This window comes from Paraburkholderia sp. XV (genome assembly GCF_020177535.1).
In the GTDB taxonomy this organism is placed as follows: Bacteria; Pseudomonadota; Gammaproteobacteria; order Burkholderiales; family Burkholderiaceae; genus Paraburkholderia; species Paraburkholderia caribensis.
The window spans coordinates 1-53,970 of record NZ_JAGUUD010000056.1; the positions used below are offsets into that span (position 1 = coordinate 1).

At 63.2% G+C, this 53,970-nt stretch carries 52 protein-coding genes and 3 pseudogenes; 40 read left to right on the plus strand and 15 right to left on the minus strand.

Annotated elements, in window-relative coordinates:
- Positions 1–164: 164 nt before the first annotated feature.
- Positions 165–749 (minus strand): hypothetical protein, encoded by a 585-nt coding sequence (locus KFO72_RS23830; protein WP_225033183.1) that lies wholly within the window; start codon positions 747–749, stop codon positions 165–167.
- Between the two features lie 148 nt (positions 750–897).
- On the opposite strand from KFO72_RS23830, the gene KFO72_RS23835 reads away from it, so the two are divergent.
- From KFO72_RS23835 to KFO72_RS23865, 7 genes are all read left to right on the plus strand, one after another.
- Positions 898–1,932 carry a toll/interleukin-1 receptor domain-containing protein gene (locus KFO72_RS23835; protein WP_225033184.1) on the plus strand — a complete coding sequence of 345 codons (1,035 nt, stop codon included), beginning with the start codon at positions 898–900 and terminating at the stop codon, positions 1,930–1,932.
- A 334-nt stretch (positions 1,933–2,266) separates the two neighbouring features.
- On the plus strand, positions 2,267–2,953 hold the full coding sequence (locus KFO72_RS23840) for an NADPH-dependent FMN reductase (RefSeq protein ID WP_062917445.1): 687 nt from the start codon (positions 2,267–2,269) through the stop codon (positions 2,951–2,953).
- A gap of 404 nt (positions 2,954–3,357) precedes the next feature.
- Positions 3,358–3,576: a hypothetical protein gene (locus KFO72_RS23845; RefSeq protein WP_009769690.1), complete on the plus strand. Its 219-nt coding sequence runs from the start codon at positions 3,358–3,360 to the stop codon at positions 3,574–3,576.
- Positions 3,577–3,713: 137 nt separating this feature from the next.
- Positions 3,714–4,619 (plus strand): hypothetical protein, encoded by a 906-nt coding sequence (locus tag KFO72_RS23850; RefSeq protein WP_054933861.1) that lies wholly within the window; start codon positions 3,714–3,716, stop codon positions 4,617–4,619.
- Positions 4,620–4,720: 101 nt separating this feature from the next.
- Positions 4,721–6,175 carry an indoleacetamide hydrolase gene (gene iaaH, locus KFO72_RS23855; RefSeq protein ID WP_225033185.1) on the plus strand — a complete coding sequence of 485 codons (1,455 nt, stop codon included), beginning with the start codon at positions 4,721–4,723 and terminating at the stop codon, positions 6,173–6,175.
- 6 nt (positions 6,176–6,181) lie between these two features.
- Positions 6,182–6,931 (plus strand): CDP-diacylglycerol diphosphatase, encoded by a 750-nt coding sequence (locus tag KFO72_RS23860; protein WP_054933859.1) that lies wholly within the window; start codon positions 6,182–6,184, stop codon positions 6,929–6,931.
- Positions 6,932–7,069: 138 nt separating this feature from the next.
- A complete protein-coding gene (locus KFO72_RS23865; protein ID WP_060607178.1) occupies positions 7,070–8,158 on the plus strand; it encodes a fatty acid desaturase in 1,089 nt (362 codons plus the stop codon).
- 95 nt (positions 8,159–8,253) lie between these two features.
- Here KFO72_RS23865 and KFO72_RS23870 read toward each other — a convergent pair whose 3' ends face one another.
- From KFO72_RS23870 to KFO72_RS23880, 3 genes and pseudogenes are all read right to left on the minus strand, one after another.
- Complete coding sequence (locus KFO72_RS23870) at positions 8,254–8,469, minus strand: hypothetical protein (RefSeq protein WP_060605699.1); 216 nt, start codon at positions 8,467–8,469, stop codon at positions 8,254–8,256.
- A gap of 255 nt (positions 8,470–8,724) precedes the next feature.
- Complete coding sequence (locus KFO72_RS23875) at positions 8,725–9,015, minus strand: hypothetical protein (protein ID WP_156516709.1); 291 nt, start codon at positions 9,013–9,015, stop codon at positions 8,725–8,727.
- Positions 9,015–9,149: pseudogene (locus KFO72_RS23880) on the minus strand (sugar ABC transporter substrate-binding protein); the annotation flags it as partial. The gene KFO72_RS23875 and the pseudogene KFO72_RS23880, both read right to left, overlap by 1 nt.
- Between KFO72_RS23880 and KFO72_RS23885 the strand changes: the two are divergent.
- The 9 genes and pseudogenes from KFO72_RS23885 to KFO72_RS23925 all read left to right on the plus strand — a co-directional run.
- Positions 9,141–9,329: pseudogene (locus KFO72_RS23885) on the plus strand (taurine ABC transporter permease); the annotation flags it as partial. The pseudogenes KFO72_RS23880 and KFO72_RS23885 sit on opposite strands and share 9 nt — an antisense overlap.
- Before the next feature lie 29 nt (positions 9,330–9,358).
- Entirely contained in the window at positions 9,359–9,556 is a 198-nt protein-coding gene (locus tag KFO72_RS23890) for a hypothetical protein (protein WP_225033203.1), read from the plus strand.
- Between the two features lie 139 nt (positions 9,557–9,695).
- Complete coding sequence (locus tag KFO72_RS23895; RefSeq protein ID WP_412101799.1) at positions 9,696–10,676, plus strand: AraC family transcriptional regulator; 981 nt, start codon at positions 9,696–9,698, stop codon at positions 10,674–10,676.
- 90 nt (positions 10,677–10,766) lie between these two features.
- Positions 10,767–11,333, plus strand: coding sequence for a carboxymuconolactone decarboxylase family protein (locus KFO72_RS23900; protein WP_054933855.1), 567 nt, complete (start codon positions 10,767–10,769; stop codon positions 11,331–11,333).
- Positions 11,330–12,409, plus strand: a complete 1,080-nt coding sequence (locus KFO72_RS23905; protein WP_225033186.1) for an acyl-CoA dehydrogenase family protein — start codon at positions 11,330–11,332, stop codon at positions 12,407–12,409. Before KFO72_RS23900 ends, KFO72_RS23905 begins: the two co-directional genes overlap by 4 nt.
- Positions 12,406–13,170, plus strand: coding sequence for an ABC transporter ATP-binding protein (locus tag KFO72_RS23910; protein ID WP_054933853.1), 765 nt, complete (start codon positions 12,406–12,408; stop codon positions 13,168–13,170). Before KFO72_RS23905 ends, KFO72_RS23910 begins: the two co-directional genes overlap by 4 nt.
- A gap of 28 nt (positions 13,171–13,198) precedes the next feature.
- The gene (locus tag KFO72_RS23915) at positions 13,199–14,389 is read left to right on the plus strand and encodes an ABC transporter substrate-binding protein (protein ID WP_176053762.1); all 1,191 of its coding nucleotides are present in this window, start codon (positions 13,199–13,201) and stop codon (positions 14,387–14,389) included.
- A complete protein-coding gene (locus tag KFO72_RS23920; RefSeq protein WP_263627788.1) occupies positions 14,382–15,209 on the plus strand; it encodes an ABC transporter permease in 828 nt (275 codons plus the stop codon). The genes KFO72_RS23915 and KFO72_RS23920 overlap by 8 nt, the downstream gene beginning before the upstream one ends.
- 67 nt (positions 15,210–15,276) lie before the next feature.
- Positions 15,277–15,507 (plus strand): annotated as a pseudogene (locus KFO72_RS23925) (nitroreductase family protein); the annotation flags it as partial.
- On the opposite strand, the gene KFO72_RS23930 reads toward KFO72_RS23925, so the two are convergent.
- Positions 15,406–16,689 carry an acyl-CoA dehydrogenase family protein gene (locus tag KFO72_RS23930; RefSeq protein ID WP_225033187.1) on the minus strand — a complete coding sequence of 428 codons (1,284 nt, stop codon included), beginning with the start codon at positions 16,687–16,689 and terminating at the stop codon, positions 15,406–15,408. The pseudogene KFO72_RS23925 and the gene KFO72_RS23930 sit on opposite strands and share 102 nt — an antisense overlap.
- Positions 16,690–16,971: 282 nt before the next feature.
- Between KFO72_RS23930 and groES the strand changes: the two genes are divergently transcribed.
- The 3 genes from groES (at position 16,972) to yghU (ending at position 20,116) form a co-directional block, all read left to right on the plus strand.
- Positions 16,972–17,262: a co-chaperone GroES gene (groES, locus tag KFO72_RS23935; protein WP_035994677.1), complete on the plus strand. Its 291-nt coding sequence runs from the start codon at positions 16,972–16,974 to the stop codon at positions 17,260–17,262.
- Between the two features lie 13 nt (positions 17,263–17,275).
- Positions 17,276–18,916, plus strand: coding sequence for a chaperonin GroEL (groL, locus tag KFO72_RS23940; RefSeq protein ID WP_054933849.1), 1,641 nt, complete (start codon positions 17,276–17,278; stop codon positions 18,914–18,916).
- Positions 18,917–19,243: 327 nt separating this feature from the next.
- On the plus strand, positions 19,244–20,116 hold the full coding sequence (gene yghU / locus KFO72_RS23945; protein WP_054933848.1) for a glutathione-dependent disulfide-bond oxidoreductase: 873 nt from the start codon (positions 19,244–19,246) through the stop codon (positions 20,114–20,116).
- 72 nt (positions 20,117–20,188) lie between these two features.
- Here yghU and KFO72_RS23950 read toward each other — a convergent pair whose 3' ends face one another.
- A complete protein-coding gene (locus tag KFO72_RS23950) occupies positions 20,189–20,587 on the minus strand; it encodes a nuclear transport factor 2 family protein (protein ID WP_176053815.1) in 399 nt (132 codons plus the stop codon).
- An 81-nt stretch (positions 20,588–20,668) separates the two neighbouring features.
- Here KFO72_RS23950 and KFO72_RS23955 point away from each other — a divergent pair, with 81 nt between their 5' ends.
- Positions 20,669–21,610: a LysR substrate-binding domain-containing protein gene (locus KFO72_RS23955; RefSeq protein ID WP_107201652.1), complete on the plus strand. Its 942-nt coding sequence runs from the start codon at positions 20,669–20,671 to the stop codon at positions 21,608–21,610.
- A 164-nt stretch (positions 21,611–21,774) separates the two neighbouring features.
- Here the strand turns inward: KFO72_RS23955 and KFO72_RS23960 are convergent, their stop codons facing one another.
- The gene (locus KFO72_RS23960; protein WP_054933845.1) at positions 21,775–22,305 is read right to left on the minus strand and encodes a winged helix-turn-helix transcriptional regulator; all 531 of its coding nucleotides are present in this window, start codon (positions 22,303–22,305) and stop codon (positions 21,775–21,777) included.
- A gap of 232 nt (positions 22,306–22,537) precedes the next feature.
- Here KFO72_RS23960 and KFO72_RS23965 point away from each other — a divergent pair, with 232 nt between their 5' ends.
- The 5 genes from KFO72_RS23965 to KFO72_RS23985 all read left to right on the plus strand — a co-directional run bounded on the left by KFO72_RS23965 (position 22,538) and on the right by KFO72_RS23985 (position 28,297).
- A complete protein-coding gene (locus KFO72_RS23965; protein ID WP_225033188.1) occupies positions 22,538–23,632 on the plus strand; it encodes an NmrA family NAD(P)-binding protein in 1,095 nt (364 codons plus the stop codon).
- 70 nt (positions 23,633–23,702) lie between these two features.
- The gene (locus KFO72_RS23970) at positions 23,703–24,308 is read left to right on the plus strand and encodes a hypothetical protein (protein ID WP_054933844.1); all 606 of its coding nucleotides are present in this window, start codon (positions 23,703–23,705) and stop codon (positions 24,306–24,308) included.
- Between the two features lie 68 nt (positions 24,309–24,376).
- Positions 24,377–25,585, plus strand: coding sequence for an alpha/beta fold hydrolase (locus KFO72_RS23975; RefSeq protein ID WP_225033189.1), 1,209 nt, complete (start codon positions 24,377–24,379; stop codon positions 25,583–25,585).
- Between the two features lie 616 nt (positions 25,586–26,201).
- Positions 26,202–27,383, plus strand: a complete 1,182-nt coding sequence (locus KFO72_RS23980; RefSeq protein WP_224102376.1) for a glycosyltransferase family 9 protein — start codon at positions 26,202–26,204, stop codon at positions 27,381–27,383.
- Positions 27,384–27,508: 125 nt separating this feature from the next.
- Positions 27,509–28,297, plus strand: a complete 789-nt coding sequence (locus KFO72_RS23985) for a phosphate/phosphite/phosphonate ABC transporter substrate-binding protein (protein ID WP_225033190.1) — start codon at positions 27,509–27,511, stop codon at positions 28,295–28,297.
- 22 nt (positions 28,298–28,319) lie between these two features.
- Here KFO72_RS23985 and KFO72_RS23990 read toward each other — a convergent pair whose 3' ends face one another.
- The 4 genes from KFO72_RS23990 to KFO72_RS24005 are packed head-to-tail and all read right to left on the minus strand — an operon-like array spanning position 28,320 to position 34,008.
- Positions 28,320–30,332, minus strand: a complete 2,013-nt coding sequence (locus KFO72_RS23990; protein WP_225033191.1) for an acetyl/propionyl/methylcrotonyl-CoA carboxylase subunit alpha — start codon at positions 30,330–30,332, stop codon at positions 28,320–28,322.
- Positions 30,333–30,385: 53 nt separating this feature from the next.
- Positions 30,386–31,171 carry an enoyl-CoA hydratase/isomerase family protein gene (locus KFO72_RS23995; protein WP_225033192.1) on the minus strand — a complete coding sequence of 262 codons (786 nt, stop codon included), beginning with the start codon at positions 31,169–31,171 and terminating at the stop codon, positions 30,386–30,388.
- Between the two features lie 28 nt (positions 31,172–31,199).
- A complete protein-coding gene (locus KFO72_RS24000; protein ID WP_062916995.1) occupies positions 31,200–32,807 on the minus strand; it encodes a carboxyl transferase domain-containing protein in 1,608 nt (535 codons plus the stop codon).
- 19 nt (positions 32,808–32,826) lie between these two features.
- Positions 32,827–34,008 (minus strand): isovaleryl-CoA dehydrogenase, encoded by a 1,182-nt coding sequence (locus KFO72_RS24005; RefSeq protein ID WP_225033193.1) that lies wholly within the window; start codon positions 34,006–34,008, stop codon positions 32,827–32,829.
- A gap of 310 nt (positions 34,009–34,318) precedes the next feature.
- On the opposite strand from KFO72_RS24005, the gene KFO72_RS24010 reads away from it, so the two are divergent.
- The 3 genes from KFO72_RS24010 (at position 34,319) to KFO72_RS24020 (ending at position 35,806) form a co-directional block, all read left to right on the plus strand.
- Positions 34,319–35,113, plus strand: coding sequence for a TetR/AcrR family transcriptional regulator (locus KFO72_RS24010; protein WP_225033194.1), 795 nt, complete (start codon positions 34,319–34,321; stop codon positions 35,111–35,113).
- An 85-nt stretch (positions 35,114–35,198) separates the two neighbouring features.
- On the plus strand, positions 35,199–35,354 hold the full coding sequence (locus KFO72_RS24015; RefSeq protein ID WP_007743066.1) for a hypothetical protein: 156 nt from the start codon (positions 35,199–35,201) through the stop codon (positions 35,352–35,354).
- Between the two features lie 50 nt (positions 35,355–35,404).
- Positions 35,405–35,806 (plus strand): PRC-barrel domain-containing protein, encoded by a 402-nt coding sequence (locus tag KFO72_RS24020; protein ID WP_054933836.1) that lies wholly within the window; start codon positions 35,405–35,407, stop codon positions 35,804–35,806.
- A gap of 54 nt (positions 35,807–35,860) precedes the next feature.
- Here KFO72_RS24020 and KFO72_RS24025 read toward each other — a convergent pair whose 3' ends face one another.
- Positions 35,861–36,766, minus strand: a complete 906-nt coding sequence (locus KFO72_RS24025; RefSeq protein ID WP_225033195.1) for a LysR family transcriptional regulator — start codon at positions 36,764–36,766, stop codon at positions 35,861–35,863.
- 112 nt (positions 36,767–36,878) lie between these two features.
- Between KFO72_RS24025 and KFO72_RS24030 the strand changes: the two genes are divergently transcribed.
- On the plus strand, positions 36,879–38,420 hold the full coding sequence (locus tag KFO72_RS24030; RefSeq protein WP_225033196.1) for an MFS transporter: 1,542 nt from the start codon (positions 36,879–36,881) through the stop codon (positions 38,418–38,420).
- 51 nt (positions 38,421–38,471) lie between these two features.
- Here KFO72_RS24030 and KFO72_RS24035 read toward each other — a convergent pair whose 3' ends face one another.
- Entirely contained in the window at positions 38,472–39,053 is a 582-nt protein-coding gene (locus KFO72_RS24035) for a YMGG-like glycine zipper-containing protein (RefSeq protein WP_035996691.1), read from the minus strand.
- Positions 39,054–39,270: 217 nt separating this feature from the next.
- Here KFO72_RS24035 and KFO72_RS24040 point away from each other — a divergent pair, with 217 nt between their 5' ends.
- Complete coding sequence (locus KFO72_RS24040) at positions 39,271–39,804, plus strand: MarR family winged helix-turn-helix transcriptional regulator (RefSeq protein WP_054933833.1); 534 nt, start codon at positions 39,271–39,273, stop codon at positions 39,802–39,804.
- Positions 39,801–41,015 carry an MFS transporter gene (locus KFO72_RS24045; protein ID WP_062917000.1) on the plus strand — a complete coding sequence of 405 codons (1,215 nt, stop codon included), beginning with the start codon at positions 39,801–39,803 and terminating at the stop codon, positions 41,013–41,015. Before KFO72_RS24040 ends, KFO72_RS24045 begins: the two co-directional genes overlap by 4 nt.
- 27 nt (positions 41,016–41,042) lie before the next feature.
- Here KFO72_RS24045 and KFO72_RS24050 read toward each other — a convergent pair whose 3' ends face one another.
- Together KFO72_RS24050 and KFO72_RS24055 are read right to left on the minus strand one after the other, a co-directional pair.
- Positions 41,043–42,536: an aldehyde dehydrogenase gene (locus tag KFO72_RS24050; RefSeq protein ID WP_062917001.1), complete on the minus strand. Its 1,494-nt coding sequence runs from the start codon at positions 42,534–42,536 to the stop codon at positions 41,043–41,045.
- A 97-nt stretch (positions 42,537–42,633) separates the two neighbouring features.
- Positions 42,634–43,185, minus strand: coding sequence for a cupin domain-containing protein (locus KFO72_RS24055; RefSeq protein WP_225033197.1), 552 nt, complete (start codon positions 43,183–43,185; stop codon positions 42,634–42,636).
- A 436-nt stretch (positions 43,186–43,621) separates the two neighbouring features.
- Between KFO72_RS24055 and KFO72_RS24060 the strand changes: the two genes are divergently transcribed.
- The 9 genes from KFO72_RS24060 to KFO72_RS24100 all read left to right on the plus strand — a co-directional run bounded on the left by KFO72_RS24060 (position 43,622) and on the right by KFO72_RS24100 (position 53,835).
- Entirely contained in the window at positions 43,622–43,828 is a 207-nt protein-coding gene (locus tag KFO72_RS24060) for a hypothetical protein (RefSeq protein ID WP_039901929.1), read from the plus strand.
- A 306-nt stretch (positions 43,829–44,134) separates the two neighbouring features.
- Positions 44,135–44,923 (plus strand): gamma-glutamyl-gamma-aminobutyrate hydrolase family protein, encoded by a 789-nt coding sequence (locus KFO72_RS24065; RefSeq protein ID WP_054933830.1) that lies wholly within the window; start codon positions 44,135–44,137, stop codon positions 44,921–44,923.
- Between the two features lie 35 nt (positions 44,924–44,958).
- On the plus strand, positions 44,959–46,293 hold the full coding sequence (locus KFO72_RS24070; protein ID WP_054933864.1) for a glutamine synthetase family protein: 1,335 nt from the start codon (positions 44,959–44,961) through the stop codon (positions 46,291–46,293).
- A 34-nt stretch (positions 46,294–46,327) separates the two neighbouring features.
- The gene (locus KFO72_RS24075) at positions 46,328–47,764 is read left to right on the plus strand and encodes an aspartate aminotransferase family protein (RefSeq protein ID WP_225033198.1); all 1,437 of its coding nucleotides are present in this window, start codon (positions 46,328–46,330) and stop codon (positions 47,762–47,764) included.
- 89 nt (positions 47,765–47,853) lie between these two features.
- Positions 47,854–48,975 carry a polyamine ABC transporter substrate-binding protein gene (locus KFO72_RS24080; protein WP_054933828.1) on the plus strand — a complete coding sequence of 374 codons (1,122 nt, stop codon included), beginning with the start codon at positions 47,854–47,856 and terminating at the stop codon, positions 48,973–48,975.
- Between the two features lie 222 nt (positions 48,976–49,197).
- Positions 49,198–50,343 carry an ABC transporter ATP-binding protein gene (locus tag KFO72_RS24085; RefSeq protein ID WP_225033202.1) on the plus strand — a complete coding sequence of 382 codons (1,146 nt, stop codon included), beginning with the start codon at positions 49,198–49,200 and terminating at the stop codon, positions 50,341–50,343.
- Complete coding sequence (locus tag KFO72_RS24090; protein WP_107201664.1) at positions 50,340–51,317, plus strand: ABC transporter permease subunit; 978 nt, start codon at positions 50,340–50,342, stop codon at positions 51,315–51,317. The genes KFO72_RS24085 and KFO72_RS24090 overlap by 4 nt, the downstream gene beginning before the upstream one ends.
- The gene (locus KFO72_RS24095) at positions 51,314–52,225 is read left to right on the plus strand and encodes an ABC transporter permease subunit (protein WP_107201665.1); all 912 of its coding nucleotides are present in this window, start codon (positions 51,314–51,316) and stop codon (positions 52,223–52,225) included. The genes KFO72_RS24090 and KFO72_RS24095 overlap by 4 nt, the downstream gene beginning before the upstream one ends.
- A gap of 38 nt (positions 52,226–52,263) precedes the next feature.
- A complete protein-coding gene (locus tag KFO72_RS24100; RefSeq protein WP_054933825.1) occupies positions 52,264–53,835 on the plus strand; it encodes a DUF3138 family protein in 1,572 nt (523 codons plus the stop codon).
- Positions 53,836–53,970 lie beyond the last annotated feature (135 nt).

A 53,970-nucleotide genomic window follows, 5' to 3' on the forward strand; every position in this document is an offset into this window, starting at 1 on the left:
CGCCCCGCACAGGGGCGACGCGTGAAGCACGCTAACGTAACGCGGATGCCAGCGAAGCGCGGATGCCAGCAAAAGCAAAAGCAAATCCCGGATGCCAGCGCAAAAGCAAAAGCAATTCCCGAATACCAGCACAAAGGCAAAAAACCGAAAACGCACGCCCTCGTTCAAGGGCCCTTAACCCGCAACAACTCCTCCGTATCGATTCTCCGCACTTCCCCATGCCGCGCCTCGACGGCTTTCACGAGATCATACGTACCGCCCGGCCCGTCGCCGCGCTTACCGTCCCACACACACAGCAACCGAAGCACATTCGCGCGAACACTCTCGGCATCCGACAACATCAGCAAATTGTTGCGCGTGAACGCATCGTCGCCCGGCGCCAAAGGCCCCAACACATCATCGGCAAAAATACACCCCGTCGCTTCAGTCACGCGACGATACAGCGCCACCCACCGCTCCCCGCCCGTCGCGACCGATCGCTCGATGAAAGTCCCTTCATCGAAAGGCAGATAGACGCGCAGCGTCACGCCCCGGTCGAGCGCGGCGCTCGCGAACAGCAGATCGCCGCCGCACGCGGCACTGCACAGTCCGATGTCCCCCGCGCCCGCGCCTATCGCGTCCAGTTCGCCCGCAATGGCCCGCGCGACCAATTCCTCGAGACGCGCAGGGAACCGCTCGGAAGCGCGCCCTGGCGCATCGATCATATGGCCGCAAAAGAGCACGACCTGGTTTGCACTGGCACCCGTCATCCAAGTTCACCTCGTTCCGTTGCGCGCGGCACCGCGCCATCACCCACCATGCAACGCTAACAGGACACGGCGCGCTCTGCTTTAATAAAAGAGCATTTGAATTGCAGGATCGGCTCGCCGTTCAACCCGATGAGGGAGGAATCGTTCGATGCGGCCCATTTTCATCAGTTACCGGCGCGAGGATACGGAAGGCCAGGCTGGCCGCCTGTTCGAATCGTTGCGCGAAGTGTTCGGCGAACACACCGTCTTCATGGACGTTGCAACGATCGAGCCGGGCGCCGACTTCCGGCGCGCAATCGAGACCAACATCGACAAGTGCGCCGTACTGCTCGCGCTGATCGGACGGACCTGGCTCACCGTCACAGACCGGGAAGGCAAACGGCGCATCGACAATCCAAACGACTTCGTGCGGCTCGAAACGTCGTCGGCGCTCAAGCGCGACGTGACCGTGATACCCGTGCTGGTGCAAGGTGCGACGATGCCGCAGGAAGCCGATCTGCCCGCCGATATCAAGGACCTCGCCTACCGCAATGCCTTCGAGCTGACACACGCACGCTGGGACAGCGACGTGGAGCTGCTGATCCGGACCTTGCGCACGCGCGCAGTCGACGCCCCCGGCGAGCCCGCCTCCGCCGCCACGCCGCACGCAATACCCAGCCCGAACGCAAACGCGGGCAAAGGTCACGCGCACATATGGACGATCGGCGGCGCGGTCGCGGCCGTCGCCCTGATGGGCGCAGTCGTATTGAAGATCTCAGGGTCTGCTCACGAGGCAAAAGCGAACCCGGCTATTGTCGCATCGGAGCCCGTCCCGGCGACGACGGCGTCGACGCCCGGCAATCAGGCGGGCAAAGGCGATCAGATGGTGTCGAAGAAGGCTTTGCAGCGGGCCGCGCACGATCGCGGCGCGTGCGTCAAGCCGTTCGTCTGGCGCCAGGCGCAACCCCGCGACAAGGTGTGCGTGACGCCCGACACGCAATCGCGCATCCTCGCCGAAAACCGCGCCGCCTCGGACAACCGCATGCCGAACGGCGGCGCCTATGGGCCGGACACCTGCAAACAGGGCTTCGTGTGGCGCGCGGCGTTCGACGGCGACACCGTGTGCGTGACGCCCGAATCGCGGCAGATGACGGCCGACGACAATATGCTCGGCGCACGGCGAATCGTGCCGTTGCCGCAGTAAGCGCGCGCGCCGGTTTCTCCGAAGGCAAAAAAAAGCCCCGGATTCTTGCGAATCCGGGGCCAATCCCATGTCAAGGAGTTCTCATGGAGGAGACGGTTTCATCTTAGCGCCCGCCCGTCCCCGTTCCAACGAAGCCTTTTGCACAAGCAATCCACGCCGCCGCGCGCAGCCGATAACCCTTTCGCCGTTATATCGTTAGAACAAAAAGTCGTTTCCCGCTGGTACGATCGGTCACTAACATGGCGGTTCAGGTCCAGAGGCCCGTTCGCATGGGACACGCCACAGGCGTCGAACATGCATCCGGCCGGCCGCCACTGCAGCAAGGAGCTTGAAGTTGACCCGTTTCGACCAGAACCGCCGCCCGCTCGTGATCGGCATCGGCGGCACCACGCGCGCTGCATCGTCTACTGAGCGCGCGCTCGGCTTTGCGCTGCGCGGCGCGGAACAGGCGGGCGCACGTACGCGTCTGTTTGGCGGCACATTCCTGCACAGCCTGCCGCACTATGCGCCCGAAAGCACCCAACGCACCGACGAACAGATCGAGTTGATCGAGGCCGTGCGTCACGCCGACGCGCTCATCATCGCGACACCCGGTTATCACGGCGGCGTGTCCGGCCTCGTGAAAAATGCGCTCGACACGCTCGAAGAACTGCGTGCCGACGAGCGCCCGTACCTCGACGGCCGCGCGGTCGGCTGCATCGTCACCGCATATGGGTGGCAGGCGGCGGGCTCGGTGCTGACGTCGCTGCGCTCCATCGTGCATGCGTTGCGCGGCTGGCCAACGCCGTTCGGCGCGGGCATCAACACGCTCGAAACGCGTTTCGAATCCGCCGATACCTGCTCCGATCCGAAGGTGGTCGAACAGCTGTCGATAGTCGGCCAGCAGGCCTCGCAATTCGCGCTCGCGTTCCGCTCGCATCACGCCTCACATCACGCGGACGGCGCCGGCGCGGCCTCCGCCACGCCGGCGAGCGACGCCGACGACACGCGACCCAAGCGCGTTCTCGCACTGGCGAACTGATTCGCCGCCTCCGCACGCGCAATGCCATGTGCCGCATCCAGACGGCGCCCGGCATTGCGCGTGCGCGTCAACGCTGCGTCAACGCTTCTTCACGCTCACGCCGCCCGCTCATACCATGCAGCCGCAGTGTCTCGCTGCGTGCGCTGGCCAACACGCGCGGCGACGCGATCGTGGTCAAAACAACAGACCGGCCGCCCCCGCCGCCGCATCATCGCGACAACGCACGCGATAACGCCTCATCCAGATCCCCGCAGACCGTTCCCTGGCCGCCCGTGATTTGCTTGCGACGAATGATTGGTTCACGCGCTCCACGGCCCAGCCTACGCTAGTCCCTGCCCGCTTCGATTAACTGATCGCCGTGCTGCGCGCCATTCGTCGCGGGGAGGCGATCGAACATGAAACAGATGAACAGACATATCCGCTACAAGGGCTACGAAGTGGCCCCCGCTGCACAGCGCCTGCCCAACGGGCTCTTCGCAGCGAACCTCACCATCGAGAAAGCCACGGCCGCCAGCGGCGGACACGCCTACTCGTTCGACGCGCTCGACTATTTCTTCGACGAAGAGCACGCGCTTGCGTATGCGTTCCGTTGGGGCCGGCTCTGGATCGACAGCCATCAGTAAGCACGCAGGCCCATTGCAATTTTTGACGGCACGCAGCGCGTAAAGACGTCCCGCAGCACGGCGCATGCCCGCTCGACGCCACAAATTGACGGGTTATGACAGAATAGGCGGAATAACTAGCCACGTTTCCGCCTGACATGTCAGACACCCTGGTAACAGAAGCAGAGGCCGCTCACGATCACGCGCTGCGCAACTGGACCTTCGATGGCCACGCACGCATGCGGGTCGGCTCCGACGAACACAAGCAGATGTTCTGCCGGATGCTTCTAGAAACGCATAACCCTTACAAGCCAGCCGTTATCGACTGGCCGCAATTGCCGCCCGATGCGCTCAAGCGCATCACGTCCCTGCCGATCTGGGACATCGCCGTGCAGACGGAAGGCCGCGCGTCGATTCGCGTCGCCACATATGCCGCGCAGGTGCAGGACCCGCTGATCCGCGAAGCGATCGAAATGGACGCGGCTGAAGAGGCGCGCCACAAGCACGTTTTGTCGCGCCTGGTCGCCGCCTACGGCATCGAGCTCGCGCCCGAACCGCAGTATCCCGCCCCCCGCGACGCCGAATGGGCGTGGATGTTCACGGGCTACAGCGAGTGCATCGACAGTTTCTTCGCGTTCGGGCTGTTCCGCTCCGCGCAGCTGTCGGGCTATTTCCCGGAAGAACTGGTCGAAACCTTCGAGCCCGTGATTCAGGAAGAAGCGCGCCACATTCTCTTTTTCGTCAACTGGGTCGCTTGGTATCGCCGCACGATGCCGTGGTGGCGCCGGCCGTGGCACTCGCTGCGCGTCGGCGCGATCTGGGTCAAGCTGATCTGGGACCGCGTCGCGATTGCGAAGGGCATCGACTCGGACGGCGTCGCGCACGACTCGAACTTCCTGCCCGCCAATAGCTCGACGATCGGCCAGGCACTCTCGACGCGTCAGCTGATCGAACTCTGTCTCCAGGAAAACGACCAACGGATGGCCGGCTACGACAAGCGGCTAGTCCGTCCGGCGCTCGTTCCCGCGCTCGCGCGCCTCGCGCTGCGCCTGATGCGCAAGTAGGCCGCCGCAGGCGCGAGCAGCGGCACGATTGCTGAAGCACATCGGCGAGCCGCGCGCGCCGGCGCACTTACGACACGTATCAATCCAGGGAGACAGACCACATGCAATGGACCGTCGATGAGCAACTCGCGCTGAGCGCAACGCAGGCCGTTGCCGCCATCCAGTCCGGCCGGCTCGACGCACTCGACTACGTCGCAACCCTGCTCGCGCGCGCCGCAGCACTCGGCACGCTCAATGCGTTCACCGCCATCGACATGGAAGGCGCGCTCGCCGCCGCGAAGCGCATCGACGCGCTCCCGCCCGACGAAAAAGCCCGGCTACCGCTCGCGGGCCTGCCCGTCGTCATCAAGGACAACATCAACACGGCGGGTCTGCTGACCTCGGCGGGCACGCCCGCGCTCGACGGGTTCAAGCCGAAAACGGACGCGCCCTCCGTGCGCAAGCTGATCGACGCGGGCGCGATCGTGCTCGGCAAGACCAACATGCACGAACTCGCGTTCGGCATCACGAGCGCGAATCTGGCCCCGCATGCGGGCGTCGTGCGCAATCCTTACGACCCGTCGCTGATCGCGGGCGGCTCGTCAGGCGGCACGGCCGTTGCCGTCGCCGCGCGCGTGTGCCCTGCCGGCCTCGGCAGCGACACGGGCGGTTCGACGCGCATTCCCGCCGCGCTCACGGGGATTGCGGGCTTCCGCCCGTCGGTGGGCAACGGCGGCGCCGAGCGCCGCTATCACGACCCGCATGCCGTTGTCCCGATCAGCCACACGCGCGATACCGTCGGGCCGATGGCACGCACGGTCGCCGACGTCGCGCTGCTCGACGGCGTGATTACGGGCGATACCGCGCTGCCCGACGTGCCGTTGCCGGCGCTGCGCATCGGCTTGCCCGAACCGCTGTGGGCCGATCTCGAAGGCGCGACGGAAGACGTCGCACGCGCCGCGCTGACGACGCTCGCTGCCGCGGGCGTCACGTTCGTGCCCGTCGCGATGCCCGACCTGCTGCGGCTCAACGAGCAAACGGGCGGTCCGATCGCGATCCACGAAGCGCTCGACGACGTGCGCGACTACCTCGTCGCCAACGATGCGCCCGTCCGGACGGTCGGCGAGCTCGCGGCGCGCATCGCCAGCCCGGACGTGCGCAATATCTACGACGTCGTGCTGGCGGGCGCGCTGGCGCAGCACTATGCCGACGCGATGAACACGTGGCGTCCGCAATTGCAACGGCATTATGCGGACACGTTCGCGGCCGAACGCCTCGACGCACTGCTTTTTCCGACCACACGCCTTGCCGCCGTGCCGATCGACGAAGTGAACGGCTCGTCCGTCGTGTCGATCGACGGCGCGCCCGCCATCGACGAAATGACCGCCTATCTGCGCAATACCGATCCCGCCAGCAACGCCGGCATCCCGGGCCTGTCGCTGCCCGCCGGCCTGACGCAGGACGGCTTGCCCGTAGGCATCGAACTGGATGGACCGCTTGGCAGCGACCGCCGGCTGCTTGCCATCGGCATTGCGTTCGAAGCGCTGCTCGGCGCGGTCCCCGCCCCGACTATCTGACGCCTCATGATCCGACCACGCATCAGGCACCTCGCGGCGCTCGCCGTCGCGCTGTGCACGTCCGGCTGTGCGCTCATCGCCGCCGCCGATCCCAACGCGCTCTGGAAGATCGTCGATCACCAGTGCGTGCCCGCCGCGCGCGCGTCGGGCGGCGCGGGCTTCTGCACGGCCGTCAATCTGCCCGGACGCTACGCGATCCTCAAGGACATCAACGGCAACACGCAATATTTGCTGATTCCGACGGACCGCGTGGCGGGCATCGAGAGCCCGAGCGTGCTCGCCGCCGATGCGCCCGACTACTGGGCCGACGCGTGGGCCGCGCGGCAGTACGTCGGATCGCGCATCGGCCTGACGTTTCCGCCCGATCAGCTCGGCCTCGAAATCAACTCGCAGTTCCGCCGCACGCAGAACCAGTTGCATATTCATATGGACTGCATGCAGGACGACATCATCAAGGACCTCGCGCGCTTTCGCACGATCGAGCCGGGCCAGTGGCACTGGACGAAGCTCGACGGCAGCGCGTACCGCGTGATGCGCGTGCTGTCGCTGACGGGCGACAACGACCCGTTCCGCATCGTCGCACGCGACCGGCAAGGCAGTGACGCGATGGCGCAGCAGACCATCCTCGTGACGGGCGCGGGGCCGAAGGACAGCGACGGCTGGCTGGTCGTCAACAGCGGCCTGGAACTCGACGACGGCAGCGGCACGGCGGAGGGCATGCTCGATCACGCGTGCAGAATCGGCATGCATCGGTAAAAGCGCTGAGCATTTGTTCAATACGCCCGTATAACGGGAGCCAAATCCGCTTTACTCACAAGCTTTGCCGAACAAATTGGTTCGGCGACGGCGGATGCGCCTTTAGGATCGGTGAACTGCAATACGACCGATCCGCCGATGTCTTTCTATCTCGACGACGCACAACGCCACGCGCTCACGCAACGCCGCAACAGCTTCACATGGCGCACCGAATGGCCGACGTGGCTCCTGATCGGGGCGATCTACGGCGGATGGTTTTTCATCGCGAGCCACGCGCGCGGGTTGGGTCTGAGCATTGCGATTCCGCTGCTCGCCGTGTTCAGCGCGTGGTACATGTCGCTGCAGCATGAGTTGCTGCACGGGCATCCGACGCGCTCGCCGTTCGTCAACGGACTGATCGGGTTTGCGCCGCTCGCCGTGTGGTTTCCGTATCGGGTGTATCGCGATCTGCATTTGCAGCATCACGACGATGCGCATCTGACGCATCCCGAAGTCGATCCTGAAAGTTATTTTGTTAGTCGCGAGGCCTGGCGGCAGGCGGGGATGCTCACCCGTGTGCTGCTGATTGCGCGGAATACTTTCGCGGGGCGGCTGTTGCTCGGGCCGGCGTTTTCGATTGCGGCGACGTCGACGCAGGCGTTGCGGAAGGTTGCCCGGGGTGATTGGGCTGATGTGCCTGCGTGGGCGGCGCATATTGCGGCGCTTGTTGTGCTCGCTGTCTGGCTTGATCGTCAGTGCGGGATTGCGCCTTGGCTGTTTATCGCGGGGGTCGGGTATCCGGCGCTGGCGTTGAGTTCCGTGCGTTCGTTTCAGGAGCATCGCGATGCGGAGTTGCATGAGCATCGATCGGTGATCAACGAGGCTGCGTGGTGCTGGCGTCTACTGTTTCTGAATAATAACTACCATCTGGTTCATCACGACTTGCCGCATGTGCCGTGGTTTGCCCTGCGGAAAGTTTATGACGCGTCCCGGCAGCAGTATATAGAGCGCTCGGGAGGATTTCTGGTAAAGGGCTATAGCGAGTGGTTGAGACGTTATTCGTTCGCCAGGATCGCGCATCCGGTTTATGGAGACCCGTCCGGTTTGATCTGGGACAGTCCGTTCGCTTCCGATCAGTTCGCGGGTAAATTACGGGTGAAATCTATGCGAGTTGTCCGTCGAGGAGAACTCCACGAGGCCGACCTGCCCGCGGTTGCTGAACGCCAAACCGCAAGACAGATCCTATAAGATTCGCGACCGCGATTCCATGTATCAACGGGTGTCGGTCTCGGGTTCGAAGGTATGGAGATCTGACTACCGAACTGACCGAATCCGGAAATTCGCTAATTGCGGTGACGAAGCTCGTGTACTGCGTAGCTAGCTGCAAGGACGCCGACTAGTATCGCCGCTACCGACACCGACTCGGTGAACTGTCCAGCTGACGCCGAAAACTTCGCGTCACACCAGAGCCCCAGGCCCACCGACGTAATGATCAGACCGAACGCAACGCCCCACACCGGACCAGCCTTGCCTGATTCGAGTTTGTGAGAAAGCTTCATCGTAATTCTCCCCGCAACAAATACGCGCTGGTCAATCAGCGCTTCATGCTTTCAGCGCGTGCGCCGCGACTGGACCGTGTGCCGGGCAGTCAACAGCGCGCCGCCTTCCAACGCAACGAACAATACGATATATACCGTTTTCAAAATTTCCTGTCATTCCTTCAGAGCGTCGCCATGGTCACGCCCTCCGCGTCGGCACACGACAGACCATGGCCTGCAGCGGCCCCGCCGTACCCATGTGTGCCCGCTACGACGCTACGCCGCCACGACGCTCGCTGCGCGCTCGTCTGGCGCCGCATTTTCAGCGGCCTCACTGAGGCTCACCTGCGATGCGCCAGTAACATGCACGATTTGGCACGGCGGCTTCGGCATCGGCTCGTCGTCGGCAAAGGCGGTGGCGCAGCGCCTGGCAAACGCCAGCGCCGATTGCCGGTTGGCGAAGTAGCCCAGATCGCCCAGCGAAGTCGCTTCGCCATCTTCCTCGAGGCAGCGCGCACCGACACCGCCCCGACCACGGCGGGATTGGTCGCCGCGGTCGCCACCCATACGACGTCTTTCAGCGACTCCGGCAAACCATGATTGACGATGATGGCCGACACGCCGAGGCTGATTGCCTGCTGAATCTGCTCGCGCTGTTCCGACGCATCCTGACGGCCTTCATAGATGCGCAAGTTCCTTCCGCTGCGCCGGACGTGCTGACGGGCATTCGTATCGGCCTGGGCGTCGGCTGGTCGGTACTGGTTGCCGCGGAACTGATCGCGGCCACGCGCGGGCTCGGCTTCATGATCCAGTCCGCCGGGCAGTTTCTGGAAACCGATGTGGTCATCATGGGCATCATCTTGATCGCGCTGCCGTCATTGCCCGCCCCGACGCATGCCAGACCTGCTTCATGTGCGAGCTGTACTGCCTCGCCGACGCGCTGTACGTGCACCCGTTCGCGAACGAGCACGTGGCCGTCGACGAGGCACAGCTCGCGCGCGAAGGCGCGCTTGGCGCCTACGGCCGTTCGCTCGGCTGGAAGCGGGCACGCGCAGGCGGCACCGGGCGCGATGAAACACATCGCCTGTTCGAACTTGGCGTGACGTAGGGCACAGATCCGCTCCAGTCCGCCGGAAATCGCCCGCCACGGTGGAATGCATATACCTCAAACGCATATGCATTCGACGATCGCTTGTTTTACGGCGCAGCGGCGCGACGCTAAGCTCGGAGTCCGCCATCGACTTTCCATGGCTTCACCGCCTACGCTCATCATGCCGACCTCCGCCGAACAGGCCGCCGACTGGCTGCTCTCCGGACTCGAACTGCGCAGCACCCTGTTTCACGTAGGGCGCTACTGCGGGGCGTATCGCGCGTCGACGGCGGGACATCAGCGCGCGAGCTTTCATCTGGTGCTGGAAGGCACGTGCTGGCTTCATCTCCCCGCCAAAGAAGGCCGCGCCGCGCAAAGCACACGGCTCGTCGCGGGCGACGCCGTGTTCCTGATGCACGACATGGCACATTGCCTGACGCCCGCCCCCAACGCTCCATCCGACGACGAATACGCTGTGCGTATCGGCGCCATGATGCCGCTCGACACGCTCGACGGTTCACACGATGGCATCGCGCTGGCGTGCGGCTTCTTCGAATTCCGTTCCGATCTCGGCGAAGCGATCACCGGTCTGCTGCCCGATCACATCCTCGCACGCCATGACGACACGAAGCTGGCCGGCGCGCGCACGCTATTCGATCTGATCCGCGTGGAAGCCGCCCGTGCCCAAGACGCACCCTCGCCGCTCATCAATCGTCTGACGGACGCGCTGTTCTTCTATGCACTGCGCGCCGTCGCGAGCGCCGACGATTTCGCGCCGGGCCTGTGGTCGGTGATGCGGCGCTCTGAATTTACGCCGCTCGTCAGCGCGATCATCGAGAAACCCGGCGACGACTGGACCACACACACGATGGCGGCGTTTTGCCACATGTCGCGCGCGCGTTTCTGCAAGCAGTTTGCGCAAGTGTGCGGACAACCTCCTGCGCAGTTTCTCGCGCTGCTGCGCATGAAGGTCGCGGCGGAAATGTTGAGGCACGGCGCATCCACCCTCAGCACGGCGGAGCACGTCGGCTATCAGTCGGAATCCGCCTTTGCACAGGCCTTCAAACGCGTCACGGGCCTGCCGCCGGGTACATGTCGCCGCGAGCCCGCAGGCGTCGCACAGACGCCCGTCCATTGAGTTGAGACGAATGCGCATGAAAGCGAGACGGCGGCGCATTGCCGGCTCGGGTGGCGGCGTCAACAATGAGGCTTTCCGATCGAGGATGCCATGAGCCGTCTGCCTCTCCAAACCATCGAAAGCGCGCCCGAAGCCAGCCGCCCGTTTCTTCAGAAGTCGCAAGCCGCGAATGGCTTTCTGCCGAATCTGGTTGCGGCCCTTGCCAATGCGCCCACTGCACTCGAGACCTATCTGACCGTCGGCGAAATCAATTCACGCAGCGGTCTCACGCTGGCCGAACGCGAAGTCGTGCAAATCACGGCCGCCGCGATTCACGGCTGCGGTTTTTGTGTCGCCGGCCATACGGCTGTCGCGCTGAAGAAGGCGCAATTGCCCGAAGCGATTGTGGATGAAATCCGTGCGCAAGGCACCGTGTCCGACGTGCGTCTGCATGCCGTTGCCGCGTTCGCGCGTGAAGTGATCGCCACGCGTGGCGCCGTGTCCGACGAAGCCTTCGCCGCGTTCAAATCCGCCGGTTACAGCGACGCCAACGCACTCGAAGTGATTCTCGGCGTGAGCCTAGCGACGCTGTGCAACTTCGCGAACAACCTGGCGCGCAACGAGTTGAATCCGCAGCTCGAAGCGTATCGCTGGGAGCCGAAGGCGCAGGCCGCATGAGCGGGCCCGTGAGCTTCGAGGCGCTCGACGCGTGGCTCGACGCGAACGCCGAGGCACTCGACGTCGACGCATCCCGTGCGTCAGAGGTGCTGCCGCAACTGGTGCGCTCGCGTGCCGTTGCGGCGGGCGTGCCCGAAGCGCTGGGCGGCGCGGGCGGCAGCATCGCGGACGCAATCGATACGGTCGCCGCCGTCGCACAACGCTCGCTGACCGCGGCCTTCGTTCTGTGGGGGCATCGCACCTTCATCGAATACGTGTTGCAAAGCGAGAACGAGGCACTGCGCACACGGTGGCTGGCAGCGCTTCTGGCGGGCGAGATCGCGGGCGCTACAGGGTTGTCGAATGCGATGAAGTATCTGTCCGATATCGAGCCCTTGCAGATGCACGCGGCACGCAGCGGCGACGCATTCGCGCTGAACGGCAGCCTGCCGTGGATCACTAACCTGCGGCGTGAAGGCTTCATCGCCGCCGCAGCCTTCGATCACGACGACGGCTCGCCGCCCTCCATCTTTGCAATCCCGCACGATGCACCCGGCGTCGAGCGCAGCGACGATCTCGACCTGATCGCCCTGCGCGCGAGCAATACGGCTGCGCTGCGCGTCAACGGCACGGTGCTCGACGACACGTATCGCCTCGCCGCCAACGCACCCGTTTGGCTCGCCCGGGTGCGTCCGGCATTTCTCGGCCTGCAATGCGGAATGTCGATCGGACTCGCGCGACGCGCGTTGCTCGCCACGCTGGAAGCGAGCGAAGCGTCGCGCGGATCGATCCATGAAGAAATTCACGAGCTGGAAGCGACACTCGCCAATCAGTCGTCGCAACTGAAGCAGGGCGTGCTCGACGGCACCTTCTTCAACGCGCCCGCAACGATGTTCGAACTGCGCATCGCACTCGTCGATACCGTCACGCAAGCCGTCTCGCTCGAAGTGCAGGCGACGGGTGGGCGCGGTTATCTGCGTGGTCAGAGCGGCGGCGCGCGGCGTGTGCGCGAGGCATCGTTCATTCCCATCGTGACGCCGAGCCTCGTGCAACTGAAGTCGCAACTCGCGCGGCATCGACGGGCGGCAGCGGCATGACGCAAGGCGCGCATATCGTCGCGAGCGGCGTCACACTGCGCTATGCCACGCGCGGTGTGCTGAATGGCGTCGACCTGGCGGTCGCGCCGGGCGAACTCGTTGCGCTGCTCGGACCGAGCGGTTGCGGCAAGTCGTCGCTATTGCGGGCCATCGCGGGCCTGACGCGAACCACGTCCGGCGCGATTCGCGTCGATGGCGCAACGGTCGATGGACCGCGCCCCGAAGTCGCTCTCGCGTTTCAGGATCCGTGTCTGCTGCCGTGGCTCACGGTCGAGCGCAACGTGGCTTTCGGGCTGACCTTCGCGCGTCAACCGCAACTCGCGCGCACGGTCCGCAAGGAACGCGTGACGAAAGCGCTGGCCGCCGTCGGGCTGGAACATGCCCGTCACTGGCTGCCGTCGCAGCTCTCCGGCGGCATGGCGCAGCGCGTCGCGCTGGCACGCTGCCTCGCGCGCGAGCCACGCGCATTGCTGCTCGATGAACCGTTCGGCGCGCTGGACGAAGTGACCCGCGCCGACATGCAGCAGCTTCTGGTCGCCGCCGTGCGCAACACAGGCGCATCCGCGCTGTTCGTCACGCACGACATCGACGAAGCGCTGCTGGTCGCCGATCAGATCGTGCTGCTCGGCAATCGCGGCACGCTCGTCGGACGCTGGGCAATCGAACTGCCGCAGCCGCGCCACACCCAGTTGCGCTCGCTCGGCGAGTTGCGCATATCCATCCTTCAGGCGCTGCAAAACTCGATATCAGCGGCAGCCTGAATCCGGCACACACAAGCGGGGAATCTTCATGTGCAACGTACCGATGTCACGACGCGAATGGCTCAAGCTCGCGTCACTCTTCACCGTCGCAGGCGCGGCGCCGCTGCTGAAATCGCTCGACGCGCGCGCTGCCGTCGATCCCGATGCGCCCGTGCGCATCGGCTACCTGCCCATCACCGATGCAACGCCGCTGCTCGTCGCCCATAACAACGGGTATTTCGACGCAGCAGGCGTCCGGGCGGAAAAGCCCACGCTGTTGCGCAGTTGGGCGCAACTCGTCGAGGCATTCCTGTCGGGACAGGTCAACGTGGTGCATCTGCTTTCTCCGATGACAGTGTGGGCACGCTATGGCAGCAAGGCACCCGCGAAGGTGGTGGCATGGAATCACGTGAACGGATCGGCATTGACGGTTTCGCCCGAGGTAAACACGGTGGCGGATCTCGGCGGCAAAACGGTTGCCGTGCCGTTCTGGTATTCGGTGCATAACGTCGTGCTGCAAGACCTGTTGCGCGCGCAGGGCCTCACGCCCGTGCTGAAGCATTCGGGTACGCCCGGGCCGAAGGAAGTCAACCTAATCGTCATGCCGCCTTCCGACATGCCACCCGCGCTGGCGTCGAAACAGATTGCGGGTTATATCGTCGCCGAGCCGTTCAATGCGGCCGCCGAGCAACTGAACGTCGGCAAGATTCTGCGTTTCACGGGCGACGTGTGGCGCAATCACGCGTGCTGTGTGATCTTCATGCACGAGCAGGATCTGACACAGCGCGCGGCCTGGTCGCAGAAGGTGGTCGATGCCATCGTCAAGGCGCAACTGTGGACGCGCGCCAATCCGCAAGAGGCCGCAAAGCTGCTCTCGAAAGAAGGTCCGAATCACTACACGCCGCACGCACCGCAACTGCTCGCGCGCGTGCTGGCGCCACAGGCCGCCGATCACGGCCGTTATCTCGGCGACCATGCGATCCAGCACGCCGACTGGAACTCGAAGCGGATCGACTTCCAGCCCTATCCGTATCCAAGCTACACGGAAGAACTCGTGCGCCGGCTGAAAACGACCCAGGTGGAAGGCGCGAGCCAGTTCCTCGCGTCGCTCGATCCGAAACAGGTCGCAAGCGATCTCGTCGATGACCGCTTCGTGAAGAAGAGCATCGAAGCATCGGGCGGCCTCGCGGCGTTCGGTCAGGATGCCAGCTATTCCCGCAAGGAGACGATCGTTGTCTAGCGTGCTCGTGCGTGACGCTTCGTCACCGGTACGCAGCCGCAGGCCGGCGTCCGCGCATTGGCGCAGTGTCGTGCTCGGCGCCGCGGGCCTGGCCGCCGCCTTGGCGCTCTGGTGGCTCGCCGTCACGCTGCTCGCGGACCACAACGCGATGGCCGCGCAGTTCGCGCCGCAGCGCGCGCTGGAAGCCCTGCCTGCCCTTATCACCAGCGATCAGTTGCTCGTGCATGTGGCGACCAGTCTCAAGCGCATTGCCGTCGGACTTGCATGGGCGCTCGTGGTCGGCGTGCCACTGGGTTTCGCCATCGGCCGTTTGCGCTGGCTCGAACAGACGCTCTCGCCCACCTTGCAATTCCTGCGCATGATCTCGCCGCTTTCGTGGATGCCGCTGGCCGTGATGTCGCTCGGCGTCGGCGATCGTGCGGTGTATTTTCTGCTCGCGTTCGCCGCTGTGTGGCCGCTCGTGATGAGCACGGCGTCAGGCGTCGCACATCTGGACCGGCGCTGGATCCAGCTTGGCGAAAGCCTCGCCGCCACGCGCGCGGAAATGCTCTGGCATATCTATGTGCCGGGCGTCGCTGCACATGTGCTCACTGGCGTGCGACTCGCTATCGGCATCTTGTGGATCGTGCTGGTGCCTGCGGAAATGCTCGGCGTGAGCGCGGGACTCGGCTATCTGATTCTCGATACCCGCGACCGGCTCGCGTATTCGGAGCTGACGGCCGTCATCCTCGTAATCGGCGTGCTGGGTTTTCTGCTGGATCTCGCGGCGCGCGCCATTGCCGCGCGCCTGTCGAGTGACGTGGCGATGCGGGATCAGTAGATCCCTGCATCACGCCGACGCGTTGTTGACACGCAGTGAACCGGTCCGTTACGTCGGATGCGCCTGAGCCTCGCTGCTGACCTTCCTCGAAGCGGCGCGCCGGGCGCCCGCTTCGTATAACTCGCAACCGTGGCGCTTTGTGCATGCGCGTCGCGGCACGGCACGCGGGGACCGCTTTCCCGGCTTTCTCACCGAGTTATCCGTTGACGGCAACCGCTTGACCGGCCACTGCGCGCTCCAGTTCACTGCGCGAATGCGCGAGACTGAAGCGTTCGTTGGACGGCGTGCCGTTCAGATGATAATTGCCTACGGCCGCTTCACGCTGGATCGCCGGGTTATGCGAAGCCAGCACGCGCGCATTGCGCCAGTGACGGTCCAGCCGTCGCGTTTCGCTGGTTGCTGAGGCGCCGCCCACTTCGAACACCAACGTTGCCGCTTCCAGCACCTGTTCGATCACGATTTGCTGCGCCTGGTACGCCTCGATATCGAGCGCGATATACGTTTCCTTCGTTGCGTGTCCTGCGAGTCGCGCCTGATAGGCGCTTTCCAGCGAGCGCGCGACCGATGCCGTGATGCTCTCCGCCGAATACGCGAGACTGGCGAGGCGCCCGACTACGCGATGCACAAGCGGATTGTCACGCGGACTGGAGCGGCCAGGTACGCCGAAGGTTCGCGTGTGCCCGTGCGCAAAGGCCACGCCGTCACGCAGCACGGCGCGCGCAATGCCTGTCAGCGTCGCAAGATGGACGGTCTGATAGAACGCCGTCAATGAAGTATTGCGGCGCGGCTCCGACGCCTTGTAACGCACCAGCAGCTGATCGTCTGTCACATGCACCGACTCGAAGCGCGTCGTGCCGCTTGCCGTCAGACGCTGGCCAAATCCGTCCCAATCGTCGATGCGCGCGACACCCGGTGCGTCCGCGCGCACCACCACGCGCACGTCGTCGGTGCCGTCATGGGCGGCAACGTCGATCCAGTCCGCGTAGAGCGCGCCCGTGCTGTAGTACTTCTCGCCATTCAGCCACCAGCCATTGCCGCCCTTGTCCGCTACCAGTGTGACGGTGTTGTGCGTGCTGCCCGTACGTTCGGAGATCGCCGCACCAACGGTTTCGCCCGCCGCGATCTTCGGCAGCCAGCGCTCGCGCAGTGCTTCGTCATCGCTTTCGAGCCGGCTTTCGATAAAGCCCGAATTCAGCCGCAAGATCTGCGGCAGATTCGAATCGGCCTCGCCGAGCCGCGTCAAAAGACGAAAGAATTGCGGCAGGCTCACGCCGCTGCCGCCATAACGCTTCGGCACGCGCAACGCGGTAAATCCCGCTTCCTTCAGCCAGCGCACGGCTTCGTAGGCGAGTTCCCGATTCTGCTCGCGCTCGATGCTGCCGGCGGCAATCCGCTCGAATACAGGCGCAAAGCGTGCGTCGAGTTCCGCATCGTCGGCGCCGCTGGCAGCGTCGTGCGGGGCGGCGGGAATCGTACTCATCGACAGTCTCCGGACAGGTTCACAGCCCTCCAGACTAAGCGCCGCCAACACGGCGCTGCAACCAACAAAAGCCGATAACGATATGCGCCAGACCGCGTAGCGCACCTTTGTGTCTATACGCCGCTACGTGCATTGCTAATCTCGCGCGGCCGGTTAAGTTTCTGCAAAACGATTATTGGAGCGTGCACAGCTCGCTTTTTATACTCGGCTCTCAGTCAGCACTCGCCGCATGAGAGTGCCAGCGAGAGTCCCATTTTTCATTTGCCTGGAAGGAAGGAACAGATGAGTTTGCGTCCGTTACATGATCGCGTGATCGTGAAGCGTCTCGATCAGGAAACCCGTACTGCATCGGGCATCGTGATTCCCGATAGCGCCGCCGAAAAGCCGGATCAGGGCGAAATCGTGGCCGTCGGGCCGGGCCGTCGCGGCGACGACGGCAAGCGTATCGAACCCGATCTGAAGGTCGGCGAACGCGTGCTGTTCGGCAAGTACTCGGGCCAGTCGGTGAAGGTCGACGGCAACGAACTGCTGGTGCTGCGCGAAGAAGATATCGTCGCGGTCGTTCAATCCTGAGGAGAATTCAATCATGGCAGCCAAAGAAGTCGCTTTCAGCGATCACGCACGCTCGAAACTGGTGGAAGGCGTCAACCTGCTCGCCAATGCCGTCAAGGTGACGCTCGGCCCGAAAGGCCGCAATGTCGTGCTCGAACGGAGTTTCGGCAGTCCCATCGTCACCAAGGACGGCGTGTCCGTGGCAAAAGAAATCGAGCTTGCGGACAAGTTGCAGAACATCGGCGCGCAACTCGTGAAGGAAGTCGCGTCGAAAACCAGCGATGCCGCAGGTGACGGCACGACGACGGCCACCGTGCTCGCGCAGGCCATCGTGCGCGAGGGCCAGAAGTACGTGGCGGCAGGACTCAATCCGCTCGATCTGAAACGCGGCATCGACAAGGCGGTGATCGCCGCCGTCGAAGAACTCGCGAAGATCAGCAAGCCGACCACCACCAGCAAGGAGATTGCACAGGTTGCGACCATCTCGGCAAACGGTGAAGAATCGATCGGTCAGCGCATTGCAGAAGCCATCGACCGCGTCGGCAAGGAAGGCGTGATCACCGTCGAAGACGGCAAGTCGCTGGCCGACGAACTCGACGTGGTCGAAGGCCTGCAATTCGATCGCGGCTATCTGTCGCCGTACTTCATCAACAATCAGGACCGCCAGCTCGCCGTGCTCGAAGAGCCGTTCATCCTGCTGCACGACAAGAAGGTCTCGAACATCCGCGATCTGCTGCCCGTGCTCGAACAGGTGGCGAAGTCGGGACGCCCGCTGCTGATCATCGCAGAAGACGTGGAAGGCGAAGCGCTCGCGACGCTGGTCGTGAACAACATTCGCGGCATCCTGAAGACAGTGGCCGTCAAGGCGCCCGGCTTCGGCGACCGTCGCAAGGCACTGCTCGAAGACATCGCGATTCTGACGGGCGGCCAGGTGATCGCAGAAGAGACCGGCTTGACGCTCGAAAAAGCCACGCTCGCCGAACTGGGCCAGGCCAAGCGCATCGAGGTCGGCAAGGAGAACACCACGGTCATTGACGGCGCAGGTGAGAAAGTCAACATCGAGGCACGCGTGAAGCAGATTCGCGCGCAGATCGCCGAGGCAACGTCCGACTACGACCGCGAGAAGCTGCAGGAACGGGTGGCGAAGCTTGCGGGCGGCGTGGCCGTCATCAAGGTGGGCGGCGCGACCGAGATCGAAGTGAAAGAGAAGAAAGATCGCGTCGACGATGCGCTGCACGCTACGCGCGCGGCCGTCGAAGAAGGCATCGTGCCGGGCGGCGGCGTGGCGTTGATCCGCGTGAAGCAGGCGATCGCCGAGCTGAAGGGCGCGAATGCCGACCAGAATGCCGGCATCAACATCGTGCGCCGTGCGCTCGAAGAACCGCTGCGCCAGATCGTCGCGAATGCAGGCGAGGAAGCGAGCGTAATCGTCGCCAAGGTCGCGGAAGGTTCGGGCAACTACGGCTACAACGCGGCCACGGGTCAGTACGGCGATCTCGTCGAAACGGGTGTCGTCGATCCGACCAAGGTCACGCGTACTGCGCTGCAAAATGCGGCATCCGTGGCCAGCCTGCTGCTGACGACGGACGCCACCGTGCATGAAGCGCCCAAGGACGCAGCGCCCGCTGCTGCGCCGGGCGGTCCGGGCGCGGGTGGTCCTGGCTTCGACTTCTGACGCACGGTTGAGAGAGTGCGCTGACGCTGTGAAGCGTCAGCGCCAAAAACGCCGCGCGTATCGTGATGGCGCCGTCTTGCAACACAAACAGGCCGCCATTGCTCTCCTTGTCCCTTCCGACGTCGGAGATCACCGCCTTCACAGGCGCATGCGGCCGCGAGCTTCGCGATCGAGCCGTTGAATGCGCCACCGAAACGGGCATTGCCCCTGACACCGTGACAGCCGCCTGAATGTCCCGCGGGCCGCTGATCGCATGAACAGACCGTCGGCAGGTTCTCCGTCGCTTTGTTAAGCTCCGTATGGTGCGCTTTGCGATAAGGATAGGGAATGAACGATCAGTCTGAATTTGTGCCGCCAAAGGTGTGGAGCTGGGACAAGCAAAACGGCGGGCGTTTCGCCAGTATCAATCGTCCGGTTTCAGGCGCTACGCATGAGAAAGCGCTGCCTGTCGGCAGACATCCCCTTCAACTGTATTCGCTCGGGACGCCAAATGGCGTGAAGGTGACCGTAATGCTGGAGGAGCTCCTCTCGGCAGGCCATGTCGGTGCCGAGTACGATGCATGGCTTATCAGAATCGCTGACGGTGAGCAGTTTGGAAGCGGATTCGTCGAGGCAAATCCAAATTCCAAGATTCCTGCCCTCGTTGATCGCAGTGGCACCGAACCCGTGCGCGTCTTTGAGTCAGGCGCGATTCTCCTGTACCTCGCGGAGAAATTCGGCGCGTTTATTCCTCGCGACCCTTCACAACGTGCTGAATGCCTGTCCTGGTTGTTCTGGCAGATGGGCAGCGCCCCTTACGTCGGAGGCGGTTTTGGACATTTCTACGCCTACGCGCCGACCAAAATGGAATATCCAATCAACCGGTTCACAATGGAGACGAAACGCCAACTGGATGTACTGGACAAGCGACTTGCGGAGAATCGATTCCTCGCAGGCGATCAATACACGATTGCTGACATCGCCGTCTGGCCCTGGTACGGCGGGCTTGCGAAAGGATGGCTATACGATGCAGCTGAATTCCTGTCCGTGGATGAGTACAAGCACGTTCAGAGATGGGCAGACGAAATCTATCGACGGCCTGCCGTCCAGCGCGGCCGTATGGTCAATCGCGTCTATGGCGACCCCGCGACGCAACTTCACGAGCGTCATGACGCAAGCGATTTCGAAGCACGCACGGAAGACAAGCGAACAAGATCCTAGCCCGGGCATCTGACAGAAGCGTTGTAGCAACGGTCCTCGCAAATCCAGGCGCGAATCCCGTCAAGCCGTGAGCTACGCGTATTTGTCGCCGACCGTGCTGCGAATCGGATGGGTATCGTAGACGATGACCATCCGCTCGATGAGCCCATCGTCGTCGAATTCGAAAACATCGACGCACTCGAAACGCACCGCGGTCCCATCTTTTAGCCCCCAGTCATAGACGAAGTATCCGGTCGCACGTCGGGCTCCCGTCGTGCTAACGCAGATGTCGATAGGCGTTATTCTGCTTTCTCCAGACGCTGCGCTGACCTTCGCAAAGAATGGCGCAGGGCGCATCCAGCCGAGAAACGGCGAGAAGATCTGGGCGTCCGGCGTGAACAACGCGCAGATCGCCGCGACATCGCCGCGCTCCAACTCGCCGAGATAGTTGCGAACCTGCCGCGTGTATAGTGCTTCCGACGATGAGACCATCTTCATTCTCCGATCATTCGTTGACAACTCCGCGCGTTCGAGCGGACGCGCATCCGATGCAGGCACGATAGCGATGCACCGATGACCGAACAATCGAAAAATCCGCAACCCGGGTATGCAACCCATGCATATCCATTAGCCGACCTTACGCGGGCGCTGCCGCCGCTGACAGCGTTCCAGTCATTCGTCGCCGCGGCGCAACTCGGGAGCATCAGCAAAGCCGCTGACCATCTGTGCCGAACGCAGGGCGCGGTGAGCCGTCAGATCCAGCAGCTGGAAGCGCACTACCGGTGTGCACTTTTCGTGCGCCACGCGTCGGGGCTGACGCTGACGGCGGAAGGAAGCCAACTGTTGACCGTGGCCGTAAGCGTACTCACGCAACTGGTTCAACACGCGGACATTCACGCCAGCACAGCGTCTGTCGTTACCGTGCGGTTGCCGTCCACGTTCGCAATTCGCTGGTTGCTCCCGCGGCTGGCAGACATCCATCACGCGTTGCCCGGAACAGAACTGCGCATCTCCACATCCGCGGACGACACGCCGGATTTCACCACGCCTGACGTCGACGCCATCGTTGTTCGTGGAACCGGGCAGTGGGCGGGTATGGACGCGGTTCCGTTGTTTGCCGAGCAACTCACACCGATGTGCACAAGCGAAATGGCCGCATCGCTTGGCTCGGCAGCCGACCTTGCAGATGTCACATTGCTCCATCCTGGGCGCGGCCACGAGGAGTGGCGATGCTGGCTGGACAGCGTCGGGGCACGGCACATCGACGCGGACCGTGGGCTCGTTTTCGATACCCTCGAATTGACGCTCACCGCTGCGGCGGAAGGGCATGGAGTTGCAATAGGCGATCCCCGGATGGCGAGGGACCGCCTGCGGGCAAAGACACTGGTGACGCCTTTTATCGACGTGGCGCAAAACGGCTTGTCGTACTTCGTCGTCTACCCCTCCCAACGCGCCGCACAGTCCAAGATTCGCGCCCTCGCTGACGTCCTGTTCCGGCTTGCGCAGGAAGCGTGATTGTTATCGAGGAAAGCAGTCCTGTCGTGCGACGAGACCGTCGGCGGCACGCGACCGCCCCTGTTCCGCCGTTCTCGCAGCCGTCAAAGCCGTCCCGATAGTAGTTCTCCTGGAAACGACTCATCCCGAACCAGCGCGGGAACCAACGCACTCATTCAAACGATCTATTTCGCGGGAGATCTGTTTCCGTCTGCCTTCTGACGACGTTGATTACCTTGCGACAGCCGCCAGCGGACCGACTCGTCCGCGCCGGGACCTGCCTGGATCTCCAGATCCGCCGGGTTGGTCTGCTCCCCCGTCTCCTGATCGATAAAGCTCCACCGTACCTCGGCCCCTGTCTTTCGATTCACGAACTTCATCGGAGGCGCCGAGGCTCCGGAAACTTCCAGACTGTCCCCAATCTGCGCGAGTACCGGCATCACGGGGGCGATCTGCCAGCCTTTGTGAGTCAGCAGATATTCAAATCGCTCGGGATTCGCCTGATAGCGCCTGCGCTCAACGAGGCCGTTGGCCTCCAGATGCTTGAGCCGGTCGCTGAGCGTTGCGTTGGTTATGCCGGACGACTGGCGGAACTCGTCGTAACGGCTCAAGCCGCAGACCAGGTCGCGCAGTATCAGCAAGCCCCATCGGTCACCGATCGCCGCCATAACACCGGCAATCGGGCACACCATTCCGTCAAAACCCTTCGAGCGCATGAACCATTTCCCTGATTAGCCTCGGCAATCGTCGCCGAGGGTGAGTCTCATTATAAGAGCCACGCGGACATCGACGGTACGTTTTCACGCAAGTGGCCCGCCGCCTTCCCTGTTCAAGCGCCGAAAAGTTCTTGTCGTGTGGGCCACTAACTCTTATCATAAGAGTTAGTGGCCCACTTGCCGACCTCCGTCGTCGGTGGGCGTCCGCCGTATCGAACTCAAGGAAACCATCATGCCTCCCCACGCCACTTCCAGAATCTTCGTCATCGGCGGTACAGGTGCGCAGGGTCTGCCTGTCATCAGCGCGCTCGTCGCGGACGGCAAGTATTCCGTTCGCGCCCTGAGCCGAGACCCCGATTCCCGGCGCGCCAGGGCGCTGCTCGCACTCGGCAACGTATCGATCCTGAAAGGCACCTTTGCCGACGAAGCCGTTCTGCGGGCGGGCATGCGCGGTTGCGACGGTGCGTACGTCAACCTGGACGGGTTCAACACCGGCGAGAAAACGGAGATCTACTGGGCAATGCGTTGCTACGAAATCGCTCTGGAAGAAGGCATCAAATTCTTCGTCTACGGCAACCTCGACTACGCGCTCAAAAAGGCTGGCTACGATTCCCGCTTTCGGGCTGGCCACTACGACGGCAAAGGTCGCGTAGGCGAATGGATCCTGTTCCAGAACCAGACGAACCGGGACCGCATGGGCGCGGCCGTGTTCACCACCGGGCCGTACATGGAGATGGCGATTTCCGCGATGACGCCTATGACGCCGTTCGTCGAGGACGGTGTCGTCACCTGGCGCGTGCCGCTCGGCGACGGGGCGGTGCCACATGTCGCGCTGGAGGACTGCGGCTACTACGCGCGCTGGCTGTTCGATCATCCGGAGCGCGCGAACGGCATGGATCTCGAAGTCGCCATCGAGCACGTCGAGTACGCAAAGCTGGCCGAGGCGTTCGAAAGGGTGACCGGGCATCCGGCGCGCTACATCGACACGGATCTGGACACTTACTGGAACGGCCCGCTCAAGATGGCGGCGAACCTGCCCGCCGGATACAACGCGGACCCGAATGACAAGAGCACGATGAGTTTCCGCGACAACTTCACCGGGTTCTGGAACATCTGGAAGCACGGCGTGATCCGCCGCGACTACGCGCTACTCGACGAAATCCATCCGAACCGCATCCGGAGCGTCGAGCAATGGCTTCGACGCGAAGACGAGCGTGGCCGGCAGCAAGGCAAAGGGAGTCTCTGGGAGCGGGTGCAGCCCGACGTCCTGTTCAAGTCGGTGCCGCTCCTGAAGCTGTCCGAAGACGGCAGAAAAGGCGCGCTCTAGTTTCTCGCATCACGTCCCGCAGATATCAGGAAGGCGAGCAAACAGTTAGTTAACCTAATGGATACTGGAAATGAATCAGATAGTTGAAATCCGGAAGAACGGCGGGACGGGCGTCCTGCTGGGTGTGCTGATCGTCTGGGGATTAGCCGTTGCCGCGGCGGCTGAAGCCGGCGCTTATCGAGCGATCTACCCGCTGGGGCTCGCGAGCCTCATTGCCCTCGGCATCGTGGCGCCAGTTGCCGTTTATTCGATGTCCCGGAGCTTTCGAACATACATCGCGAACATCGGGCTAAGAACGCTGACAGCGTTTCATATCTGGCGGATCGCGGCCGCGCTGGTGTTCTTCTGGTACGGGGCGCACGATCTCCTGCCGGAAGCCTTCGTCAGGAACGCGGGATGGGGGGATCTCATCGCGGGGTTGATGGCGCTCGGCGTCACGATGCTGCCGAAAACCCGCAACCGGTATCTGATCTTCCACCTGTTCGGGTTCGCAGATTTCGTCGTGGCGGTCGGTACGGGATTGACCTACTTCCTGCTCAACGATCCCCGCATGTCCGGCATCCAGACGCTGCCCATGGCATTGATCCCGTTCTACGGCGTCGGAATTTCAGGAGCGAGCCACATCATGGCGTTCGACCTGCTGCGCCGCCGCCCGGGCCTCTCGAACGTGGGGTGAAGTTTGCCGAAGCGCCGGCACTAGCGGCCCCCGTGCAAAACCGCTTATTCAATCAGAAGGAAATCAACGTGAAATTTCGTCGTACTTGTGCCGCAGCCAGCGTGCTGTTCGGCTTGCTGCTGTGCGGCTCATCGTTTGCAGCTAGCGCATTGGCGCAACCGGGCAGCCCGTCGGCCGCCTCCGCCGGTGAAGCGGCAGCGCCGTGGGACCAGCGCGCGAACCCAACGGCGGTTGAGGCCGATGCGTGGTTCGACAACTACCGGTTCCGGGACGGCGAGACGCTGCCGCGGTTGAGAATCCACTATGCAACGCTCGGCACGCCGCATCGCAACGACCAGGGTGCCGTCGACAACGCCGTTCTGGTCCTGCACTGGACCGGCGCGGACAGTCGAACGCTGCTGAGTCCGACTTACACAAAGGCACTCTTCGATCCAGGGCGTCCGCTCGACGCGAACCGCTACTACCTGATTTTTCCTGACAACGTGGGCCACGGCCAGTCGAGCAAACCGAGTGACGGGTTAAGGGCGAAATTTCCAAACTACGATTATGGCGACATCGTCGATCTCCAGCACAAGCTGGTGACCGAGACCTTGGGCATCCGTCATCTTCATGCGATTCTCGGCATGTCGATGGGCGGCATGAACGCGTGGCAATGGGCGGAAACCTATCCCGACATGATGGACGGCGTCATGCCCGTGGTCTCGCTACCGATCACGGTCTCGGGCCGCAATCTGTTGTGGCGGCGCATGGTGATCGACGCGATCCGCTCCGATCCTGAGTGGAAGAGCGGGGAGTACACGCAAACGCCCCGCGGCTGGATCGAAGGCTTCGGGGTGTTGCGAATGATGATCGACAGTGCGCCCGCGCTACAGCAGGAAATTCCAGACGGCGCGGCGGCGAACAAGTTTCTCGCGACCACCCGCTTTCAGGCGGAGCATGTCGACGCGAACGACATTCTTTATTCGCTCAAGTCATCGTTCAGCTACGATCCCGAGCCAGGACTTTCCAGGATCAAGGCCAAGCTGTTCGCCCTGAATTTCTCCGACGACGAATTCAACCCGGACACCCTGCGCGTTCTCGAACGGGTCGTGCCGACGCTTCAGCATGGCCGGTACGTGGTGCAGCAGGGCACGCCGTCGTCGCCGGGGCATTTCACGATGACCCGTCCCGACCTTTGGGCGCAGCATGTAGGCGAATTCATGCAATGGCTGGGCGAGAGATCCTCACAGGCAAACCATGGCGACGCCCGGCCGATTCCGGATTCAGCCGGATCATGACGCGTTCTACAACGGATGGATCTGCGACGACCAAGTTCAAGATGAGACACAACCGAGCGATCCATTGAAGGCTCGGCCAGCGGCACCTACTAGCCGAGCCAGGCCGGAGGGGGTATCGCACCGCGCAGCTTGTTGCTCTTACCGGAAACACCAATCCAGCAACCGGTCCTGAGTGATGCGCACACGACGCGAAAGCCGACACACAGTTTGCCACCTGGGCGGCGGCGAACTGTCTGGCACGGCGTACGGTGACGCGGGCATATGAAGTGGGTGAGGCGTACAGAGAGGGCGTTGGCAACGCACGTGAACAGGTGCGCTGCCGTGTGAAGGTTGGGGACGCTGGGGGCCCGTGGGCAGACGTCAAGCGCTGACGGTGTGAGCCGCTTTCTTTTGCCTACTTTTCTTTGCGGCGGCAAAGAAAAGTAGGTGCCGCCCCGCACAGGGGCGACGCGTGAAGCCAGATAACGCATCGCGGATGCCAGCGAAAACACACCCAAGCCAAAACCAAAACCAGAAAATTGACCGAATAAACCGGAACCTCGTCGTTTCCCCCCGCCCACAACCCGTCAAAATCAACCGCACAACGCGCACCCTTGCCCGCAGGAGACCTCACTCCATGGACTGGAAAAATCTGCTAATCGAAACGCCAGTCTGGCTGATGGCCCGCTTCCATCCATCGCGTTTCGACCCACGCAACAAAACCCCACGAGAAATCCTCATCCTCCGCCCCAACGACTTCGGCGAACTGCTCACCACCACCCCACTCTTCGAATCGCTGCGCAAGCAGTTTCCATCGACACGCCTGATCGCCGGCATCGGCAGCTGGGGCCGTCCAATCCTGGAAAACAATCCATATATCGACGAAATCGTCGAACTCGACGCGCCCTGGAACAACAAGATCGTCGCAGACCGGTCGCACAAGAACGTCCTGCGCTTCCTGTGGAAGTCCCCGCAGATCGACGCGCTGCGCGCCCGCGGCGGCTTCGACGTCGCGATCGACGTGCTCGGCAGCTACATGGGCGCGCTGCTGATGATGCGGCTCGGCGCGCGCTACCGCATCGGCGTGCGCGGCTATCGCGGCGGCTGGAGCGGGTGTCAGGCGCACGTCGTCTACGCGAGACGCCAGGCCGGACGCGCGGCGCTCGCGCAAGGGGAACTGCTAGGCGCGACCGCGCTGCCCGAAGTGCGCCCGCAACTCTTTCTGACGGGCGACGAACGCGCGCGCGCCACGCAACTGTGGATGGCAAACCCGCCAGCAGGCCGGCCCACCGTGCGCATCGTCGCCGGTGTCGGCGCCGGCGTGCCCACCAAGGCGTGGCCCGCGCGCCAGCTGGGCGCGGCGCTCGCGCAAATCGCGCAAGCGCTGGAACAGCAAGGCCGCGCGTGCGAAATCGTGATCGTCGGCAGCGCGGCGGATCAGCCGCGCGCGGCCGAGGCCATCGCCGCAGCCGGTCCGGGCGCGTCCGTTCGCTCCGTGGCAGGCGAGGTGCCGATGCGCGTCATGTTCGCGCTCGTCGAGCAGGCGGACGTCGTGCTGACCAACTCGACGATGCTGATGCACGTCGCAGCCGCGTTCCGTCGTCCAACAGTCGCCGTCCTGGGCGGCAGCATCACGAAACCGGATGTGCACGACGCGATATGGGGTTATCCGCCGCCTTACGCGAGCGTCACGCCCGAGAAGTCCGCCGACGGTCAGCGGCTGCAGGCATGGCCGGACGTCGGTCGCGTGGTGCAAGCGGTGTTGCAGTCCGTCGCCACAGTGGACCAACCGCGCACGAGCCTCGACGCCGCAGCCTGACGGCGCGAGCGTGCTTCGTCGACGCTGCCGCCCGGCGTCGTGCGTGCCGTCACGATGGCCGCCACCAGGCGATCGCGTGACAAAGCCCGCTGCCCGCAGAGCGATCAGCGTTTAGAATCGCCTGCATGAATCCGATCGCCGCTCTGCCGATGTACAACGTATCGCCCGCGCTCGCAGCCGACTGGCATGCACTGCTCGCAGACGTGCTGCGCAATGTCGAGCCGCGCGCCGCGATCGTCGAACCAGAAGACCTGCACGCGTTCTGGCGGAGCCCGGACCTGCTGCTGTCGCAGACCTGCGGTTACCCCTACGTGCTCGGGCTGCACGCGCATGTGCAACTGATCGCGACGCCGCGATTCGATGCCCCCGGCTGCGAAGGCGCGAACTATTCGAGCGTGCTCGTCACGCGCGATGACGCCCCCTTCGATTCGATCGAAGCCTGTCGCGGCGCGCGCGCCGCCTTCAATTCCACCGATTCGAACAGCGGCTATAACGCCTTGCGGCACAGCGTCGCGCCGCACGCGAAGCACGGCAGGTTCTTCGGCGCCACGCTGGAGACGGGATCGCATCTCGGCTCGCTGCACGCCGTTGCCGAAGATCGCGCGGACCTTGCCGCGATTGATTGTGTGACGATGGCCTTCGCGCACGACGCGTATCCCGAACTGACGGGTCGCTTGCGCGACATCGGCTACACGCGCTCATCGCCGGGACTGCCGTTGATCGCGTCGACGCATGTCGCGCCTGAACAGGCGGAAGCATTGCGCGACGCGCTCGACGAAGCCGTCGCCGCGCAACCCGAACGCGCCCAACGGCTCAGGCTCAAAGGCTTTTCGCGCTTGCCGCCCGAAGCATACGAAAGCATCCGCCAAATGGAAAGCGAGGCGCGCGTAGCGAACTACGCGCGCCTCGCATGACGCTTCCTCGAAACCCAGCGCCTTATTCGACGTCCAGCACCAGCAGTTGCGCGCCGTCGGTAACCTGATCGCCGACGGCATACAGCACCTCCGCCACCTTGCCCGCTGCGGGCGCGCCGATCGTGTGCTCCATCTTCATCGCTTCCATCACGATGAGCGGCTGCCCTTTCTCCACCACCGCGCCCTGTTCGACCAGCACCGCGATCACCTTGCCCGGCATCGGCGCCGTGAGACGCCCTTCGCCATGCTCGGCATCGGCTGCATGCGCGAGCAGGTTCTGCCATTCGAAAGCGAGCGCCTCGCCACGGCAGAACACATGGAACGTATCGCCGTCGATAAACACGCGGCCCGTCACATGCGACGCGCCGATCGCCGCGCCATATTCGTGCTGGCCCGCGCCCGTCCACCACCTGAATGGCTCGGTCCGGCCATCGTGAGTGAGGGTCCGCGTTTCGCCGTCGCGCGAGAAAACCACGGCAAACGCAGTCTCTTTCTCGATGTCGCGCCAGTTGAGCGTCTGCGTATAACCGCCGTTCAGGCGCCAGTGCGACAGCGCATCCCACGGCGACGCGCCATGCGCGACACCGCCTTCTCGCGTCAGTAGCGCGCCGCACGCGAGCGCCAGAGCTTCGAGGAACGGCTTTTCGACAGGCGCGAACAGCGCATCGTGATGACGCTCGATCAATCCCGTATCGAGATCGCCCGTCGAAAACGGCACGCTCGCGACGATACGCTGCAGGAACTCGACGTTCGTATGCGGGCCGACCACCTCGCAGCCGCGCAGCGCCTGGCTCATGCGCTTCAGCGCTTCTTCACGGCTTGCGCCATGCACGATCAGCTTCGCGATCATCGGATCGTAGAACGGCGTGATCGTATCGCCTTCGCGCACGCCGCTGTCGATACGCACGGGCGCACGCTCGCCGCCCACGCCAAGCGAAAACTCCACGCCTTGCGGCATGCGCAGATGCTTCAGCGTACCCGTCGACGGCAGAAAGCCGCGCGCCGGATGCTCGGCGTAGATGCGCGCCTCGATTGCATGACCTTCGATTCGCAGTTGATCCTGCGCAAGCGGCAGCGGCTCGCCCGCCGCGACACGCAACTGCCATTCGACGAGATCGAGTCCCGTCACCATCTCCGTCACAGGATGCTCGACCTGCAGACGCGTGTTCATCTCCATGAAGTAGAACTCGCCGCCTTCCGTCATGATGAACTCGACCGTGCCCGCGCCGACGTAATTCACCGCGCGCGCCGCCGCGACAGCCGCCTCGCCCATCGCGCGCCGCACATGCGGCTGCAAGCCAGGCGCGGGCGCTTCTTCGAGCACTTTCTGATGGCGGCGCTGCACCGAGCAGTCGCGGTCGAACAGATAGACGGCGCCGCCATGCTTGTCAGCGAACACCTGCACTTCGACGTGACGCGGTCGCATCAGATACTTTTCGATCAGCACGCGGTCGTTGCCGAAGCTGCTCGCCGCCTCGCGCTTGCATGACGCCAGCGCGGCGTCGAACTCTTCGGTGCGCGTCACCACGCGCATGCCTTTGCCGCCGCCGCCCGCGCTCGCCTTCAGCAGCACGGGATAGCCGATTTCATCGGCCTGGCGGTGCAGCAGGTCGGCGTTCTGATCGTCGCCGTGATAGCCCGGCACGAGCGGCACGGCCGCGGAGTGCATCAGCGCCTTCGCAGCGGCCTTCGAGCCCATCGCGGCAATCGCTTCGACGGGCGGTCCGATGAACGCAATTCCCGCCTTCTCGCAAGCGTGCGCAAAGTCCTCGTTCTCCGACAAAAAACCGTAGCCGGGATGCACGGCCTGCGCGCCCGTCGCGATGGCCGCCTCGATGATGCGTTCGACGCGCAGATAACTTTCCGCCGCCGTCGAACCGCCGATGTGCACGGCCTCGTCGCACGCGGCGACATGCTTCGCGTTCGCGTCGGCGTCGGAATAGACCGCGACGCTCGTGACGCCGAGCCGCTTGCAGGTCGCGGCGACGCGGCAGGCGATTTCGCCCCGGTTCGCAATCAGGATCTTGTTGAACATGAGGTGTCTCGATGGATGTTGTTCTGTGCCGTGGCGACGTTCAAAGCGCGCTGTCAAACCCGCCACGAAGGCGAGCGCTTCTCGAGAAACGACGCGACGCCTTCGCGCCCTTCCGCGCCCGCACGTGTTTTCGCAATGCGCGCGGCCGTGTCTTCGATCAACGCCGCGCTGATTTCGCGCCCGGCGATATCCTGCACGAGCTGCTTGCACGCCTTCACCGCTTGCGGACCATTCGCGCACAAGGCGGCCGCGAGTTGCTGCACGGTTTCGTCGAGCTTGTCAGCGCTCACGCATTCGGCGACGAAGCCGAGCCGATAAGCCGTCGCGCAATCGAATGCCTCGGCTGTCATGAAGTAACGGCGCGATGCCTGCTCGCCGAGCGCGCGGATCACGTACGGCGCGATCGTCGCGGGAATCAGGCCGAGGCGCGCTTCGGACAGGCAGAACTTCGCGCTGTCCACGGCGACCACGATATCGCACGCCGAGATCAGGCCCATGCCGCCCGCGTAGGCGTCGCCGTTCACGCGCGCGATCACCGGCTTGTTGCAGCGATAGATCGACGCGAGCATGTCGGCAAGGCGCATGGCGTCGGCGCGGTTCTCGTCGTCCGAGTAACCGGCCATCTTCTTCATCCAGTTCAGGTCGGCGCCCGCGCAGAACGCCTTGCCGTTCGCCGCGAGCACGACGGCGCGCACGTCGTCGCGCGTGTTCAGCGCGCGAAACACCGACGTGACTTCGGCGATCATCGCTTCGTTGAACGCATTGCGCACGTCCGGGCGATTGAGCGTGACGGTGGCGATCCCGCGCTCGAACACAACGCTCAGGTTGTCGTATTGCATGGCCGAAGCTCCTTTCGCTGCGCCGTCGTTACATGCGGAACACGCCGAAGCGCGTGTCTTCGATCGGCGCGTTCATCGCCGCCGACAGGCCGAGGCCCAGCACGTCGCGCGTCTGCGCGGGATCGATCACGCCGTCATCCCACAGACGGGCGCTCGCATAGTACGGATGACCCTGATGCTCGTATTGCTCACGGATCGGCTGCTTGAACGCCTCTTCCTGCTCGGCCGTCCACGTGCCGCCCTTGCCTTCGATACCGTCGCGCTTGACGGTGGCCAGCACCGAGGCCGCCTGCTCGCCGCCCATCACCGAGATACGCGCGTTCGGCCACATCCACAGGAAGCGCGGCGAATAGGCGCGGCCGCACATGCCGTAGTTGCCCGCGCCGAACGAGCCGCCGATGATCACCGTGAACTTCGGCACCTTCGCAGTAGCGACGGCCGTCACCATCTTCGCGCCGTTGCGCGCGATGCCTTCGTTCTCGTACTTGCGGCCCACCATGAAGCCCGTGATGTTCTGCAGGAACACGAGGGGAATCTTGCGCTGCGCGCACAGTTCGATGAAGTGCGCGCCCTTCAACGCCGACTCCGAAAACAGAATGCCGTTGTTCGCGACGATGCCGACGGGATGCCCCCAGATATGCGCGAAGCCGCACACGAGCGTGGTGCCGTAGCGGGCCTTGAATTCGTCGAACGCGGAATCGTCGACGATGCGCGCGATCACCTCGCGGATATCGAAGGGCTTGCGCGTGTCGACGGGAATCACGCCGTAGATGCTCTTCACGTCGAAGCGCGGCGGCTTCGGTTCCTGCATCGTGACGGGCACGTCCTTGCGCCGGTTCAGATTGCCGACGATGCTGCGCGCAATCGCCAGCGCGTGTGCATCGTTTTGCGCGAGATGATCGACCACGCCCGACAGACGCGTATGCACGTCGCCGCCGCCCAGGTCTTCCGCGCTGACCTCTTCGCCCGTCGCCGCCTTGACCAGCGGCGGGCCGCCCAGAAAGATCGTGCCTTGATTCTTGACGATGATCGATTCGTCGCTCATCGCCGGCACATACGCGCCGCCCGCCGTGCACGAACCCATCACCACGGCGATCTGCGGAATGCCTTGCGCGGACAGGTTCGCCTGGTTGTAGAAGATGCGGCCAAAGTGATCGCGGTCGGGAAACACCTCGTCCTGATTCGGCAGGTTCGCGCCGCCGGAATCGACGAGATACACGCAAGGCAGGCGGTTTTCCTGTGCGATTTCCTGCGCGCGCACGTGCTTCTTCACGGTCACGGGATAGTACGTGCCGCCCTTCACCGTCGCGTCGTTGCAGACAATCACGCACTCCTGGCCCGCAATGCGCCCGATGCCCGTAATCACGCCCGCACCCGGCGCGTCGTCGTGATACATGCCGAATGCCGCGAGTTGCGACAGTTCGAGAAATGGCGTGCCGGGGTCGAGCAGTTGCGCGATGCGATCGCGCGGCAGCAGCTTGCCGCGCGACACGTGCTTGTCGCGCGCGGCAGGACCGCCGCCCAGCGCGAGCTTGCTGATCTTCGCCTTCAGGTCTTCGACGAGCGCCTCGAGCGCGGCCGCATTGGCGCGGAAATCGTCCGAGCGCGGATTCAGTTTCGATTCGATGATCGGCATGTTCTCGTTCCCCGGCGCTTTACATCGTTTCCGCAAACAGTTCGCGGCCGATCAGCATGCGGCGGATTTCGCTCGTGCCCGCGCCAATTTCATAAAGCTTCGCATCGCGCCACAGACGTCCCACGGGATACTCGTTGATATAACCATTGCCGCCGAGAATCTGGATCGCCTCGCCCGCCATCCACGTGGCTTTTTCCGCCGTGTAGAGAATCACGCCCGCGCAGTCCTTGCGCACCTGGCGCACGTGCGCCGTACCGATCGTGTCGAGCTGACGGCCAACCGCGTACAGATACGCGCGGCAGGCCTGCAACGTGGTGTACAGATCGGCGACCTTGCCCTGGATCAGCTGGAATTCGCCGATCGACTGACCGAACTGCTTGCGGTCGTGAATGTAGGGCACGACGGCATCCATCACCGCCATCATGATGCCCGTCGGGCCGCCCGCGAGCACCGCGCGCTCGTAGTCGAGGCCGCTCATCAGCACCTTCACGCCGCCGTTCAGTTCACCCAGAATGTTCTCTTCCGGCACTTCGACGTTCTCGAACACCAGCTCGCCCGTGTGCGAGCCGCGCATGCCGAGCTTGTCGAGCTTCTGCGCGACGGAAAAGCCCTTCATGCCCTTCTCGACGATGAACGCCGTGATGCCGCGCGGACCGGCTTCGATATCCGTTTTCGCGTAGACGACCAGCGTGTCGCAATCCGGGCCGTTCGTGATCCACATCTTGGTGCCGTTCAGCACGTAGCGATCGCCCTTCTTCTCGGCGCGCAGCTTCATGCTGACCACGTCCGAGCCGGCATTCGGCTCGCTCATCGCCAGCGCGCCGACATGGTCGCCCGACACCAGCTTCGGCAGATACTTCTCTTTTTGCGCCGCATTGCCGTTGCGGTGAATCTGGTTCACGCACAGGTTCGAGTGCGCGCCGTACGAGAGACCGACGGACGCCGACGCGCGCGAAATCTCCTCCATCGCGACCATGTGCGCGGTGTAGCCCATGTTCGCGCCGCCGTATTCCTCGGAGACCGTCATGCCGAGCACGCCCAGATCGCCGAACTTCTTCCACAGGTCCATCGGAAACTGGTCGGTGCGGTCGATCTCGCCCGCACGCGGCGCGATCTCCTTCGCCGCAAACGACGCGAGGCTGTCGCGCAGCATCTCGATCTCTTCACCAAGCGGGAACTGCAAACCGGGCAAGTTGCTCATGTGTGTCTCCAGGAGTTCGTGGCGGGCGGCTCACGCGCGTCGTGGCGCGCAGCGCCGCCTCGCATCAGGCAATTTTTCTGAGCCGGACTCAGCCGGCTGCTTGGCTGCGCAGCCTGAGTGGCTCGTCATTCATTCGACATGTGCGGCTGCGCGGCAGCACAGAGCGCATTTCACTCCAGATTTACGTAAGCGTCAATCGGTATTTTTGAGTGTCACTCAAAAACCGTGAAGTACGCGCTGAATGGCTTGCCAGCGTGGTAGTATCGGCCGCAACGGAGCCTTTGCGCTCCGAAATCTGAACTGGACTCATATGATGGGCGTAGCAAGGACCGAAGTATCGGGATCGCGCCGCCAGCCGGCGGGCCGCAAGTCGCAGCAGCGCGTGAAGGAGATTCTTCAGGCGGGCCGCGACGTCTTTTCCGAAAAGGGCTACGAACGCGCGACGACAGCGGAGATCGCGCAGCGGCTGGGCATTTCCGAGGCCACGGTGTTCAGCTACTTTCGCGGCAAGCGCGAGTTGTGTGCGCGCGTGATCGGCGACTGGTACGACGAGATCATCGAAGCCATCGAATCGGGCCTGCCGCGCGACGGCAGCATCCGCCAGCAGTTCGCGTTCATCGTGCGCACGCATTTGCGGCTGATGCTGGTCAACGGCACGGGGCTGTGCGCGCTCGTGCTGTCGGAAGGCCGCACGCGTCAGCACGAACTCAGCGAAGAGCTGACGGGCTTGCAGCGCCGCTACACCGCGCCGCTGATGCGCGTGCTGTCGCACGGTCAGCAGACGGGCCAGATCCGCTCGGACGTGCCGCTGCGCCTGCTGCGCTCGCTCGTGTTCGGCCCGATGGAACATGTACTGTGGGACGCGACGCTCGGCAATCGCCGCACCGACATCGACGCCACGGCAGACCGCCTGATCGACGTGCTGTGGTCCGCGTTGCAGCCGCCCGACGCGTCGCTCAGCGCGCTCGTGCAGTTCCGCCAGGAAGTGGGCGAAGCGGCGCGCCGTCTGGCCGAGGCGGAAGCCGCGCATCAGCAGAATGCCAGGCAGGCGGCGCCCGAACGCAGCGAGCGCAGCGGGCACATCAACACGGGCGAAGACGCTTAAGCCCACGCATTGCACCGGGCGCCCGGCCGGGTGCGCAACTTGCTGAAGCATGAATGCCAGCAACGCGACCCAAGGAGGCCCGGCCATGTCGACCACGCCCAACGAAGGCGAAAACCCTATCCGCCCCGACCAGTCCGACGTCGTGCAGACCGATCTGCCCGACGTCGGTCCGTCGCAGGACCCGGACGCGCCGCCACTCGATCCCGACGTCAACCCCGATTACGAGGACGACAAACCTTAGGCCAGGCAACGTTGGTCACACGCATCGAATGTCAGGGAGGGAGGATCATCGTGCAACACGCATTCAACAGAACATGCCGGATCGGCGTCGCGAGCCTGTTCATCGCGCTCGTCTCGACGTCGGCGCTCGCGCAAGGCGCGCCGCAATCGGTCACCGAGCGGCGCACGGAAGTCATGCAGACGGGCAGCGGCTTTCGCGCCTCGAAGCTCGCGGGAACGAGCGTCTACAACCGCGACAAGGACAAGATCGGCACCATCGACGATCTGATCGTCTCGCCGTCCGATCACACCGCGTTCGCGATTCTGTCGGTGGGCGGCTTTCTCGGCATGGGCAAGCACTACGTCGCCGTGCCGTTCCGCGATCTGCAGATCACGGCTAAACAGGTGACGATGCCGGAGGCGACCAAATCGTCGCTCGAAGCGTTGCCCGAGTTCAAGTACGCGCCGGACTGAGCGCCCAACGCTCCGGCCGCCCCGCATCGGATATGCCGGCGGCCGGTTTGGTCATCATTCTTCGATCAGCGCGGGAATCTCCGCGACGAGCGCATCGATCGCGCAACGCACCTTCGACGCCATGTAGCGCGTCTGCGGCCACACCACGTTGATCTCCAGCGGCGGCAAACTGCAACGACCCTTGACCAGCGCGAGTTCGCCCGACTTCACGTAGCGCGCGAGCAGCCATGACGGCAGGCGCGCAAGCCCAAAGCCCGCGAAAGCCGCGGCGGCGATCGCCTGCACGTCGTCCATGCTCAGATGCGGGTTGATGTTCACGCGCTTTGGCTGGCCGTCGTCGCCCTGGAAATCCCACGGCGCGAGCGCGCCGCCCCGCGCATACACGATACCTTCGAGCCCGTGCATCTCGTCGAGCGTAGCGGGCATGCCGTGCCGCGCCAGATACGACGGCGCCGCGCCGACGCAGGTGTACTGCACGCCCAGGCGCCGCGCGGCGAGACTCGTGCTGTCGCGCAACTCGCCGATCCGCACGGCGAGATCGAAGCCTTCTTCGACGAGATCGACCATGCGGTCGCTGAACGACATGTCGATCTGCAGCTTCGGATGCCGGCGCGCCAGGTTCATCAGCACGGGCGCGACGCACAGCTGGCCGAACGCGAGCGGCAAGCTCACGCGCAGCCGCCCGCGCGGCGCGCGCCGTCCGCCTTCGAGTTCGGCCTCTGCCGCCTCCAGTTCCGCGAGCGCACGCACGCAGCGCTCGTAGTATGCCTGGCCGTCTTCCGTGAGACTTTGACTGCGCGTCGTGCGATGGATCAGGCGCACGCCGAGCCGCGCCTCCAGGCGCGCAATCACCTTGCCGACAGCCGAGCGCGTGAGGTTCAGCCGTTCGGCCGCGAGCGCGAAACTGCCTGCCTCCACGACCTGCACGAAGGTCGCCACGCCATCCAGGCGGTCAGTCATCGTGCCGCCTGATTGGTTCCTTTTTGGCCTCATTCATGAGAATTAGCCTCGTCAATCGGGACTGATGTTCCCGATATATTAGCCGTTCATCGACCGTAACGGGGTTCACGTCATGCAGTTTCTTCATCCGCGCAGGAACACGCTTGCCCTGCTCGCCGCCTGCCTTTCATCGCTGATGTTCGGGCTCGAGATCTCCAGCGTTCCCGCGATCCTGCCTGCGCTCGAACATCTGCTGCACGGCGATTTCAAGGACATGCAGTGGGTCATGAACGCGTACACGATCGCCTGCACGACGGTCCTGATGGCGACGGGCACGCTCGCGGACCGCTTCGGCCGCAAGCGCGTGTTCGTGCTCAGCATTGCGCTGTTCGGCATCACGTCGCTGCTGTGCGGGCTGGCGTCGAACATGGCCGTGCTGATCGCGGGCCGCTTCCTGCAAGGCGCGAGCGGCGGCGCGATGCTGATCTGCCAGGTTGCCGTGCTGTCGCATCAGTTCCAGCAGGGACACGCGCGCGTCAAGGCGTTCGCCGCGTGGGGCATCATCTTCGGGATCGGGCTGGGGTTCGGGCCGATCATCGGCAGCGCGACGGTCGCGCTGACGGGCTGGCAGTGGGTGTTTCTCGTGCACGTGCCGCTGGCGCTCGCGACAATCGCGCTCGCCTTCAGCGGGGTGAGCGAATCGCGCGATCCGCACGCGCACAAGCTCGATATCGTGGGCGTCGTGACCTTGTCGCTCGCTGTGTTCGGCGTCGCCTTCTACATCACGCAGGGCGCGGACTTCGGCTTTGCAAGCCTGCCCGCGCTTGGCATCGTCGCGGCCAGCGCGCTCTGCCTGATCGCGTTCTTCGTCGCCGAGAACGTGAGCGCGCATCCGATGTTCGACTTCTCCGTTTTTCGTCTCCGCAAGTTTTCGGGCGCGCTGATCGGATCGGCTGCAATGAATTTCAGCTTCTGGCCTTTCATGATCTATCTGCCCGTGTACTTTCATCACGCGCTCGGCTACGACGATCTGCACGCGGGGCTTGCGCTGCTCGCGTACACGCTGCCCACGCTGGTCGTGCCGCCCGTCGCGGAACGTCTCGCGCATCGCTATCAGCCGGGCTTCGTGATTCCCGGCGGGCTCTTCACGATCGGGCTCGGCTTCATGCTGATGCGTCTGGGCAGCGGCGCGGAGCACGCCAGCTGGATGACGATGCTGCCCGGCTGCGTGGTCGCCGGCATCGGACTCGGCCTGACGAACACGACCGTGACGAACACGACGACGGGTGCCGTGCCGCCAGCACGCGCCGGCATGGCCTCGGGCATCGACATGAGCGCGCGGATGGTCTCGCTCGCGATCAACATCGCGTTGATGGGGTTCGTGCTGGTGGCGGGCGTCGAAGCGGCTGTGTCGCGCGCGTGGTCGGGCGCGCAGGACGCCGCGCACATTCACGCGACTAGCGCTGCGATCGCGGCGGGCCACGCCGTGGCGCTCGACGGCAAGATCGCGCACGATGCGCTCGTGCACGGCTTCGGATGGGTCATGCTGTACGCAGGTGTCGGCGCGTGGCTGCTCGCGGCGGCGAGCTTCGCGACCTTCGGCGCGTTGACGAACCCGGCCCGTTCCAAGCTGCAAGACACATGCGCGGCGACATCAACGCAACGCACGGATTGATACAAAAAGCGTGAGCGCGGACGACGCGCTCACACTTTCAAGACGCGCGGATCAGTAATAAGGATACGGCGCGTAAACGGCGCCCGGCGGGGCATAGTAATAAGGACGCGGCGCGTAGTAGACGGGGCCCGGCGCATAGTAGGCAGGCGGCGTTGCATAGACGGGCGCGGGCGGTTGCGAGATGGTGTTGCCCTTCGACGTCATGCACTGCGCGTAGGCCGCGTCGTAGCGCGCCTGCAGCCCATACGCCGAATACGACGCGCCATTCGCGCCCGTTGCGCCGCCGACCAGCAACCCGCTGCCCGCGCCGATTGCCGCACCGGCGCCCGGATTGCCCGCCGCCGCACCGATCAGCGCGCCGACGGCCGCGCCGCCCAGCGTGCCGACAGCCGCGCTGCCCACGGCATTGTTGGTGGCCGCCTGCGATGCCCCATTGGCGTCCGTGCTGCGGTACGCATAGTCGCGGCACGCGTAGTCGTCCTGCTGGAACTGTTCGAGCGGCTCGCCTTTGCGCGGCAGCGCAACCACGCTCGGCCCGCTGGGCGGGACGACGGCGCACCCGCCCAGTGCGAGCAACACCCCGACGACGATCGTCGGCATTGCGACCTTTCTTGTGACCTGAGTCTTGTTCATGTTCGTCGACCTGCCAATGAAGAATGCCAATGTCCAATAGGAGAACAATAGTCCAACAGACTTAAGCTTGAGTTACGAATGCGTTACTGGATATTTCTGCACTCTGCCCTGGCGCAGCGCGCAAAAAGTAAAAAAGGGTCAGCGGAATTCGCCTTGAAATCGCAGCCAGATATGTGCATCATGCACATATGCACAGTGCACATATCGAGGTGAAGCGATGACCCGACGCATGGAAAATCTGCTCGGCGTGCTCGCCCTTCTGGTGACGGACGAACTGAACGCACAACCCAGCATTCCCGCGCTGGCCGGTTCGACTGCGCGCGCCATGCTCAATGCCATCGGCCAGTACCCCGATTCGTCGATCGAGCTGCTGCGCGAGGCCGTCGACCTCTCTCATCCCGCCGCCGTGCGGGCGGTAGCGGGACTCGTCGACGCAGGCCTCGTCGAAAAGAAGGCGGGCAGCGACAAGCGTTCGGTTGCGCTGGCGCTCACGGCCGCCGGGCGCCGCGAAGCGAACCGCTTGCGCACCGCGCGCGGGCGCATGCTCGAACGCATCGTCGCGCGGCTCGATGAAAGCGAGCGCGATGTGTTCGAAGGTCTGCTGATCAAGATCCTCTGGAACGAAACGCGCGACTCGCCGCATGCGATGCAGCTTTGCCGCTTGTGCGACGACAAGCCGTGCCTGAAAGCGGGTTGTCCCGTCGAGTGCCGCGAACAGGGACTGCCGATGCCCGAGCGGAGCGCATCATGAACGCCGCCGGGATCGACGCGATCCGCTCGAACGCTGCGCCCGTGCGCTGGCGCGCGGTGGCCGCGCTGACGGCCGTCTCGACGCTCTCGCAGATCGGCCAGTTCGGCATCGGCTTCATGGTTCTGCCCGTCTGGCTCGCGCATCAAGGGCTCGACGCGCCACGCGCGGGACTCTTCGCTGCGGCGCAATGGGCGGGGATGTTCGTCGGACTGTTGCTCGCGCCGCGTCTGATCGAACGCATCGGATCGAAGCTGACCGTGTCGCTCGGGCTTGCCGCTTCGCTGATCGCGTATGCATCGTTCGGTGCGTTGTCGTGGCCCGCGTGGATCTTGCCCGGCATGCTGACGGGGCTCGGCATCGGCTTGCGCTGGATCGCGAACGAAACCTGGCTCTACAGTCTCGTGCCCGCCGACAAGAGCGGCAAAGTCGTCGGCGTTCATGAAACCCTGATTGCATCGGCGGGCGTGCTCGCGCCGGCGCTCGCGGTCTACGCTGGCGTAAGCGGGACACTGGTGTTCACGTCGGGCTCGCTGCTGACGCTTGCTGCCGCCGTTCCGTTGTGGCTTACCCGTTCGTCCTCGCCGCAACCTGTCCGGGAGCCGCATGTCGCGCATGGCACGCGCCGCGAACTGGGACCGGTTGTTTGCCTCGGGCTCGTGACGATTGCAGTCGGCGGCATTGGTGACGGCGCGCTCTATGGACTCTTCCCGCTCTTCGCCGACAGCCGCGGACTCACGGCCGCGCAAACCGCGACCATGCTCGCATGCTTCGGTATCGGCGGCATGGCGCTGCAATTCCCTGTCGGTTGGCTCGCGGATCGCGCCGGTCTCGCGGCAACGGTGATCCTCTGCGCGTTGACCAGCACGGCGGCTATCGTGGCGTTCGCCTTCGCGCCGGCCGCGTCGCTTGCGTATGTCGGCGCCGCGCTGCTGCTCGGCGGCATGAACAGCGCGTATATCACGCTCGGCATGTATGCGGCCGCTTGCGGCGACAAACAGGCAATCACCCGCAACATGCGCGTGCTGTCGCTCGCCTTTACTGCATGCTCGATCGCCGGGCCGCTCTTCGCGGGGGCTGCGATGAAGGCGCTCGGCAACGATCTGTTGATGTGGCAACTCGCGATCATGAGCGGCGCGCTCATGATCTATACGCTCGGCATGCGCGAAGGGAACAGGCAGGCAAGGCAGCGCGCGCCTTCGGCCTCTTCGTGACGACCGTGGTCGCGCGCCGCGTTTCGCTCAGCGCAAGCGCACCAGCGTCGACTTCAGCTCCGTGTACTTTTCGAGTGCATGCAACGACTTGTCGCGGCCATTGCCCGACTGCTTGTAGCCGCCGAACGGGAAGTTCATGTCGCCGCCTTCGTCGTAGCAATTGACCCACACGGTACCCGCGCGCAGACGCCGCGAGACTTCATGCGCCGTGGTCAGGTTCGCCGTCCACACGGCGGCGGCGAGACCGTAGTCGCTGTCGTTGGCAATCGTCACGGCTTCGTCGATCGTATCGAACGTGATCACCGACAGCACCGGCCCGAAAATCTCTTCACGCGCGATCTTCGCATCATGCTTCGGCACATCGAAAACAGTCGGCTCGATATAGAAGCCGCCGCTTTCCTGCTGTACACGCGTGCCACCGTGCAATAGCTTTGCCTCGGCCCGCCCTGCTTCGATATAACCCAGCACGCGATCGAGCTGCACCTGATCGACGATTGCGCCCATCGACGTCTTCGGGTCCAGCGGGTTGCCCGGCGCGTAGCTGCGCGCTGCCGCGATCAGCTTGTCGAGGAACACGTCCTTGATGTCGCGATGCACGAGCAGACGCGAGCCCGCCGTGCACATCTCACCCATGTTGTAGAAAATCGCGCCCGCCGCCGTTTTGGCAGCGCGGTCGAGATCGGGACAATCGGGCAGCACGATATTCGGCGACTTGCCGCCCAGTTCCAGCCACACGCGCTTCAGGTTGGACTGCCCGGCGTATTGCATGATCAGCTTGCCGACGTTCGTCGAACCCGTGAACGCGAGGCAATCCACATCGTGATGCAGCGCGAGCAGCTTGCCCGGCTCGCCGCCGCCGGGCACGACATTGAACACGCCTGCGGGAATGCCCGCTTCATGCGCGAGTTGTGCGACGCGAATCGCCGTCAATGGCGACTTCTCCGAAGGCTTGAGCACGACGCTATTGCCCGCGGCGAGGGCGGGCCCGAATTTCCACGATGCCATCAGAATCGGGAAATTCCACGGCACCACGGCGGCGACGACGCCGAGCGGCTCGCGCGTCACGAGGCCGACCAGGTGATTATCGGCAGGCACCACTTCGCCGCCCACCTTGTCGATAGCTTCTGCAAACCATTCGACGCAATACGCCGCGCCGGGCACGTCGACGCTGGTCGTGTCGCCGATCGGCTTGCCTGCGTCGAGTGTTTCGAGCAACGAGAGCTCGTCGAGATGCTCGCGCATCAACGCAGCCCATTTGAGCAGCTTCGCTTTGCGCTGGCGCGGATTGAGGCCGGCCCATACGCCTCGACTGAATGAATGGCGCGCGGCGCGCACGGCCGCATTCACGTCGGCCTCGCCGCAATCGGCGACTTTCACGAGTACTTTGCCGTCGATCGGACTCACGCAGTCGAACGTACGCCCGCTTTCGGCAGGCCGATACTCGCCGTCGATAAACGCGCGCCCTTCGATTGCGAGCGCCGCTGCCTTGTCCTGCCAGTAAGCCAATGTCGTCTTGTCCATCAGGATGCCTCAATGTTATGCGTTCGGCGCAGTGAAAATGGCATGTGCGATGCAACGCTGCGCGAAACGCGTTGACGCGAAGCGATGTGCGAAAAATTCAGAAAGTGGGCGGCGAGTTGGCCGACACGACTTCGCACACCTGCTGCGCGCTGGGATTGCGAAAACGATGCGGTAAGCGGCTTTCGAAGTAATAGCTGTCGCCGGGGTCGAGCAGCCACGTCGTACCGTCGACGGTCAATTCGAGCTGACCGCTGACCACGACGCCGCCCTCGTGCCCTGCGTGCTGCAACATTTCCGGGCCGGTATCCGCGAGCGGCTGATACACCTCGCGCATGATGCCCATATTGCGGTCCTTGACACTCGCGCCCGCCAGATAGAACTCGATCTGCTCATTGCCGAGGTTCGGCATCTCCGCGCGGCGCGACACCACGGTGCGGTCGGCCTCGATTTCAAATGTGAAGAATTCGGCGAGACTCATGGGTATGCATTCGAGCAATTTCTTCAGCGATCCGACGGACGGACTCACGCGGTTCTGCTCGATCAGCGAAATCGTGCCGTTTGTCACGCCCGCCCGTTTCGCCAGTTCCCGCTGCGAAAGACCGTGCTTTTTCCGGATGTACTGCAGGCGGGCTGCCACTTCAATTGACATCAATGCACTCATGAGAACGGGTAGTACTTCACGAAAAGAGCGCATTCGAATAGCACGCGCGTGTGTTGAATATTCTAATCACTTTAAATTGAACGCTTCTGGGGAAAACCCTGAAAGCGAAACGAAATTTTTACGCATCTACCGGCTTCAAAGTTGACTTTATTACGCATAGATGGCTCAGGGTAAGCCCTCATCAAAGTTTCGTAAAAAGACTTTGACGGCCTTTTTGACTCGTATATCCTGAACTACAGGTTGATGTTTCCTGATTCGATTACCGCTGCGGCGGCCGGTTTAATCGCCGAAGCAGCGAGTAAAGAATGCGTTACGGGTAACAGCCTGTCGTCCCGTTTCTTTAAACGTTCGACGCGTTTTCCGAACGGGGCGTTCAATACTTTCAACGTGCCAGTCGAGTGTAATCGTGAGAGTCCGAGGCCCTTTGGTTAGGTGGGATCGTAGTCAGTTCGCGAGGTGTCTTCGCGCTGACAACGCCATCGCCGACGGCAGCAACGGCAGGCTTGCGTTTCGCCGCTTTCTGTCCGTCTTCACGATCCTGTCGCGCCGTTCCGTTCGTCGTCACAACTCTATTTCAGCGCGTGCGTTCATCGCGGTTCACACCGACGAAGTCGCGTCGCTCTTGCCCTAGCGCCTTTCCACCTGCCGCTGTCAGGCCCGCTTGCGGGTCGATGCTTCGCGCGCGTTATCGCGCCGCGTCTTCGGTCGCGCTCGTCCCTACATCGGACACGCGCCGTTGCACGCCTGCAATCGCGCGCAGCGGAGCGAACCGGACAGCGTATCTGTTTGCAACGCGCGGCGCGATCCGCTGACGACGCTGCCACGCAAGCACGCTTCCAGTAGCGTTGCGCTCCGCGCATCGCTGCGGAATCGTGCCGCGCGTACGCACACCATGATTTGCCGCGTTCCCGCAGTCAACGACGAATACCAGTTAGTCATGCAAATGAAACCTTTAGTCGGCGTCACGGCCGACAGAACGATGATGGGTCCGCATCCTTCGCATGTGGCCGGCGAAAAGTACCTCGCGGCCGTGGTCGACGGCGCGCAAGCGCTTGCGATGCTGCTGCCCGCGTTGGGCGACCGGCAGGCGCCGGACGATCTGTTCGCGCATATCGACGGCCTGCTGTTTACGGGCAGCTATTCGAATGTCGAGCCGCATCGTTATGGCGGTCACGCGAGCGCACCCGGCACGCTGCACGACGCCGCACGCGACGCGACGACGCTGCCGCTGATGCGCGCCGCGATCGACGCAGGCATCCCCGTGCTCGCTATTTGCCGTGGCTTTCAGGAAATGAATGTCGTATTCGGCGGGACGCTGCATCAAAGCGTTCAAACGGTGGACGGCTATGACGATCACCGCGAGAACAAGGAAGACGACCTCGACGTGCAGTACGGGCCTTCGCATGCGCTGCATCTGATGCAAGGCGGGCTGTTGCAGAAGCTCGCCGGCGGCGCAAGCGAAGTGCGCGTGAATTCACTGCACGGCCAGGGCGTCGAGCGGCTCGGCGACGGCCTCACGGTCGAAGCCCACGCGCCGGACGGGTTGATCGAAGCGATCAGCGTGACGCATGCGCGCGCCTTCACGCTCGGTGTGCAATGGCACCCGGAATGGAAGCACGCAAGCGACACGCTATCGACAGCGATCTTCCGTGCGTTCGGCACGGCGTGCCGCGAACGAATGCGCATGAGGACGGGTTCGGCAGCGGCTGCAAGCGCACATGTCTGATCCCCGTTCTGCGCAAAAAAACAGAGAGAACGATCATGCAAGACATTGACGAGTTTCTGAAGAAGCATCACATCACCGAAATCGAGGCGATCATTCCCGACATGGCAGGGATCGCGCGCGGCAAGATCATTCCGCGCAGCAAGTTCGAATCCGGCGAATCCATGCGCCTGCCGCAAGCCGTGATGATCCAGACGGTGACGGGCGAATATCCCGAAGACGGCTCGCTCACGGGCGTCACCGACCCGGACATGGTGTGCGTGCCCGATCCGTCGACGATCCGCATTATTCCGTGGGCCGTCGATCCCACCGCGCAGGTGATTCACGACTGCGTGCATTTCGACGGCACCCCCGTCGCGATCTCGCCGCGCCGCGTGCTGCGCCGCGTGCTCGATCTCTACAAGGCCAAAGGCTGGAAGCCTGTCATCGCACCAGAGCTGGAGTTCTATCTGGTCGACATGAACAAGGACCCCGACCTGCCCTTGCAACCGCCCGTCGGGCGCACCGGCCGTCCCGAAACAGGACGTCAGGCGTATTCGATCGAAGCCGTGAACGAATTCGACCCGCTCTTCGAGGACATCTACGAGTACTGCGATATTCAGGAACTCGAAGTCGACACGCTGATTCACGAAGTCGGCGCCGCGCAGATGGAAATCAACTTCCTGCACGGCGATCCGCTCAAGCTCGCCGACCAGGTCTTTCTGTTCAAGCGCACCGTGCGCGAAGCGGCGCTGCGTCATCACATGTACGCGACGTTCATGGCAAAGCCGATGGAGAACGAACCCGGTTCCGCGATGCACGTGCACCAAAGCCTCGTCGATGAAGAGACAGGCCAGAACCTGTTCACGGGCAGCGACGGCAAGCCGACCGACCTGTTCAACCAGTACCTCGCCGGCCTGCAGAAGTACACGCCCGCATTGATGCCGATCTTCGCGCCGTACATCAATTCATATCGGCGCCTGTCGCGCTTTATGGCTGCACCGATCAACGTGCAATGGGGTTACGACAACCGCACGGTGGGCTTCCGCATTCCGCATTCGGGCCCGCAGGCACGCCGCATCGAGAACCGCATTCCGGGCGTGGACTGCAATCCGTATCTGGCGATTGCGGGCACACTCGCGGCCGGCTATCTCGGCATGACGCAGCGGCTCACGCCGACCGAGCCGCTCACCAGCGACGGCTATGAATTGCCGTACCAGTTGCCGCGCAATCTCGAAGAAGGACTCACGTTGATGGGCGCGTGCGAGCCGCTCGCCGAAATCATGGGCGAGCAGTTCGTCAAGGCGTATCTCGCGCTGAAGGAAACCGAATATGAAGCGTTCTTCCGCGTGATCAGTTCGTGGGAACGCAAGCATTTGCTGCTGCACGTCTGAGTCCGGCGTCATCCGCAAAACAACTGGAGGCAACATGAGTTACAGAACAGAAGAAGTCGCTTACGTGCAGTCCGCGCAACCGGCCGCGAAGGCGAGTGCTTCGCAACAGCAGCGCAGCACGGCTGAATACCGCGCGCTCGATGCCGCGCATCATATTCATCCGTTCTCCGATATGGGCGCGCTCAATCGTGCGGGCAGCCGCGTGATCGTCAAGGCAGAAGGCGTCTATCTGTGGGACTCCGATGGCAACAAGATCATCGACGGCATGGCGGGACTGTGGTGCGTCAACGTCGGCTATGGCCGCAAAGAACTCGCGGACGCGGCGTACAGGCAGTTGCAGGAACTCCCCTTCTACAACACGTTCTTCAAGACCACGCACCCGCCCATCATTGAACTGTCGGCCTTGCTCGCCGAATTGACGCCCCCGCCGTTCAATCACTTCTTCTACTGCAATAGCGGCTCGGAAGGCAACGATACGGTGCTGCGCATCGTTCATCAGTATTGGGCGACGCAAGGCAAGAAACTGAAGAAGTTCGTCATTTCGCGCAAGAACGGCTATCACGGTTCGACGATCGCGGGCGGCACGCTCGGCGGCATGGGCTATATGCACGAGCAGATGCCTTCGCAGGTAGAGCACATCGTGCATATCGATCAGCCGTACTGGTTCGGTGAAGGCGGCGACATGACGCCGGAGGAATTCGGCCTCGAACGTGCGCGTCAGCTCGAAACGGAGATTCTCGAGCTTGGGGCTGAGAACGTTGCTGCGTTTATCGGTGAGCCTTTCCAGGGAGCGGGCGGCGTGATCTTTCCGCCTTCTACCTACTGGCCGGAAATCCAGCGCATCTGCCGCAAGTACGACGTGCTGCTGGTCGCCGATGAAGTGATCGGCGGCTTCGGACGCACGGGCGAATGGTTCGCGCATCAGCATTTCGGCTTCGAACCCGACCTCATCACCATGGCGAAGGGCTTGACGAGCGGCTACATCCCGATGGGCGCCGTCGGCCTGCACGACCGCATCGCCGAGGCGATCATCGAGAACGGCGAGTTCAATCACGGGCTCACGTATTCCGGCCACCCCGTCGCCGCCGCCGTGGCTGTCGCGAACCTGAGGCTGTTGCGCGACGAGAAGATCGTCGAGCGCGTGAAGAACGAAACGGGGCCGTATTTCCAGCGGTCGCTGCGCGAGACGTTCGCGAACCATCCTATTGTCGGTGAAGTGGCGGGCGCGGGACTTGTCGCGGGCATCCAGCTCGCGCAAAACCCGAAGACCAGACAGCGCTTCGAGAATGGTGGCGACGTCGGCACGATCTGCCGCGACTTCTGCTTCAACGGCAATCTGATCATGCGCGCCACGGGCGACCGCATGCTGCTCTCGCCGCCGCTCGTCGTCACGAAGAGCGAGATCGACGAGATCGTCGCGAAGGCGAAAAAAGCCATCGACGCAACCGCACAACAGCTAGGGCTTTCGTAACGGTAGTCAGACCACCGGCGCGGGCGCCGTGACGCATCGACAACGCGACACACGCTCACGCCAGACTTTTACCTCCAAGGGAAATCAACATGAGCGTTTGTCATCTTCGTCATGCGGTCGCGGGGGCCGCGCTGGTAGTCGTGACGGGCATTGCCGCACTGTCGGGAACGGCAGCGCAGGCGGCCGATACCGAACTGAACGTCTATAACTGGTCCGACTACATCGCGAAAGACACGATTCCAAACTTCGAGAAACAGACGGGCATCAAGGTCAAGTACGACAACTACGACAGCGACGACACGTTGCAGGCCAAACTGCTTGCCGGCAGTTCCGGCTATGACATCGTGGTGCCGACGTCGAACTATATGGCCAAACAGATTCAGGCCGGCGTCTATCAGAAGCTCGACAAATCGCAGATGCCGAATCTGAAGAATCTCGACCCGACCTTGATGAAGATGATTTCCGACGCGGACCCGGGTAACCAGTACGGCGTACCGTGGGCATACGGCACGGACGGCATCGGCTACAACGTGCAGGCCGTGCAGAAAGTGCTGGGCCCGAATGCGCCTGTTGACAGCTGGGCGCTCGTGTTCGATCCCGCCAACATGTCGAAGCTCAAGAGCTGCGGCGTGTCGTTCCTCGATCAAGCCGTCGACGTATTCGCCGCGACGCTGCAATACATGCACAAGGACCCGAACAGCACGAACCCCGGCGACTACCAGGCGGCGTACGAAGTGCTGAAGAAAGTCCGCCCGTACATCACGCAGTTCAACTCGTCGGGCTATATCAACGACCTCGCGAATAACGACGTTTGCGTGGTGGTCGGCTGGTCCGGCGACGTCGGCATCGCGCGGCGCCGCACCCAGGAAGCGAAGCGCTCATACGAAGTCAAGTTCTCGAACGTGAAGGAAGGCGGGCTGCTGTGGTTCGACGTGATGGTCGTGCCGAAAGACGCACCGCATCCCGAAGCCGCGATGAAGTGGATCAACTTCATTTCGGACGCGAAGAACAATGCAGCCATTACCAACGAAGTGTTCTACCCCACCGCCAATCGCGCCGCGCGCCAGTTCGTCACCCCGGCTGTCGCGCAGGATCAGACGGTCTATCCGGCCGACGACGTGATCGCAAAGATGACGCTGATGAAACCGATGCCGACGGATATTCTGCGGCTCGAAAACCGCCTTTGGGCACAACTGAAAACCGGTCATTGAAGCTGTAGTTCAACACCGGTTTTCAGGGACATGAAAGGGAACTGAATGAGACGAACAGGGATCGCTCGATCCCTCTTCGTAGAGCAGTAGCGCAGTCAGTCTGCGTCTTGCGCGCAGCCCCGTGTTTCCCCGATTGCAGCACGACACCTGCGAGCGCTTCGCGCGCCTCGCCAGGGCCCGTTCGTGCCTGCGATCCGCAAAGAACGGTCACATATGAATACGATGCACACCACGCAAGCAGCGAATGCGGCCACGCAGCCCGCGATGACGAAAGAGAAGACGGATCAATTCGTTCGCATCGAAAACGTCGTGAAGAAGTTCGGCGACAGTACGGCTGTCGACAACGTCAACCTGAGCATCGCGAAGAATGAACTGTTCGCGCTGCTCGGCAGTTCGGGCTGCGGCAAGTCCACGCTGTTGCGGATGCTGGCGGGCCTGGAGACGGCTACGTCCGGCAAGATCTATGTCGACGGCGAAGATCTCGCGGCCTTGCCGCCCTATCGCCGCCCCGTCAACATGATGTTCCAGTCGTATGCGCTCTTTCCGCATATGACGGTCGAGTCGAATGTCGCGTTCGGTCTCAAGCAGGAAGGCACGCCGAAGAACGAGATCAGGGAGCGCGTCGCCGATGCGTTGAATCTCGTGCAGATGACGAAGTACGCAAAGCGTAAGCCGCATCAGCTATCGGGCGGGCAGCAGCAGCGCGTCGCGCTGGCGCGCTCGCTCGTCAAGCGCCCGAAGCTGTTGCTGCTCGACGAGCCGATGTCCGCGCTCGACAAGAAGATCCGCCAGAAGACTCAACTCGAACTCGTGAACATCATCGAGAAAGTCGATGTCACCTGCGTGATGGTCACGCACGATCAGGAAGAAGCGATGACGATGGCGAGCCGCCTCGCCGTGATGAGCGAAGGCCGCATCGTGCAGATCGGCTCGCCGACGCAGGTCTACGAGTTTCCGAATAGCCGCTTTTCCGCCGAGTTCATCGGCTCGACCAATCTGTTCGAAGGCGTCGTCGTCGAGGACGAACCCGATCACATCTTTGTCGAAAGCGAGGATCTCGAAGCGCGCATGTATGTGAGCCACGGCGTAACGGGGCCACTCGGCATGCCCGTCGGCATTTCGGTGCGCCCCGAGCGCGTGCGCGTGACGCGCGAGAAGCCCGGTGCCGCGCACAACTGGGCGCGCGGCGTCGTGACGGATGTCGCGTACATGGGCAGCTATTCGCTGTATCACGTGCGCCTGCCGAGCGGCAAGACCGTCATGTCGAATCTCTCCAGTTCGCACCTGATGAGCGAAGGTGCGCCCGTCTATCAAGACGACGTGTTCGTCTCCTGGTCGCCTTCGAGCGGCGTGGTGCTGACGCAATGAGAAATCCCGCCCAAACCTCCGCGGCGCAACTGCGCGCCGCCCCGAATGCGAGCCCCGCGCTCGCATCGTTCAAGCAGCGCCTCGCGAAGCTGCTCCCTTCGGGGCGCAGCACCGTGATCGGCATTCCCTTCATCTGGCTCACGGTGTTCTTCGCGCTGCCGTTCGTGCTGGTGCTGAAGATCAGTTTCGCCGATTTGCGCCTTGGCATTCCGCCTTATACAGAACTCGTCAGCGTGAAGGACGGCATGGTGCATTTCGCGCTGCAACTGAGCCATTACGCGTTCCTGTTGCAGGACAGCCTGTACGTCGCAACGTATCTCAGCTCGCTGAAGATGGCCGCCGTCTCGACCCTCTGCTGCCTGTTGATCGGCTATCCGATCGCGTACTACATCGCGCGTTCGGCACCCGCTACGCGCAACCTGCTGATGATGGGCGTGATGCTGCCGTTCTGGACGTCGTTTCTGATCCGTGTGTACGCGTGGATCGGCATTCTGAAAGACGACGGCCTGCTCAATCACACGCTGATCGCGCTCGGTCTGATTCACACGCCCTTTCGTCTCTATCACACGGATATCGGCGTCTATATCGGCATGGTCTATTCGTACTTGCCGTTCATGGTGATGCCGCTGTATGCGCATCTCGTGAAGATGGACCTGACCCTGCTCGAGGCCGCCTACGACCTCGGCGCAAAACCGTGGACGGCGTTCACACGCATCACGTTGCCGCTGTCGAAGAACGGGATTATCGCGGGGTCGCTACTCGTGTTCATTCCCGCTGTCGGTGAATACGTGATACCGGAACTGCTCGGCGGCGCGGACACGCTGATGATCGGTCGCGTGATGTGGGATGAGTTCTTCAACGACATGGACTGGCCGATGGCGTCCGCCGTGACCGTGGCGATGGTGCTGCTGTTGCTCGTGCCGATGGCCGTATTCCAGTACTACCAGGTCAAGGAACTGGAGGGTGCGAAATGATCAAGCCGAACAAGCCTTTGTCCGCCACGGTGCTGACGCTCGGATTTCTCTTTCTCTACATTCCGATCATCAGCCTTGTCGTGTTCTCGTTCAACGAATCGAAGCTCGTCACCGTCTGGTCCGGCTTCTCGCTGAAGTGGTACGGGGCGCTGCTGCATGACGACGAACTGCTCACGGCCGCGTGGCTGTCGCTGAAGATCGGCTTGATGACGGCGTGCGCGTCCGTCGTGATCGGCACGTGGGCGGGTTTCGTGCTGGCGCGCTTTGGGCGCTTTCGCGGCTTCACGTTCTTCGCCGGCATGATCAACGCGCCGCTGGTGATTCCCGAAGTGATTCAGGGCATATCGCTACTGCTGCTCTTCGTCGCGCTGGAACAGATGATCGGCTGGCCCAAGGGACGCGGCGTGCTGACGATGTGGATCGGCCACGTGATGCTGTGCGTTTCATACGTCGCAATCATCGTGCAGTCACGCATCAAGGAACTGAACCGGTCTCTCGAAGAAGCGGCACTCGATCTCGGCGCGACACCGTTCAAGGTGTTCTTCGTCATCACGCTGCCGCTGATCTCGCAGGCCTTGCTGTCCGGCTGGCTGCTGTCGTTCACGCTTTCCATCGACGATCTCGTGCTGTCCGCATTCCTGTCCGGCCCGGGTTCGACGACGCTGCCGCTGGTGGTGTTCTCGCGCGTGCGCCTCGGCCTGAACCCGGAAATGAATGCACTCGCCACGCTCTTCATCACGGCCGTGACGATCGGCGTGATCGTCGTCAATCAATGGATGTTGATGCGCGACCGCAAGCGCACTCGCGACATGCAGATGGCGTTCGCAATAGCCGACGCCGCCGATGCCCCTTCGAAAACCACACGCCCTGCCGTGGCGACCAACACGCTCGATACGGCCAACGCATAAGAAGTTCTTCGCAATACGACAAACAAGGAGAAAATTGCATGAGAAAGAAACTTATCTGTCTGCTGGTAGCGGGGGCTCTGCCGGGTGCCGCTTTTGCGGACTCGACCAGCGCACAGATCAAGGCGCTTCAGCAGCAACTGAACGCGTTGCAAAAGGAAGTGAAGGAATTGCGCGCGCAGGTGGCCACCGCGCCTGCAGCGAAGCCTGCTGTGGGCACGGCCGCTACGCCCGCGTTGGCAGCGGCTCCTGTCGATATCACGTCGCCCGATTACGGCCGGGCGCCTGCCAACATCAGCAACGACGACCTGACCACGATCAGGCAGCAGATCGCGAATCAGCAGTTGAAGGTCGATTCGCTGGAAGACGCGGCGCAGACGGGGCCGATCGCAGGTCTTTCGGTGACGGGTTATATCGACCCGACGTACATCTATAACCGCGCGCAGAGTTCGTCATCGTTCCTGTTTGCGAATCACGAGAGCGCGTACAACTACTACAACAGCACGTTCGGCGATCTGTATCTCGACATCAAGAAGACATTTGGTGTCGGGCCGATGGCGCCGTCGGCGGAAATCACGTTGATGCCGAACCGTGGCAACGGCATCACGCTGCTGCAGAACTCGCACGGCGACATTGGCAACAACATCCTGAACACGGCCGTCGTCAATGTGCCGCTGACGGGGTCGACGACGTTCGTTGCGGGTTTGATTCCGAGCTTTGGCGGCTATGAAGTGCAGCAGTCGAACCAGATGCTGACGCTCACGCACAACCTGCTGTATGACTTCTCCGATCCGGGCAGCTATGTGGGTGTCGGCGCGAACTATACGGCGGGCAACTGGGCCTGGAAATTCTTTGTCGGCAATGAACAGTACCGCACGTATGGTGCCGTCACGCAGACGGGCACGAATGCACTGGGCGATCCGATCACGACGAGCAACAAGATTCCGACGTTTACTGCGCGCGCCGACTATACGTGGTCCAGTGCGCTCGATATTGGCGGGTCGTTCAATATTGGACGTCAGACGCTGCCGAGTGCCGTCGATCCGGTGACGGGCAATGTCAGTTATGGCGTGGGCGGTCAGGCGCCCAGTTCGGGCGGGACTTTCTTCTTTGGCGAAGTCGACGCGACTTATACGCTGGCGGATGTGCAGTACAACGCTGAACTCGATTATGGGCAGCAGCAGAACGCGGCGTTCAATGGCGGCCAGGCGCAGTGGTATGGTTTGTCATTGCTCGCGCATCGGAAGTTCAATATGCCGGTGGTGGGTCGCATGGGTGCGACTGTGCGGTATGACTTGCTCGTCAATAGCAAGAATGGTGGTGGCGGTGGTGGGATTGCCTTGAATTCCAATGGTATGGATGTGAATAACGGTTTTGGTATCGGTGCTGATTGTCTCGCTAATTCGCAGGCCAATGGTGGCCTTGGGTTTGAGTGCAAGGGGGCTAACCGTCAGGATGTCGCGCTGGATCTGTTGTTCTTCCCGACGCAGCAGATTACCGTCAAGGTGGAATATCGTCATGACTGGGCTAATCAGAAGGTGTTCCTGCGGAATGATGGGTCTTATAGCAAGTCGAATGATTTGCTGGCTACGCAGTTTATTTACTCATTCTGAGGGGTCTCTTTTGTCTGCGACGCTTTTTGGGTGGTGTGCCTGGGGGCGTTGCTGGCAGCTGCGGTGTGCCTCTGCTCGCTCTGGCATCCGCGATGCGTTAGCTCGCTTCACGCGTCGCCCCTGTGCGGGGCGGCA

What these genes read in the sequence shown, in the direction of transcription:
- KFO72_RS23830 (WP_225033183.1), bottom strand. Translation starts at nt 749, where the DNA reads ATGACGGGTGCCAGTGCAAACCAGGTCGTGCTCTTTTGCGGCCATATG.
- KFO72_RS23835 (WP_225033184.1), top strand. Translation starts at nt 898, where the DNA reads ATGCGGCCCATTTTCATCAGTTACCGGCGCGAGGATACGGAAGGCCAG.
- KFO72_RS23845 (WP_009769690.1), top strand. Translation starts at nt 3,358, where the DNA reads ATGAACAGACATATCCGCTACAAGGGCTACGAAGTGGCCCCCGCTGCA.
- KFO72_RS23850 (WP_054933861.1), top strand. Translation starts at nt 3,714, where the DNA reads ATGTCAGACACCCTGGTAACAGAAGCAGAGGCCGCTCACGATCACGCG.
- iaaH (WP_225033185.1), top strand. Translation starts at nt 4,721, where the DNA reads ATGCAATGGACCGTCGATGAGCAACTCGCGCTGAGCGCAACGCAGGCC.
- KFO72_RS23860 (WP_054933859.1), top strand. Translation starts at nt 6,182, where the DNA reads ATGATCCGACCACGCATCAGGCACCTCGCGGCGCTCGCCGTCGCGCTG.
- KFO72_RS23865 (WP_060607178.1), top strand. Translation starts at nt 7,070, where the DNA reads ATGTCTTTCTATCTCGACGACGCACAACGCCACGCGCTCACGCAACGC.
- KFO72_RS23870 (WP_060605699.1), bottom strand. Translation starts at nt 8,469, where the DNA reads ATGAAGCTTTCTCACAAACTCGAATCAGGCAAGGCTGGTCCGGTGTGG.
- KFO72_RS23875 (WP_156516709.1), bottom strand. Translation starts at nt 9,015, where the DNA reads ATGGGTGGCGACCGCGGCGACCAATCCCGCCGTGGTCGGGGCGGTGTC.
- KFO72_RS23890 (WP_225033203.1), top strand. Translation starts at nt 9,359, where the DNA reads ATGTGCGAGCTGTACTGCCTCGCCGACGCGCTGTACGTGCACCCGTTC.
- KFO72_RS23895 (WP_412101799.1), top strand. Translation starts at nt 9,696, where the DNA reads ATGGCTTCACCGCCTACGCTCATCATGCCGACCTCCGCCGAACAGGCC.
- KFO72_RS23900 (WP_054933855.1), top strand. Translation starts at nt 10,767, where the DNA reads ATGAGCCGTCTGCCTCTCCAAACCATCGAAAGCGCGCCCGAAGCCAGC.
- KFO72_RS23905 (WP_225033186.1), top strand. Translation starts at nt 11,330, where the DNA reads ATGAGCGGGCCCGTGAGCTTCGAGGCGCTCGACGCGTGGCTCGACGCG.
- KFO72_RS23910 (WP_054933853.1), top strand. Translation starts at nt 12,406, where the DNA reads ATGACGCAAGGCGCGCATATCGTCGCGAGCGGCGTCACACTGCGCTAT.
- KFO72_RS23915 (WP_176053762.1), top strand. Translation starts at nt 13,199, where the DNA reads ATGTGCAACGTACCGATGTCACGACGCGAATGGCTCAAGCTCGCGTCA.
- KFO72_RS23930 (WP_225033187.1), bottom strand. Translation starts at nt 16,689, where the DNA reads ATGAGTACGATTCCCGCCGCCCCGCACGACGCTGCCAGCGGCGCCGAC.
- groES (WP_035994677.1), top strand. Translation starts at nt 16,972, where the DNA reads ATGAGTTTGCGTCCGTTACATGATCGCGTGATCGTGAAGCGTCTCGAT.
- groL (WP_054933849.1), top strand. Translation starts at nt 17,276, where the DNA reads ATGGCAGCCAAAGAAGTCGCTTTCAGCGATCACGCACGCTCGAAACTG.
- yghU (WP_054933848.1), top strand. Translation starts at nt 19,244, where the DNA reads ATGAACGATCAGTCTGAATTTGTGCCGCCAAAGGTGTGGAGCTGGGAC.
- KFO72_RS23950 (WP_176053815.1), bottom strand. Translation starts at nt 20,587, where the DNA reads ATGGTCTCATCGTCGGAAGCACTATACACGCGGCAGGTTCGCAACTAT.
- KFO72_RS23955 (WP_107201652.1), top strand. Translation starts at nt 20,669, where the DNA reads ATGACCGAACAATCGAAAAATCCGCAACCCGGGTATGCAACCCATGCA.
- KFO72_RS23960 (WP_054933845.1), bottom strand. Translation starts at nt 22,305, where the DNA reads ATGCGCTCGAAGGGTTTTGACGGAATGGTGTGCCCGATTGCCGGTGTT.
- KFO72_RS23965 (WP_225033188.1), top strand. Translation starts at nt 22,538, where the DNA reads ATGCCTCCCCACGCCACTTCCAGAATCTTCGTCATCGGCGGTACAGGT.
- KFO72_RS23970 (WP_054933844.1), top strand. Translation starts at nt 23,703, where the DNA reads ATGAATCAGATAGTTGAAATCCGGAAGAACGGCGGGACGGGCGTCCTG.
- KFO72_RS23980 (WP_224102376.1), top strand. Translation starts at nt 26,202, where the DNA reads ATGGACTGGAAAAATCTGCTAATCGAAACGCCAGTCTGGCTGATGGCC.
- KFO72_RS23985 (WP_225033190.1), top strand. Translation starts at nt 27,509, where the DNA reads ATGAATCCGATCGCCGCTCTGCCGATGTACAACGTATCGCCCGCGCTC.
- KFO72_RS23990 (WP_225033191.1), bottom strand. Translation starts at nt 30,332, where the DNA reads ATGTTCAACAAGATCCTGATTGCGAACCGGGGCGAAATCGCCTGCCGC.
- KFO72_RS23995 (WP_225033192.1), bottom strand. Translation starts at nt 31,171, where the DNA reads ATGCAATACGACAACCTGAGCGTTGTGTTCGAGCGCGGGATCGCCACC.
- KFO72_RS24000 (WP_062916995.1), bottom strand. Translation starts at nt 32,807, where the DNA reads ATGCCGATCATCGAATCGAAACTGAATCCGCGCTCGGACGATTTCCGC.
- KFO72_RS24005 (WP_225033193.1), bottom strand. Translation starts at nt 34,008, where the DNA reads ATGAGCAACTTGCCCGGTTTGCAGTTCCCGCTTGGTGAAGAGATCGAG.
- KFO72_RS24010 (WP_225033194.1), top strand. Translation starts at nt 34,319, where the DNA reads ATGATGGGCGTAGCAAGGACCGAAGTATCGGGATCGCGCCGCCAGCCG.
- KFO72_RS24015 (WP_007743066.1), top strand. Translation starts at nt 35,199, where the DNA reads ATGTCGACCACGCCCAACGAAGGCGAAAACCCTATCCGCCCCGACCAG.
- KFO72_RS24025 (WP_225033195.1), bottom strand. Translation starts at nt 36,766, where the DNA reads ATGACTGACCGCCTGGATGGCGTGGCGACCTTCGTGCAGGTCGTGGAG.
- KFO72_RS24030 (WP_225033196.1), top strand. Translation starts at nt 36,879, where the DNA reads ATGCAGTTTCTTCATCCGCGCAGGAACACGCTTGCCCTGCTCGCCGCC.
- KFO72_RS24035 (WP_035996691.1), bottom strand. Translation starts at nt 39,053, where the DNA reads ATGAACAAGACTCAGGTCACAAGAAAGGTCGCAATGCCGACGATCGTC.
- KFO72_RS24040 (WP_054933833.1), top strand. Translation starts at nt 39,271, where the DNA reads ATGACCCGACGCATGGAAAATCTGCTCGGCGTGCTCGCCCTTCTGGTG.
- KFO72_RS24045 (WP_062917000.1), top strand. Translation starts at nt 39,801, where the DNA reads ATGAACGCCGCCGGGATCGACGCGATCCGCTCGAACGCTGCGCCCGTG.
- KFO72_RS24050 (WP_062917001.1), bottom strand. Translation starts at nt 42,536, where the DNA reads ATGGACAAGACGACATTGGCTTACTGGCAGGACAAGGCAGCGGCGCTC.
- KFO72_RS24055 (WP_225033197.1), bottom strand. Translation starts at nt 43,185, where the DNA reads ATGTCAATTGAAGTGGCAGCCCGCCTGCAGTACATCCGGAAAAAGCAC.
- KFO72_RS24065 (WP_054933830.1), top strand. Translation starts at nt 44,135, where the DNA reads ATGCAAATGAAACCTTTAGTCGGCGTCACGGCCGACAGAACGATGATG.
- KFO72_RS24070 (WP_054933864.1), top strand. Translation starts at nt 44,959, where the DNA reads ATGCAAGACATTGACGAGTTTCTGAAGAAGCATCACATCACCGAAATC.
- KFO72_RS24075 (WP_225033198.1), top strand. Translation starts at nt 46,328, where the DNA reads ATGAGTTACAGAACAGAAGAAGTCGCTTACGTGCAGTCCGCGCAACCG.
- KFO72_RS24080 (WP_054933828.1), top strand. Translation starts at nt 47,854, where the DNA reads ATGAGCGTTTGTCATCTTCGTCATGCGGTCGCGGGGGCCGCGCTGGTA.
- KFO72_RS24085 (WP_225033202.1), top strand. Translation starts at nt 49,198, where the DNA reads ATGCACACCACGCAAGCAGCGAATGCGGCCACGCAGCCCGCGATGACG.
- KFO72_RS24090 (WP_107201664.1), top strand. Translation starts at nt 50,340, where the DNA reads ATGAGAAATCCCGCCCAAACCTCCGCGGCGCAACTGCGCGCCGCCCCG.
- KFO72_RS24095 (WP_107201665.1), top strand. Translation starts at nt 51,314, where the DNA reads ATGATCAAGCCGAACAAGCCTTTGTCCGCCACGGTGCTGACGCTCGGA.
- KFO72_RS24100 (WP_054933825.1), top strand. Translation starts at nt 52,264, where the DNA reads ATGAGAAAGAAACTTATCTGTCTGCTGGTAGCGGGGGCTCTGCCGGGT.